General features: G+C 32.7%; 52 protein-coding genes, 2 tRNA genes and 1 pseudogene (1 of these 55 running past the window's edge). 32 read left to right on the top strand and 23 right to left on the bottom strand.

All coding sequences use genetic code 11. The features are described 5' to 3' along the window. Nucleotides 1–1,743, bottom strand: partial view of a DUF5686 family protein gene (locus ACRHNM_RS13210; protein ID WP_431137115.1) — the 5' portion only. The gene continues 768 nt to the left of window position 1, outside the view; 1,743 of the gene's 2,511 nt are visible here — the first part of the coding sequence; its start codon is at nt 1,741–1,743; its stop codon lies beyond the left edge, outside the window. A gap of 94 nt (nt 1,744–1,837) precedes the next feature. After that, entirely contained in the window at nt 1,838–2,821 is a 984-nt protein-coding gene (locus ACRHNM_RS13205) for a pyruvate dehydrogenase complex E1 component subunit beta (protein ID WP_431137114.1), read from the bottom strand. A 333-nt stretch (nt 2,822–3,154) separates the two neighbouring features. Between ACRHNM_RS13205 and ACRHNM_RS13200 the strand changes: the two genes are divergently transcribed. The 10 genes from ACRHNM_RS13200 (at nt 3,155) to lspA (ending at nt 13,577) form a co-directional block, all read left to right on the top strand. Continuing rightward, nucleotides 3,155–3,901: an electron transfer flavoprotein subunit beta/FixA family protein gene (locus tag ACRHNM_RS13200; RefSeq protein WP_431137113.1), complete on the top strand. Its 747-nt coding sequence runs from the start codon at nt 3,155–3,157 to the stop codon at nt 3,899–3,901. A gap of 125 nt (nt 3,902–4,026) precedes the next feature. Next, nucleotides 4,027–4,989, top strand: a complete 963-nt coding sequence (locus ACRHNM_RS13195) for an electron transfer flavoprotein subunit alpha/FixB family protein (protein ID WP_431137112.1) — start codon at nt 4,027–4,029, stop codon at nt 4,987–4,989. Between the two features lie 115 nt (nt 4,990–5,104). Next, a complete protein-coding gene (locus ACRHNM_RS13190) occupies nt 5,105–5,713 on the top strand; it encodes a bifunctional nuclease domain-containing protein (RefSeq protein ID WP_431137111.1) in 609 nt (202 codons plus the stop codon). Between the two features lie 12 nt (nt 5,714–5,725). Beyond that, complete coding sequence (locus tag ACRHNM_RS13185; RefSeq protein ID WP_431137110.1) at nt 5,726–7,474, top strand: nucleoside transporter C-terminal domain-containing protein; 1,749 nt, start codon at nt 5,726–5,728, stop codon at nt 7,472–7,474. A 199-nt stretch (nt 7,475–7,673) separates the two neighbouring features. Beyond that, nucleotides 7,674–8,498, top strand: a complete 825-nt coding sequence (locus ACRHNM_RS13180; RefSeq protein WP_431137109.1) for a thymidylate synthase — start codon at nt 7,674–7,676, stop codon at nt 8,496–8,498. Between the two features lie 9 nt (nt 8,499–8,507). After that, nucleotides 8,508–9,335, top strand: a complete 828-nt coding sequence (locus ACRHNM_RS13175) for an energy transducer TonB (RefSeq protein WP_431137108.1) — start codon at nt 8,508–8,510, stop codon at nt 9,333–9,335. 60 nt (nt 9,336–9,395) lie between these two features. Further along, nucleotides 9,396–10,325 carry a dihydrofolate reductase gene (locus ACRHNM_RS13170; protein ID WP_431137107.1) on the top strand — a complete coding sequence of 310 codons (930 nt, stop codon included), beginning with the start codon at nt 9,396–9,398 and terminating at the stop codon, nt 10,323–10,325. Nucleotides 10,326–10,423: 98 nt separating this feature from the next. Next, nucleotides 10,424–11,983, top strand: coding sequence for an NAD(P)/FAD-dependent oxidoreductase (locus ACRHNM_RS13165; RefSeq protein WP_431137106.1), 1,560 nt, complete (start codon nt 10,424–10,426; stop codon nt 11,981–11,983). 194 nt (nt 11,984–12,177) lie between these two features. Continuing rightward, a complete protein-coding gene (gene fabD / locus ACRHNM_RS13160) occupies nt 12,178–13,071 on the top strand; it encodes an ACP S-malonyltransferase (RefSeq protein WP_431137105.1) in 894 nt (297 codons plus the stop codon). An 8-nt stretch (nt 13,072–13,079) separates the two neighbouring features. Then, nucleotides 13,080–13,577 (top strand): signal peptidase II, encoded by a 498-nt coding sequence (gene lspA, locus ACRHNM_RS13155; protein ID WP_431137104.1) that lies wholly within the window; start codon nt 13,080–13,082, stop codon nt 13,575–13,577. Nucleotides 13,578–13,613: 36 nt separating this feature from the next. Here lspA and ACRHNM_RS13150 read toward each other — a convergent pair whose 3' ends face one another. The 3 genes from ACRHNM_RS13150 to ACRHNM_RS13140 form a co-directional block, all read right to left on the bottom strand. Continuing rightward, complete coding sequence (locus ACRHNM_RS13150) at nt 13,614–13,805, bottom strand: hypothetical protein (RefSeq protein WP_431137103.1); 192 nt, start codon at nt 13,803–13,805, stop codon at nt 13,614–13,616. A 186-nt stretch (nt 13,806–13,991) separates the two neighbouring features. Next, the gene (gene galE / locus ACRHNM_RS13145) at nt 13,992–15,014 is read right to left on the bottom strand and encodes a UDP-glucose 4-epimerase GalE (protein WP_431137102.1); all 1,023 of its coding nucleotides are present in this window, start codon (nt 15,012–15,014) and stop codon (nt 13,992–13,994) included. 5 nt (nt 15,015–15,019) lie between these two features. Beyond that, the gene (locus ACRHNM_RS13140) at nt 15,020–16,174 is read right to left on the bottom strand and encodes a DegT/DnrJ/EryC1/StrS family aminotransferase (protein ID WP_431137101.1); all 1,155 of its coding nucleotides are present in this window, start codon (nt 16,172–16,174) and stop codon (nt 15,020–15,022) included. Between the two features lie 139 nt (nt 16,175–16,313). Between ACRHNM_RS13140 and ACRHNM_RS13135 the strand changes: the two genes are divergently transcribed. The 7 genes from ACRHNM_RS13135 (at nt 16,314) to ACRHNM_RS13105 (ending at nt 22,713) form a co-directional block, all read left to right on the top strand. Beyond that, nucleotides 16,314–17,489 carry a 3-deoxy-D-manno-octulosonic acid transferase gene (locus ACRHNM_RS13135; RefSeq protein ID WP_431137100.1) on the top strand — a complete coding sequence of 392 codons (1,176 nt, stop codon included), beginning with the start codon at nt 16,314–16,316 and terminating at the stop codon, nt 17,487–17,489. 114 nt (nt 17,490–17,603) lie between these two features. After that, complete coding sequence (locus ACRHNM_RS13130; RefSeq protein ID WP_431137099.1) at nt 17,604–17,972, top strand: hypothetical protein; 369 nt, start codon at nt 17,604–17,606, stop codon at nt 17,970–17,972. 140 nt (nt 17,973–18,112) lie between these two features. After that, entirely contained in the window at nt 18,113–18,688 is a 576-nt protein-coding gene (locus ACRHNM_RS13125; protein WP_431137098.1) for a helix-turn-helix domain-containing protein, read from the top strand. After that, nucleotides 18,681–19,127 carry a response regulator gene (locus tag ACRHNM_RS13120; RefSeq protein ID WP_431137097.1) on the top strand — a complete coding sequence of 149 codons (447 nt, stop codon included), beginning with the start codon at nt 18,681–18,683 and terminating at the stop codon, nt 19,125–19,127. The genes ACRHNM_RS13125 and ACRHNM_RS13120 overlap by 8 nt, the downstream gene beginning before the upstream one ends. 7 nt (nt 19,128–19,134) lie before the next feature. Then, nucleotides 19,135–20,919: a CHASE3 domain-containing protein gene (locus ACRHNM_RS13115; RefSeq protein ID WP_431137096.1), complete on the top strand. Its 1,785-nt coding sequence runs from the start codon at nt 19,135–19,137 to the stop codon at nt 20,917–20,919. Nucleotides 20,920–21,110: 191 nt separating this feature from the next. Beyond that, nucleotides 21,111–21,254 (top strand): DUF5670 family protein, encoded by a 144-nt coding sequence (locus tag ACRHNM_RS13110; RefSeq protein ID WP_431137095.1) that lies wholly within the window; start codon nt 21,111–21,113, stop codon nt 21,252–21,254. Nucleotides 21,255–21,696: 442 nt separating this feature from the next. Beyond that, nucleotides 21,697–22,713, top strand: coding sequence for a helix-turn-helix domain-containing protein (locus ACRHNM_RS13105; protein ID WP_431137094.1), 1,017 nt, complete (start codon nt 21,697–21,699; stop codon nt 22,711–22,713). A 116-nt stretch (nt 22,714–22,829) separates the two neighbouring features. Here ACRHNM_RS13105 and ACRHNM_RS13100 read toward each other — a convergent pair. The 3 genes from ACRHNM_RS13100 to mutS form a co-directional block, all read right to left on the bottom strand. Further along, nucleotides 22,830–22,914: transfer RNA gene (locus ACRHNM_RS13100), tRNA-Leu, on the bottom strand. 43 nt (nt 22,915–22,957) lie between these two features. Next, nucleotides 22,958–23,029, bottom strand: a tRNA-Gly gene (locus ACRHNM_RS13095). A 97-nt stretch (nt 23,030–23,126) separates the two neighbouring features. Further along, entirely contained in the window at nt 23,127–25,739 is a 2,613-nt protein-coding gene (gene mutS, locus ACRHNM_RS13090) for a DNA mismatch repair protein MutS (RefSeq protein WP_431137093.1), read from the bottom strand. 170 nt (nt 25,740–25,909) lie between these two features. On the opposite strand from mutS, the pseudogene ACRHNM_RS13085 reads away from it, so the two are divergent. Next, nucleotides 25,910–26,434 (top strand): annotated as a pseudogene (locus tag ACRHNM_RS13085) (RNA methyltransferase); the annotation flags it as partial. 584 nt (nt 26,435–27,018) lie between these two features. Here the strand turns inward: ACRHNM_RS13085 and ACRHNM_RS13080 are convergent. Both ACRHNM_RS13080 and folK read right to left on the bottom strand, forming a co-directional pair. Further along, on the bottom strand, nt 27,019–27,504 hold the full coding sequence (locus ACRHNM_RS13080) for a GyrI-like domain-containing protein (RefSeq protein WP_431137092.1): 486 nt from the start codon (nt 27,502–27,504) through the stop codon (nt 27,019–27,021). Continuing rightward, a complete protein-coding gene (gene folK, locus ACRHNM_RS13075) occupies nt 27,501–28,631 on the bottom strand; it encodes a 2-amino-4-hydroxy-6-hydroxymethyldihydropteridine diphosphokinase (RefSeq protein ID WP_431137091.1) in 1,131 nt (376 codons plus the stop codon). Before folK ends, ACRHNM_RS13080 begins: the two co-directional genes overlap by 4 nt. Nucleotides 28,632–28,701: 70 nt before the next feature. On the opposite strand from folK, the gene ACRHNM_RS13070 reads away from it, so the two are divergent. The 4 genes from ACRHNM_RS13070 (at nt 28,702) to rpsU (ending at nt 33,386) form a co-directional block, all read left to right on the top strand. Then, entirely contained in the window at nt 28,702–29,406 is a 705-nt protein-coding gene (locus ACRHNM_RS13070; protein ID WP_431137188.1) for a queuosine precursor transporter, read from the top strand. A 115-nt stretch (nt 29,407–29,521) separates the two neighbouring features. Further along, nucleotides 29,522–32,164: an AsmA-like C-terminal region-containing protein gene (locus tag ACRHNM_RS13065; protein ID WP_431137090.1), complete on the top strand. Its 2,643-nt coding sequence runs from the start codon at nt 29,522–29,524 to the stop codon at nt 32,162–32,164. 140 nt (nt 32,165–32,304) lie between these two features. Next, nucleotides 32,305–33,168, top strand: coding sequence for a sigma-70 family RNA polymerase sigma factor (locus tag ACRHNM_RS13060; protein WP_431137089.1), 864 nt, complete (start codon nt 32,305–32,307; stop codon nt 33,166–33,168). Nucleotides 33,169–33,191: 23 nt separating this feature from the next. Then, nucleotides 33,192–33,386: a 30S ribosomal protein S21 gene (gene rpsU / locus ACRHNM_RS13055; RefSeq protein WP_040281277.1), complete on the top strand. Its 195-nt coding sequence runs from the start codon at nt 33,192–33,194 to the stop codon at nt 33,384–33,386. Between the two features lie 111 nt (nt 33,387–33,497). Here the strand turns inward: rpsU and ACRHNM_RS13050 are convergent, their stop codons facing one another. Together ACRHNM_RS13050 and ACRHNM_RS13045 are read right to left on the bottom strand one after the other, a co-directional pair. Next, nucleotides 33,498–33,731 (bottom strand): hypothetical protein, encoded by a 234-nt coding sequence (locus ACRHNM_RS13050; protein WP_431137088.1) that lies wholly within the window; start codon nt 33,729–33,731, stop codon nt 33,498–33,500. A 74-nt stretch (nt 33,732–33,805) separates the two neighbouring features. Further along, complete coding sequence (locus ACRHNM_RS13045) at nt 33,806–34,600, bottom strand: DUF2797 domain-containing protein (RefSeq protein ID WP_431137087.1); 795 nt, start codon at nt 34,598–34,600, stop codon at nt 33,806–33,808. A gap of 205 nt (nt 34,601–34,805) precedes the next feature. Between ACRHNM_RS13045 and ACRHNM_RS13040 the strand changes: the two genes are divergently transcribed. Then, nucleotides 34,806–36,338 (top strand): GH3 auxin-responsive promoter family protein, encoded by a 1,533-nt coding sequence (locus ACRHNM_RS13040; protein ID WP_431137086.1) that lies wholly within the window; start codon nt 34,806–34,808, stop codon nt 36,336–36,338. Between the two features lie 311 nt (nt 36,339–36,649). Here ACRHNM_RS13040 and clpX read toward each other — a convergent pair whose 3' ends face one another. The 7 genes from clpX to ACRHNM_RS13005 form a co-directional block, all read right to left on the bottom strand. Continuing rightward, a complete protein-coding gene (clpX, locus tag ACRHNM_RS13035; protein WP_431137085.1) occupies nt 36,650–37,882 on the bottom strand; it encodes an ATP-dependent Clp protease ATP-binding subunit ClpX in 1,233 nt (410 codons plus the stop codon). Nucleotides 37,883–37,962: 80 nt separating this feature from the next. After that, nucleotides 37,963–38,637, bottom strand: a complete 675-nt coding sequence (gene clpP / locus ACRHNM_RS13030) for an ATP-dependent Clp endopeptidase proteolytic subunit ClpP (RefSeq protein ID WP_323788465.1) — start codon at nt 38,635–38,637, stop codon at nt 37,963–37,965. A 178-nt stretch (nt 38,638–38,815) separates the two neighbouring features. Further along, complete coding sequence (tig, locus tag ACRHNM_RS13025) at nt 38,816–40,138, bottom strand: trigger factor (protein WP_431137084.1); 1,323 nt, start codon at nt 40,136–40,138, stop codon at nt 38,816–38,818. 80 nt (nt 40,139–40,218) lie between these two features. Further along, nucleotides 40,219–40,566 carry a phage holin family protein gene (locus tag ACRHNM_RS13020; protein ID WP_431137083.1) on the bottom strand — a complete coding sequence of 116 codons (348 nt, stop codon included), beginning with the start codon at nt 40,564–40,566 and terminating at the stop codon, nt 40,219–40,221. A gap of 18 nt (nt 40,567–40,584) precedes the next feature. Continuing rightward, nucleotides 40,585–41,682, bottom strand: a complete 1,098-nt coding sequence (locus ACRHNM_RS13015; protein ID WP_431137082.1) for an energy transducer TonB — start codon at nt 41,680–41,682, stop codon at nt 40,585–40,587. Nucleotides 41,683–41,719: 37 nt separating this feature from the next. Further along, nucleotides 41,720–42,487: an alpha/beta fold hydrolase gene (locus ACRHNM_RS13010; protein ID WP_431137081.1), complete on the bottom strand. Its 768-nt coding sequence runs from the start codon at nt 42,485–42,487 to the stop codon at nt 41,720–41,722. A gap of 59 nt (nt 42,488–42,546) precedes the next feature. Next, a complete protein-coding gene (locus ACRHNM_RS13005) occupies nt 42,547–43,260 on the bottom strand; it encodes a pyridoxine 5'-phosphate synthase (protein WP_431137080.1) in 714 nt (237 codons plus the stop codon). An 89-nt stretch (nt 43,261–43,349) separates the two neighbouring features. Here ACRHNM_RS13005 and ACRHNM_RS13000 point away from each other — a divergent pair, with 89 nt between their 5' ends. The 8 genes from ACRHNM_RS13000 (at nt 43,350) to murI (ending at nt 51,635) form a co-directional block, all read left to right on the top strand. After that, nucleotides 43,350–44,006 carry an acetoin utilization protein acuB gene (locus ACRHNM_RS13000; protein WP_431137079.1) on the top strand — a complete coding sequence of 219 codons (657 nt, stop codon included), beginning with the start codon at nt 43,350–43,352 and terminating at the stop codon, nt 44,004–44,006. After that, on the top strand, nt 44,006–44,890 hold the full coding sequence (locus ACRHNM_RS12995; RefSeq protein ID WP_431137078.1) for an NAD kinase: 885 nt from the start codon (nt 44,006–44,008) through the stop codon (nt 44,888–44,890). Before ACRHNM_RS13000 ends, ACRHNM_RS12995 begins: the two co-directional genes overlap by 1 nt. Nucleotides 44,891–44,989: 99 nt before the next feature. Further along, nucleotides 44,990–45,679 (top strand): DUF6089 family protein, encoded by a 690-nt coding sequence (locus ACRHNM_RS12990; protein ID WP_431137077.1) that lies wholly within the window; start codon nt 44,990–44,992, stop codon nt 45,677–45,679. Further along, nucleotides 45,680–46,420 (top strand): isoprenyl transferase, encoded by a 741-nt coding sequence (locus tag ACRHNM_RS12985; RefSeq protein WP_431137076.1) that lies wholly within the window; start codon nt 45,680–45,682, stop codon nt 46,418–46,420. It begins immediately after the preceding gene. After that, nucleotides 46,392–48,977 (top strand): outer membrane protein assembly factor BamA, encoded by a 2,586-nt coding sequence (bamA, locus tag ACRHNM_RS12980; protein ID WP_431137075.1) that lies wholly within the window; start codon nt 46,392–46,394, stop codon nt 48,975–48,977. The genes ACRHNM_RS12985 and bamA overlap by 29 nt, the downstream gene beginning before the upstream one ends. Before the next feature lie 166 nt (nt 48,978–49,143). Further along, nucleotides 49,144–50,190 carry an OmpH family outer membrane protein gene (locus tag ACRHNM_RS12975; protein WP_431137074.1) on the top strand — a complete coding sequence of 349 codons (1,047 nt, stop codon included), beginning with the start codon at nt 49,144–49,146 and terminating at the stop codon, nt 50,188–50,190. Nucleotides 50,191–50,223: 33 nt separating this feature from the next. Next, nucleotides 50,224–50,733, top strand: coding sequence for an OmpH family outer membrane protein (locus ACRHNM_RS12970; RefSeq protein ID WP_431137073.1), 510 nt, complete (start codon nt 50,224–50,226; stop codon nt 50,731–50,733). Between the two features lie 122 nt (nt 50,734–50,855). Next, nucleotides 50,856–51,635 (top strand): glutamate racemase, encoded by a 780-nt coding sequence (gene murI, locus ACRHNM_RS12965; protein ID WP_431137072.1) that lies wholly within the window; start codon nt 50,856–50,858, stop codon nt 51,633–51,635. Here the strand turns inward: murI and ACRHNM_RS12960 are convergent, their stop codons facing one another. Genes ACRHNM_RS12960 through ACRHNM_RS12950 form a run of 3 tightly spaced genes read right to left on the bottom strand, consistent with a single transcriptional unit; the run spans nt 51,636 to nt 55,057 of the window. Further along, a complete protein-coding gene (locus ACRHNM_RS12960; RefSeq protein WP_431137071.1) occupies nt 51,636–52,148 on the bottom strand; it encodes a gamma carbonic anhydrase family protein in 513 nt (170 codons plus the stop codon). A 35-nt stretch (nt 52,149–52,183) separates the two neighbouring features. After that, on the bottom strand, nt 52,184–52,918 hold the full coding sequence (locus ACRHNM_RS12955; protein ID WP_431137070.1) for a LytR/AlgR family response regulator transcription factor: 735 nt from the start codon (nt 52,916–52,918) through the stop codon (nt 52,184–52,186). Further along, nucleotides 52,919–55,057: a histidine kinase gene (locus tag ACRHNM_RS12950; protein ID WP_431137069.1), complete on the bottom strand. Its 2,139-nt coding sequence runs from the start codon at nt 55,055–55,057 to the stop codon at nt 52,919–52,921. It lies immediately after the preceding gene. A 210-nt stretch (nt 55,058–55,267) separates the two neighbouring features. Between ACRHNM_RS12950 and ACRHNM_RS12945 the strand changes: the two genes are divergently transcribed. Next, on the top strand, nt 55,268–56,422 hold the full coding sequence (locus ACRHNM_RS12945; RefSeq protein ID WP_431137068.1) for a VWA domain-containing protein: 1,155 nt from the start codon (nt 55,268–55,270) through the stop codon (nt 56,420–56,422). A 153-nt stretch (nt 56,423–56,575) separates the two neighbouring features. On the opposite strand, the gene ACRHNM_RS12940 is transcribed toward ACRHNM_RS12945, so the two are convergent. Next, nucleotides 56,576–57,583, bottom strand: a complete 1,008-nt coding sequence (locus ACRHNM_RS12940; RefSeq protein WP_431137067.1) for a PorP/SprF family type IX secretion system membrane protein — start codon at nt 57,581–57,583, stop codon at nt 56,576–56,578. Between the last annotated feature and the right edge of the window lie 88 nt (nt 57,584–57,671).

Here is a 57,671-nt window from a genome sequence, read left to right as displayed (position 1 = left end):
GTCTAAGCGTACTTCAAAATTACGTGAAGGTTCAATAGACATTCCTAAATTTGTTAAACTAATATTAGAAAGCTTATCATTAGCACCAGCCGTGAATACAGCACTTGACGCTAAACTTCTGCCTAAAACATCTGTAGAACTCGTTAAACTGGCTCCTATTTGTTCTACATCACGTCTATTACCTCCAAAGATGGTCCATCTACTGCGTTTATCTAACAACCATTTACCAGAAATACCGTATTTAAATTTATCATCTCTAAAACCGTAGGCAACAAAACCTTCTAATCTCCATAAATCATTAGGTCCAAAGTAAGTACGTCCTCCTGTTCGCAAACGTAAGCCTTCCACTTCATTAAACCCGAAAGTGGAGAAAATTGGTCCGTAATCAAAATTAAAACTTGGAAACTCTACATATCCTGAGGCTAGGATACTACCAATATTATACAAACGCTTAAACTTTTTTACGGTTTTAAGGGTGTCTAACATTTTATAAACCCCTTTTTCATCTTTATTGAGAGATTCTAACCGGTTTTGTTCCCAAAAATCATCATCACGATTGTAAACATCTTCATTAAAAGAGTATACTTTTTCATCATAAAACGGCTCTCCTTTAGGCTCATCAAAGACGTAATTTTCGTACAAGGTTGTTCTTTTACCGTAAACACCACGTGACTTTTCCTTTTTATTTAAGGCAAAATCAGACAGCATATAATCACGTTTAATAAGGAAAACAGAATCATTTAAAACTTCAAATTCCTGCTCGATGTAAATTTCCTTTACCCAGTTAATGTTTGCACTTTTAGACGCTTGTAAATTGATATCTTTAATGGCATAGGTAGAATCGTTTACCCAAAAATCACCTTTAAAAGTCAATTCATTTTTACGACGTGGATAGTAAATAATATTATAACACCACTTATTATCAATAAATGCACTGTCTGAAAGCACATAGTTATAAGTTTGTATTCCTGTTCGAGATAATGGACTCACAAAACTCTTATCGAAAAACTTCAAGTAGTTATCATAGACATTGAAATCGGCATACAAATCATCAATAAAATCAATAATAACCTGATTATTACTAAAGCCTGAATTTTTATTTCCTTTAAGGTCTTCTTTTTCTTTTTTTAATTGATTGTCACCGTAAACTGTACTTACAGCCTCATTTATAAAAATAGGTAGATAGGTTTTACCAGTAACATTAGACGTATCAACTTCATTAAAAACAAATTCCATCCCTCGAAAAAGTTTACTTTTTATAAGTGCACTATCAATAGTATTTAGATCAAATTCTACTTTTTCGTATTTATCGTATTCGTATTGTTTAAACTGACTCAAGCCATTTTTACGTTTGCGTTCCCATATTTTTTTCAGAATCCTAATTGCTGGATTTTCTGAAGCTTTTTTTGATTGTTTTCCTGAAACAATAACAACTTCATCAAGAGCTGCAGCTTCTTCTTTAAGAACGAATCTCAGGTCGTAATTCACTTTTTTATCAAGTGTAACCTCCTTCATTTCATAACCTAAAAAAGAGATGATAACTGTATCCCAAGTATTTTCAGATTCTAAATAAAAACGTCCATCTTCATTAGTGATAGTTCCTTCTGTTGAGCCTTTAAATATGACATTGGCAAAAGCGACAGGCTGATTGTTTTCATCAAACACGTAACCACTAACTTTAGTTTGTGAGAATCCGAAGAGTATTCCGAAGAAAAAGAAAAAAAGAAGCAGTTTAAAGTTCATAGGCAAAAACTTCATCAACAATCTTACAAAAAGGTATCGATGAATTTTATTAACGTAATAAATTACGGTTTATTAGATAATTTATAAAAAACCATTAGGCATTTATATACATTACTTTTTTGACAGCTTTAATTACCTCATCCTTGTTTGGCAACCATTGTTCTAACAATACTGGAGAATATGGTGCAGGTGTATCTGCTGTGTTTATTTTAACAACTGGAGCGTCTAAGTAATCAAATGCTTCAGATTGTACAAGGTATGTTATTTCAGTAGAAACGTTTCCAAAAGGCCAGGCTTCCTCAAGAACCACTAAACGATTTGTTTTCTTAACAGAAGTAATAATAGCGTCTCTATCCATAGGACGAACTGTTCTCAAATCGATAATTTCACAAGAGATTCCTTCTTTTTCTAATTCGTCTGCTGCTTTATAGGCTTCTTTGATAATTTTACCAAAAGAAACGATAGTAACATCGGTACCTTCCCGTTTGATTTCTGCGACACCTAACGGAATTGTATATTCTCCTTCTGGGACTTCTCCTTTATCACCATACATTTGTTCACTTTCCATAAAAATAACCGGATCATCATCACGAATGGCCGATTTTAGTAAGCCTTTAGCATCATAAGGATTTGAAGGCACAACCACTTTTAAACCAGGTGTATTGGCAAACCAGCTTTCAAAAGCTTGAGAATGTGTTGCAGCTAATTGACCAGCAGAAGCTGTAGGACCACGAAATACAATTGGACACTTGAACTGACCTCCAGACATTTGTCTGATTTTTGCTGCATTATTTATAATTTGGTCAATACCAACTAAAGAGAAATTAAAGGTCATATATTCTACAATAGGACGATTACCTGTCATTGTAGAACCAATGGCAATACCTGCAAAACCAAGCTCAGCAATTGGAGTATCAATCACACGTTTTGCACCAAACTCGTCTAACATGCCTTTTGAAGCTTTGTAAGCACCATTGTATTCAGCAACTTCTTCTCCCATTAAGTAAACGCTTTCATCTCTTCGCATTTCTTCACTCATCGCTTCGCAAATGGCTTCTCTAAATTGAATTGTCTTCATGTATCAGTTTTTTAATCGAATAGCAAAAGTAATAATTATTGATAATAAAATAACATAAAAATTCAAGATGAAACCGCATTCAAAACCTGCTGTCATTTATTTTAACCAGAATTCAAGATATTTAATTCTAAAAGTTATATATCAAACGCATATTGTAATAGAAAATAATGAATGATTAATTACATCTGATAAGATTTCTGAGATATGGTGTAATTAAGGTGTGATTTATTAGATTTTCACAAAATTTTACTATGCATGCATAGTAAAATTCAAATTATTATATTTATCTTCGTGCTTTAGAAAAAATATACACTCAAAATAAATAATTTCGATATGAAAATATTAGTATGTATTAGTCATGTACCTGATACGACTTCAAAAATTAATTTCGCTGAAAACGACACAAAATTTGACACCAATGGTGTGCAGTTTGTAATCAATCCAAATGATGAATTTGGTTTAACACGTGCCATGTGGTTTAAAGAAAAGCAAGGTGCAAATGTTACGGTTGTGAATGTTGGCGGTCCAGAAACAGAGCCTACACTTCGTAAAGCATTAGCAATTGGCGCAGATTCAGCAATTAGAGTCAACACAGAAGCTAAAGATGGATTTCAGGTTGCTAAAGAACTGGCAAATGTTGTTAATGATGGTGGTTATGACTTAGTAATTGCTGGTCGTGAATCTATTGATTATAATGGCGGAATGGTTCCAGGAATGCTGGCTGCTTTAACCAATGCCAATTTTGTAACAAATTGTATTAGTTTAGAAATTGATGGCACAAGCGCCAAAGCAATGCGTGAAATCGATGGTGGAAAAGAAACTGTTTCAACAAGCTTACCTTTAGTTATTGGTGGACAAAAAGGTCTGGTTGAAGAAAGTGACCTACGCATTCCTAACATGAGAGGTATTATGATGGCTCGTCAAAAACCTTTATCGGTTGTAGAACCAACAAATGCAACAGCAAAAACAGCATCTGTTAAATTTGAAAAACCAGCTCCAAAAGGTGCCGTTACTTTAGTTGATGCAGATAATATTGATGAATTAATCAACTTACTTCACAACGAAGCTAAAGTAATTTAAGTGAGTCCTATCAACCTGAGTTGTCACTCTGAATGCAGTCGAAGTGTCTTTTTAGGTTGTCTAAAGGAAATGAAAAATAATAATGATATTCTGAACCAAGTTCAGGATGACAAAACAAAAAGAACATGTCAGTTTTAGTATATACAGAATCAGAACAAGGAAAATTTAAAAAAACAGCTTTAGAAGCAGCTTCTTACGCTAAAGCTGTTGCAAATCAAATGGGAACTACAGTTACAGCTGTAGCCATCAATGCACAAGACACCTCAGAGTTAGGAAATTATGGTGTTGACAAAGTATTAAACATAACTAATAATGATTTAAATGCATTTAACGCGAATGCTTATGCGAGTTCAATTGAACAAGCTGCAAAGCAGGAAAATGCAAATGTTGTCATTGTTAGTTCCAGTGCAGATAGTAAATATTTAGCTCCAATTTTGGCGATTGGTTTAGATGCAGGTTATGCATCCAATGTGGTTGAAGCACCTTCAAGCACTTCTCCTTTTACCGTAAAACGAACAGCTTTCACAAACAAAGCATTTAACATGACTACGATAGATACAGATATCAAAGTAGTTGGTGTGTCTAAAAATGCATTTGGCTTAGTTGAATCTAACGCAAGTGCAAGCGTTGAAGAGTATTCACCTTCAATTCCAGATGCTGGAGTGAAAGTAGAATCCGTAGATAAAGCAACAGATAAAGTAACCATTGCCGATGCCGAGATTGTAGTGTCTGCTGGAAGAGGTTTAAAAGGTCCTGAAAACTGGGGAATGATTGAAGAATTAGCTGATGTATTAGGTGCAGCTACTGCTTGCTCTAAACCAGTTTCAGATTTAGGATGGAGACCTCATGGTGAACACGTTGGACAAACCGGAAAACCTGTAGCATCTAACTTATATATTGCAATTGGTATTTCGGGAGCTATTCAGCATTTAGCAGGAATTAATGCTTCAAAAGTAAAAGTGGTCATCAATACAGATCCCGAAGCTCCTTTCTTTAAAGCTGCAGATTATGGAATTGTTGGAGATGCCTTCGAAGTTGTACCAACACTTATCGAAAAATTAAAAGCATTTAAAGCTCAAAACGCATAATTTTTTTTAAATTGTGTTTTGAAAAGGGCTGTTTCAATTTGGTTCTTTAGTCATAAATCTGCATTTTGCAGTTGGTAAAGTCCTAATTTAAACAGTTCTTTACGTTTTATATATTATGAGCTTAGTAAAATTAAATATAAAAGGGATATCATATAGCCAGACCCAAAATGGCGCATATGCTTTAATTCTTAATGAAGTAGATGGTGACCGAAAACTTCCTATTGTTATTGGAGCTTTTGAAGCACAATCTATTGCAATTGCCTTAGAAAAAGAAATTAGACCTCCAAGACCTCTTACCCACGATTTATTTAAAAATTTTGCAGATCGTTTTGATATTGTTGTCAAACAAGTCATTATTCATAAACTGGTTGATGGTGTATTTTACTCAAGTTTAATTTGTGAGCGTGATAAAATTGAAGAAATTATTGATGCTCGAACCAGTGATGCCATTGCTTTAGCATTGCGTTTTCAGGCACCAATTTTTACATATAAAAATATTTTAGACAAAGCTGGCATTTATTTGAAAGTGAATCCTAAAAAAGGTGAAGAAGAACAAGATAGTATTCTAGTAGATGATTTTGTTGCTGAAGAAATTGAAGCAAGTGTTCAAGACAACTACAAAGACAAAAGCCTTAAAGAACTCAATACGCTTTTAGACGAAGCTGTAAATAATGAAGATTACGAAAAAGCAGCTAAAATTCGAGATGAAATTTCTAAACGTTAAACACACTTTCAGATGAAACATGTTCTACTAGCTATTACAGCTATTTTTTTTGGACTAACAACAAGCTTTGGGCAAGATTTAGAAAAGAAATGGCAATTTGATGCAGTACATGATGAAAATGGCTTACCCCTTTTGGAAATATCTGAAGACGATACTATTAATCTGAAAGCTGGAGAATTTGAGTATTCACTCCAATCTGGAAATATTAAAGCTTCTGGAGATTATATATATCAAAATAACTTATTGGTTTTTTACTACAACAAACCAAATGATACTATTCGAAGGTATAAAATTCAGGAACTTTCAGATTCTACTCTAGTTGTTTCAGAACACAAAACCGTTTATAAATTCACATCGCCAAAAATAGTTGAAGCCGCAGCAATTGTTGCTGAAAACTCATCAACTATAATTCCGAGTCAAGGGTTTTCAATAAATAGTCTTTGGCGAGGTGTTTTAGGAATGGTAACCTTAATTTTTATTGCCTTTTTATTTAGTAGTAATCGCAGAGCAGTGAATTGGAAAACTGTTGGGTTAGGTTTAGCCTTTCAACTTATTATAGCAATTGGAGTTTTAAAAGTTGAATTTGTAAAAGTAATTTTTGAATGGGTTGGTCAAAGATTTATAGACTTACTAGGATTTACTCAAGCAGGTAGTGAATTTTTATTTGGTGGTATGTTGGATGTGGAATCTTTCGGATTTATTTTCGCTTTTCAGGTTTTGCCAACTATCATCTTCTTCTCTGCTTTAACTTCGGTATTATTCTATTTAGGATTAATTCAAAAAGTTGTAAAAGCTATGGGCTGGCTTTTAACTAAAGTTTTAGGCATTTCTGGCGCTGAAAGTTTAAGTGTTGCTGGTAATATCTTTTTAGGACAAACGGAAGCACCTCTATTGATTAAAGCGTATCTGGAAAAAATGAACAAGTCTGAAATATTACTTGTCATGATTGGTGGTATGGCAACTGTTGCTGGTGCTGTTCTTGCTGCTTACATTGGATTTCTAGGTGGTGATGATAAAGAATTACAACTGTTCTATGCAAAGCATTTATTGGCAGCTTCTGTAATGGCAGCTCCTGGTGCAATTGTGATTTCTAAAATATTATTTCCGCAGACAGAAAAAATAAATACTGACGTCCACGTTTCTCAGGAAAAAATTGGATCTAACATTCTAGAAGCCATTGCTAATGGAACTACAGAAGGTCTGAGACTTGCTGTTAATGTTGGTGCTATGCTTTTAGTTTTTGTAGCTTTTATAGCTATGTTCAATGGTATTCTTGGAGGTATTGCAGGTTTCGACGGATTTACAATTAAAGCATTAAATATCGATTGGCATTTTACATCATTAAATGAAGTTATTGCTCAGAACACACCATATGATTCACTATCTCTTGAATTTGTTCTAGGGTATCTTTTTGCACCTTTGATGTGGTTAATAGGTGTTGCATCTGAAGACATGGCACTTATGGGACAACTTCTGGGAATCAAGTTGGCAGCAAGTGAATTTATTGGCTATATTCAATTAGCAGATCTTAAAAATGTTGCCAATGCTACACATCTAACATATGAAAAATCAATTATTATGGCTACCTATATGCTTTGTGGGTTTGCAAACTTTGCATCTATAGGGATTCAAATTGGTGGCATTGGTTCTTTAGCTCCAGGGCAACGAAAACAATTATCAAAATTTGGGATGAAAGCACTTATTGGAGGTACATTAGCATCATTAATTTCAGCAACTATTGCCGGAATGATAATTGGATAACACTTAATGTCAGCTTTAAATAAAACGAAAGCTGCACGTAAATGGTTAATAACTTTTAATATAATTTAAAGTCATGAGAATTGCTTTTTATGACTTTTTTCTATTTTCGTTGTACGTCATGCTAAACTCGATTTAGCATCTCATTCCAATAAAATTTTAGTATAATTTAAAACGATTCCTGCTTTCGCAGGAAGATAACATGAAACAATACCACGATTTAGTTAAACATGTTTTAGAACAGGGAAATGAAAAAGGAGATCGCACAGGAACAGGAACCAAGAGTGTTTTTGGCTATCAAATGCGTTTTGATTTAAGTGAAGGGTTTCCAATGGTAACGACAAAGAAGTTACATCTAAAATCTATTATATACGAATTGCTCTGGTTTTTAAAAGGTGATACAAACATCAATTATCTTACTGAAAATGGTGTGCGAATCTGGAATGACTGGGCAGACAAAAATGGTGATTTGGGACCTGTTTATGGTCATCAATGGCGCAACTGGAATAGTGACGATATTGATCAGATTAAAGACGTTGTTGAAACGCTTAAAAACAATCCTAACAGTCGTCGTATGCTAGTATCTGCGTGGAACCCTTCAGTGTTGCCAGATACTTCAAAATCATTTGACGACAATATAGCCAATGGAAAAGCGGCTCTTCCTCCTTGTCATGCCTTTTTTCAGTTTTATGTAGCTGATGGAAAATTATCATGCCAGCTTTACCAACGTAGTGCAGATATCTTTTTAGGTGTTCCTTTTAATATTGCCTCCTATGCTTTACTCACCATGATGATGGCTCAGGTTTGTGGCTACCAAGCTGGTGAATTTATTCATACATTTGGTGATGCTCATATCTATAGTAATCATTTTGAACAATTAGAATTGCAGCTTTCTCGTGACATAAGACCGTTACCAAAAATGATTTTAAATCCTGATGTGAAAGATATTTTTGATTTCAATTTTGATGATTTTACCTTAGTCGATTATAATCCGCATCCACATATAAAAGGCGCTGTAGCTGTTTAATTAACTTTTATGAAATACTTTATTTTTTCTGTATCCTTTTTATTGGGAGCACTTACTTTTGGACAAGACAAAACAATCTCTTTATCCGAACTGGATTCAATTACTAACAAAAGTGAAGAAAAAACTTATGTTGTTATTGAAAACGTACCTGTTTATAAAGGCTGCAAAAAAGAAAAGGACAATGCGAACAAAAAAAAGTGTATGTCTGAAAAAATAGCTCAACTTTTTCAAGATAATTTCAATACTGAACTGCATGAAGATTCAGATATTGAACCTGGAATGAAACAGATCTCTGTTCTTTTTCAAATTGATAAAGAAGGGCATGTTATAAATATAAACGCTAAAGGAGAAGATGAATATTTAGAAGCAGAAGCTGTTCGTGTTGTAAATTTAATTCCACAAATGACACCAGGAATGCAGAAGGGAAAACCTGTGATTGTACCTTATTCGTTGCCATTAAATGTCAATGTCACAACTAATAAAAATGAAGGTATAACTAAATATCCTGTCTATAGAGGTTGTGATAAAACATCCAGCAATAAAGCTTTAGAAGAATGCTCCAAACGTAAAATCATGAACTTTATCAAAATGAGTTTTGATATTGAAATGGCTAGTCGTGCATTACCTTTAGAACGTTCAACACAATTTCTTTTGGAGTTTACAATTAATAAAAAAGGAAAAATAGAAAACGTCAATGCTAAAGCTAACCACAGAGCAATTGCGATTGAAGCCATAAAGGTTGCTAAACGTCTTCCAAAATTTAAAGAGCCTGGATTATGGGAAGGTGTGGCTGTTGAAACACCTTTTAGCATGTTAATGACCTTATACTTTCAATAAAAAGCAGTGTAATAATTTATATTAAAAGTCATAACTTTATACTTGTAAATATTTAAAATTATGTTCGGAAAGAAGAAAACATCTCCAGGTATAGATCAAGAACAATTAGCATTGATTAAGGCTGCCGAAAAACGTATGGCGCAAAAAAAACGCTTATACATTCATTTTGTACTCTTTCTAATTGGTGCTGTCTTTTTAATTTTAGCAAATACCATCTTAGGTATTGGTAAGGACTTTAAAATTGCTGGATTAGAATGGTTTGTCATAGTGATTGCATTATGGCTGTTTCTATTTATTTACCACTTGATTACGGTGTTTATTACACATAATTTTATGGGTAAAGATTGGGAAGACAAACAACGTGAAGCGTTAGTTTCTAAACAACAGGAGCGTATTGAGCAATTCAAACAAGAATACTTAAAAGAAGAAAAAGAAATTGCTAAATCTCAAGCTTTTAACGAAATACTTGAAAGCAAAACAACTTCAGAAAAAAAAACTTCTGAGCTAACCATAATTGTTGCTGCTGGAGAAGATAATGCTATTGGAAAAGACAATGATTTAATCTGGCATTTAAGCCATGACTTAAAACGATTTAAGCTACTTACTAATGGTCATCATATTATCATGGGACGTAAGACTTTTGAAAGTTTTCCTAAACCATTACCCAACCGAACACACATTGTTATTACAAGACAAAAAGCATATCAAGCACCAAACGATGTGATTGTTGTAAACTCACTCAAAGACGCACTTGATGCTGCAAGACATGATAAACAACCATTTATTATTGGTGGTGGCGAAATCTACAAACAATCAATGTCGCTGGCTGATAAAATAGAATTAACTCGTGTTCATTCAAAGTTTGAAAATGCTGACACCTTTTTTCCTGAAATAGATACTTTGAAATGGAAAGAAATTAGTCGCATCACTCACGATGTTGATGAAAAACATGCACATGCGTTTTCATTTATTACGTATTTGAGAAAATAAAAAAATGATATCATTTTTGGTTGTAATTATATGGTAAATAATCTAAAACTATATTTATGTTTAGATTGTTTTATTTTATTAATTACTAATTTGGCAGTATGATAAAAGCCTTACAATTACGTATTAATCTTCATGAAGAAGCTCAACCTGACAAATTGCTTAATAAAGCGGCTTATGATTTGGGCATAAAATCTTCAGATATCTCAGGAATTAAAGTACTGAGAAAGTCTATTGATGCACGTAAGTCTCAAATCATGTTGAATTATAAAGTAGAGGTTTACATTAATGAGCCTGTTCCAGAAACTTCGAATTACACCTTTGATTACAAAGACGTTTCTAATGCAAAACCAATTCATATTATTGGTTTTGGACCAGCAGGAATGTGGGCAGCCTTACGATGTATAGAACTTGGTTTTAAACCCATAGTTTTAGAACGCGGAAAAAATGTACAGGACAGACGTCGTGATTTAAAAGCCATAAATCAAGATCATTTTGTAAATGAAGATTCAAATTATTGCTTTGGAGAAGGTGGAGCTGGAACCTATAGCGACGGTAAACTCTACACACGAAGTTTAAAACGTGGAGACGTTCGCCGCATATTTGAAAATTTAGTATTTCATGGCGCAACAGACCAAATATTGGTTGATGCTCATCCACATATTGGGACTAACAAACTACCAAAAGTTGTTCAAAACATAAGAGAGACCATTTTAAAATTTGGAGGTGAAGTCTATTTTGAAACCCGAGTAACAGACTTTACTATCAAAGACCATAAAATAACAGCTATTCAACTTCAAAATGGAAATGAATTAGCTGTTGAAAAAGTCATTTTAGCTACAGGACATTCTGCTCGCGATATATTTTATCTGTTGAATGATAAAAACATTCTGCTAAAAGCAAAATCATTTGCTATGGGAGTTCGGGTAGAACATCCACAAGATATTATTGATGGAATTCAATACCATTGTAAAAATGAAAAACGTCATGAATTATTACCACCAGCTGCTTACAGCCTGGTGCAACAAGTTAATGACAGAGGAGTGTATTCGTTCTGTATGTGTCCAGGCGGTTTTATTGTTCCTGCTGCAACTGCAAATGGTGAAGTTGTAGTTAATGGTATGTCTCCTTCAAAACGAAATAATAAGTTTGCAAATTCTGGGATAGTTGTCGAAATTAACGCTGACAAAGATTTATACAAATACGAATCGTTTGGAGAGTTGAAAGCTCTTGAATACCAAAAAGATTTAGAACGTCTAGCGTTCACTTCTGGCGGAAGACGACAATCTGCTCCTGGACAACGATTAACAGATTTTGTTGAAGGTAAATTATCTGCTAAATTAAATGAAACCTCTTATCAACCAGGCTTAAAATCGGCTCCATTGCATTCTTTATTACCAAAATTAATTGGAAGTTCACTACGAAAAGGTTTTAAAGCCTTTGGAGAAAAAATGCATGGATATTATACTGAAGAAGCTAACATTATAGGTGTAGAATCCAGAACCTCATCTCCAGTTAACATTCCGAGAAATGATCATTTAGCACATCCTGAAATTACCAACCTTTACCCTTGTGGTGAAGGTGGTGGTTATGCTGGTGGAATTATTTCTGCTGCTATGGATGGAGAGCGTTGTGCAGAAGCTGCAACAGTTGGAATGTAACTATTTTTGGAAGTTCTGAATCCTTTGTAAAGTATAATTTAAAACACTTTATATTAAATACGGTTAGATTTAATCATTACTCAAATATCAAAGTGCAAAGCGATCTAACATCTAAAAAAAATATTCCTATTTTTGCAGCATAAATTAATAATTAACTAAAATAGTTTCTTTCCTCAGGAAAGACGGAAGATAGGATGAACGCATATATATTTCCAGGTCAAGGTGCTCAGTTCTCAGGAATGGGATTAGACCTTTATGAAAACTCACCTTTAGCGCAAGAACTTTTTGAAGAAGCAAATCAAATCTTAGGTTTTCCTATTACAGATGTTATGTTTGAAGGTTCTGCAGAAGACTTAAAAGAAACTAAAGTTACTCAACCCGCTATCTTTTTACATTCGGTAATCTTAGCTAAAACACTTGGCGATAACTTTAAACCAGACATGGTTGCTGGTCATTCACTTGGAGAATTTTCTGCTTTAGTTGCTGCTGGAGCCTTAACTTTTGAGGATGGTCTAAAATTAGTATCTCAAAGAGCTCAAGCCATGCAAAAAGCTTGTGAGTTACAACCAAGCACTATGGCAGCCGTTTTGGGTTTAGAAGACGAAGTTGTTGAAAACATATGTGCAAAAACAGAAGGCACTGTCGTTGCAGCAAATTATAATTGTCCTGGACAATTAGTAATTTCAGGTGATGTTGAAGCGATTAATAAAGCATGTGAAACGCTTAAACAAGCAGGTGCAAGACGTGCTTTAGTACTTCCAGTTGGTGGTGCATTTCATTCTCCATTAATGGAACCTGCTCGTGAAGAATTAGCAGCTGCAATTGAAAACACAACATTTAGCAAACCCAACTGTCCAATCTATCAAAACGTAACAGCTACTGCCATTACAGATGAGAACGAAATAAAAGCCAATTTAATTTCACAATTAACGGCACCTGTTCGTTGGACACAATCTGTACAACAAATGATTACAGATGGCGCAACGCTTTTTACAGAAGTTGGACCAGGAAAAGTACTTCAAGGTCTTGTTAAAAAAATCAATAAAGAATCTGAAACTGTTTCAGCTACATTTGAAACTAACGCTTAAAAGATGTTATGAAGCTATCTAGAAATGTAAGCGTAATTTTGCTGATCATCTTCAATATTGCTATTGATCAAATTTCAAAAGTCATTGTTAGAGCAAATATTGAACTTAAAGAAGTTATCGAACTTATTGGTCATAAATTTATACTAACCAACGTCTATAACAGAGGTGCTTTTTTAGGTATGGGAAGTGATATGAACGACACTTTAAGATTGATTTTATTATTAATTCTTCCAACGTTAGTACTTGGTTACCTTATCTATTACATCTTAGTAAATAAAACCTTAGATAAATTGAGTACTATTGCCTTAAGCTGTATTGCTGGTGGTGGAATTGCAAACGTTTTTGATCGCATTGCCTTTGGAAAAGTTACTGATTTTTTCTTTATAGATTTAGGAGGTGTTTTTAAAACTGGTATTTTTAATGTGGCAGATATGTCTGTGACATTCGGAATGATTGTACTTGTATATACCTGGTTTTTGTCTTCAGGAAAAAAGCAAACCACATAAAATAAAAACCTGTTCAAATTGAACAGGTTTTTTTTATTATCTCGCTAAACTAATATTGTCACAGTCTTTTACTTCTCCATAATAGGTTTCTCTATATCTATGAAGTGTTTTAAATGGAATGTTTAAAAATTGTTTCTTAATGTAAGTCACTTTTATTGATAGTGCTCCCATTTTTTTTGTAAACCTGATTTCAGGTTTGGTTTCTCTTTTAATACTAATCAGTTTCATTGGTTTTCATTTATCATTAACTTCAAAGAAACAAAAAGTAAATCCCATACACAAATTTTAAGCATTAAATCATTGTTAATCAATTTGTTGAATTAGACATCAACAACAATACACTATAATTATTATCAAATTTACAATTATAATGCGTATCTGTTAACAGATTAATAATCTGACTTTTAGTGAAAATTACAGATTTCGAATGTTTTTCTCCCATTTCCAGGCAGAGAGCATTGCGTCATCAAGTGTAGATTTTGCCTTCCATCCTAAAACAGCATTTGCTTTTTTTGTATTAGCAAACGCTTTTACGATATCTCCTTCTCGTCTTGGAGCAATCTTAAAATTAAGGGCTTGCCCTGAAACTTTTTCAAAAGATTTGATAACTTCTAATACAGAACTGCCAACTCCTGTACCAACATTAAATGTTTCAAAGTTAGATTGATTATTAGCTTCTAAAAGTCGTTCTAAAGCAACAGCATGAGCCTTTGCTAAATCGACAACATGAATATAATCCCTTATACACGTACCATCTGGTGTTTCATAATCATTACCATAAACAGATAAGCACTCTCGAAGTCCAGCAGCAGTTTGTGTAATAAATGGTACTAAATTTTGAGGGACTCCAATTGGTAATTCTCCTATTTTAGCTGATGAATGAGCTCCAATTGGATTAAAATAACGCAAAGCAATAGCATTTAGGTGAGGATTCACTTTACAAGTATCTTTAATAATTTCTTCTCCTATTTGCTTGGTATTTCCGTAAGGGGATTCTGCTGGTTTAACTGGAGCGTTTTCTGTAATTGGCATTTCGTCTGCCTGACCATAAACAGTACATGATGAACTAAAAATAAAATTAGATGTATTTAAATTCAGGACCTCTTTCAACGTATAAATGAGTGTATTTAGATTGTTCTCATAATACAACAAAGGTTTTTCAACACTTTCGCCAACAGCTTTGCTAGCTGCAAAATGAATCACTCCTGAAATATCATTATGCTTTTGAAAAAAACGTTCAACCGAAGCTTTTTCTTTTAAGTCTATTTTTTCAAAAACTGGTATTTTGCCAGTAATTGCGATAATACCTTCAATTACATCTAAGGAAGCATTCGATAAATCATCGATGATCACAACATCGTATCCTTCGTTTTGCAATTCTACAACAGTATGTGACCCAATGAAACCTAATCCACCAGTAACAAGAATTTTTTTCATTTGGTTTAAGAATTTACAAAATTGATAACTGTAGATGTAATAAATTCAATTTGCTCATCATCCAATTCAGTATGCATTGGAAGCGAGATGACTTCTTTAACCAGTTGATTAGTAATCGTGAAATCGGCTTCATTATATCGAGAATCTTGATACGCTTTTTGTAAATGTAAAGGAATTGGATAATACACTCCACAAGGAATGCCTTGTTCATTCAAGTGTTTTACCAAAGCATCTCTGTCAGCATTTAAGATTCTGAGTGTATATTGATGAAACACATGGCAATCACAGGTATCACAAATCTTTTGATTGTCACAGGTGCCAGTTGGTGTAATTATATTATCAACTCCTCTAAAAGCAGCATTATAAGCTCTTGCTGCCTTTCGTCTTTCTTGATTATAGCTATCGAGTCGTTTTAATTTAATGTCTAAAATTGCGGCTTGAATAGAATCTAATCGCGAATTAACACCAACGACATCATGATGGTAACGTTCATACATTCCATGATTTACAATCCCTCTAATGATATGAGCTAAATCGTCATCATTCGTAAAAATAGCTCCACCATCTCCATAGCATCCTAAATTCTTAGAAGGAAAAAAAGAAGTCGATGCCACATGACCAATTGTGCCTGCTTTTGCTTTTCTACCATCACTATAGGTATATGTAGAGCCAATACCTTGAGCATTATCTTCTATAACGTATAAGTTATGGGCTTTAGCAATATTCATAATAGCCTCCATGTTGGCACACATTCCGAATAAATGAACAGGAACAATTGCTTTCGTTTTAGGAGTGATTGCTTTTTTAATGGCTTCAACATCAATATTAAAGGTCACAGGATCTACATCTACCAAAACCGGAGTTAGTTGTAATAACGCAATCACTTCTACAGTAGCTGCAAATGTAAAATCCGAAGTAATTACTTCATCTCCAGGCTGTAAACCCAATCCCATCATCGCTATTTGTAACGCATCTGTACCGTTGGCACAAGGAATAACATGTTTAACATCTAAATAATCTTCCAGATTTTTCTGAAACTCATGAACTCGAGGTCCATTAATATATGCTGTAGAATCTAACACCTCTAAAACAGAGTTATCAACCTCAGCTTTTATTTTACTATATTGACCTTTTAGGTCAACCATTTGAATTTTTTTCATACCATACGAAATTACGAAATTCATTAGCATTAAGCAATGAAATTATTTCAAAGAACAGTATTTTAGCAGGAACATAAACGTTTACATATTGTATAATTTAGGAATACATATATTTTCATTCATTTTAAAGGGACTGGCATTGTTTGATCTTAAGATTAAAAAAGGTGTTAAAGGTCGTCGTCAAACGTTTAAAATATTAAAAAAAGGCCTGCATCCTAAAGACCAAACCATCTGGTTTCATTGTGCTTCATTAGGTGAATACGAACAAGGGCTTCCAGTATTTGAATCTATTAGAACCACCTATCCTTCTCATAAAACTGTATTGACTTTTTTTTCACCTTCAGGATACGAGATTCGAAAAAATGCACCAATTGCAGATCTTGTGACATATCTACCTTTAGATACGAAAAGAAATGCTACACGATTTTTAGACATTGTTAATCCTGAATTTACTGTATTTGTTAAATATGATATTTGGCCAAATTTTTTAAACGAAATAAAAAGAAGACAAGGACGTGCCATTCTCATTTCTGCATTATTCAGGAAAAATCAATCCTATTTTAAATGGTATGGCAACCATCTTCAGAAGGCTCTACAGGCATTTGAGCATATTTTTGTTCAAAACGAATCCTCTAAAGAGCTGCTTGAAAATATAAGCATTGTCCATGTGACGGTTTCTGGAGACACGAGATATGATCGGGTTTCAAATCAGTTGTTACAACACAATGATTTGGCTTTTATTTCAGAATTTAAAGATGATAGCTTATGTATTGTTATAGGAAGTTCATGGCCTGAAGATGAAGCTATTTTAATGTCATACATCAATAAACAGGCTTCAAAACATCTGAAATTTATTATTGCGCCTCACAATATCAACAACATACAGATTGACAACATTACTAATAAGTTAAATGTTAAAAACGTCCTGTTTTCAGAAAAGGCAAATAAAGTCCTTTCAGATTACTCTGTATTTATAATTGACACAATCGGATTATTATCTAAAATTTACAATTACGCAGATATTGCTTATGTTGGTGGAGCGATGGGAACAACAGGTCTGCACAATATTTTAGAACCTGCTGTATTTGGTGTACCAATTATTATTGGAAAAAACTACAATAAATTTCCAGAAGCAAAAGCCATGATTGAAAATGGTGGAGTGATAAGCGTAAATAACAGCGTTTCTCTTGAACATCAATTAGATGAACTGATTAAATCTTCTGAAAAAAGAATACAACTTGGCACAATTAATAAAAACTTTATTCAAAAAAATAAGGGAGCTGTCAACCAAATTGTTAATTACATACGTATATAAAACTGAAATTAGAGTAAAGCCTTAATGTTGTTAACAAAAAGTTAATTTTATTAAGGTAGTTTCAATTTAACTTATTAATTTCGTGTATTATTAATTAACACTAAAACTATTACAATGAAAAAATTATTATTAAACATCGTATTGGTATTGGCACTTATTGTATCGGTATCATGTAGAGAAACTAAAGAAGGTGCTGAAGACGCTGGTGAGGCAATTGAAGATGCTGCTGAAGCAACTGGAGAAGCAATTGAAGATGGTGCTGAAGCTGTTGAAGACGCTGTTGAAGATGCAGCAGATTCTACAGGTGATGCTGTTGATTCAGCTAAGGAAAACGTTGAAGACGCTTTAAACAATGCAAAAGACGAAGTTAATGATGCGGCAGCAAATGCTAAAGCAAATATTAATGATGCTGTTGACAACGCTAAAGACAAAGGTGCTGACGCATTAAATAATGCTGCTGACAAAATGAAAAAAGACAACTAATTTCTAGTTGTTTTGTAAAAAAAGGTCTGATTTATTCAGGCCTTTTTTACTTATGGGACTTTTAATTTAGACCCTATCAAGTTATTTATGTTATGCTTTTAAATAAATAAAATTATCTTAGTAACTAGATTTATTGTTTTATGACATTATCCTTAAAATTTGACTATAACAAAATTTGCAATCTGGTTTTAGAAGAAAAACTAAAGGCACATAATTTTAAATACCGCATTACCAGGTTTGGTGAAGTAGATGTATTAGAAAAAATATCTAATGAGCAATTAAAGTCGTTCAGTGAAGATATTTCTGAATATGGTATTGAAATTCTTGAGAACCCAAAAATTGTTTTAGTACAAAAAATCAAAGATGCCATTCATGACATGGTATTTAATCAAGATACCGTAATTCAGGTCAAAACATCTGTATACTTATCAGATAAATTGAACTTAAGCTATGCTCATTTATCAAATGTGTTTTCAGAAGTCACCTATACTTCAATTGAAAATTATTTAATTATTCAAAAAATAGAATATACGAAAATGTTAATTGCTAAAGAGCAATTAACACTAACTGAAATAGCATTTAAACTGGATTATTCTAGTGTTGCTCATTTAAGCAGACAGTTTAAAAATACTACAGGAATTACACCATCTGCGTTTCAACGTATTATAAACAAGCGAAAAACAATGATGGAAGATAATAATCAAACTAATGAATGAGAATTATATCAGAATAGCCTTAGCTGATGACGATGAAGATGACAGAATGTTCTTCACAGAGTCTTTTGATGAATTGAAAATAAAAAGCAAGGTCAGTACTTTTAACGATGGTGTTCAATTGATGAATTACTTAAATCAAGAAGATAGTGTACTTCCAAATATTTTATTTTTGGATTTAAATATGCCTAAAAAATCTGGTTTAGAATGTTTAAAAGAAATCAAAGCGAACTCAAGATTTAACGATATTGCCATTGCCATCTATTCTACATCAGCTTCAGAAGAAGATATTGAAAATACATTTGTTCAAGGTGCCAACATCTATATCAAAAAGCCAAATGATTTTAATGTGCTTAAAAAGGTCTTATCAGAAGTAGTCACTATCAATTGGCAATATTATACTAGTGGCTTAAATAGAGATAATTTTTTATTACGATTATAAACCAGTTATGAAACCAGCAATTAATCCTTATGTTTTTCTAAAAGTTGTATTTGGCTTAGGACTATTCATAATCTTATGCATTGGTGGTTTTACTTATAGACACATAAAAGTACTCTCTGAAACCAATGCGATGGTACAACATACATACGATGTTAGTATTGAGCTAGAACGTATGTTTTCTCGTATACGTTACGCTGATTTAAGTCAGAGGGATTATTTGATTTCAAAAGATTCTCTTTTTTTTAAAACATTTTTATCACTACATGAGAGAATACCTCACGACTTAGCCAGAATAAAAAATTTAACTGTTGATAATCCTGTGCAGCAGGAAAGTATAATGTCATTGAGTTTTGATGTCATAAATGAACTTAATTTAATGACTGAAACCATTGAGATTGCAAAGTCAAAAGATATTAATTCTAAAGAATTTAGAGCTGTATTTAGAGAAAATAAGGAAAATCGAGACTTGATAAAAAAGAAAATCAGAGAAATGATTGCCTTAGAAAATAAATTGCTAGAAACAAGACAATTAGAAAATGAGAAGTTACTAGGAATTACACCAATCATACTCTATTCAATTTTAATTCTAACGCTTATTTTGTTACTACTTGCCTATGCAAAAATACATGGCGACATAAAATCTTTAAAAGAAACCAATGAAGAATTAGAGATTTTTAAAGCTTCCAGCAATTTAGCTGAAATTGTAAGCAAACATGGCACATGGACTTGGTATGTTGATGACAACATATTCGAATATTCAGACAACCTGTATAGATTATTAGGAGAAGAACCCAAGAGTTTTGAACCAAAGCTAGATACTTTTTTCTCTTATGTACATGAAGACGATAAAGAACGTCTATCTAAACATGTTGAAAAAATGATGGAAGAAGAGGAATTACCTTATGTTAGTTTTAGAGTTGTTCATAAAAATGGTGACATAAAACATTTAAAATCATATGGGAAATTATTAATTAGTGAAGATGGCTATAAGCAAATACTGGGTACCACTACAGACATTACTGATGAAGTTCATAATTACGAAACCATACAGAAACGAAATCAAGAATTAGAACGAAATAATAAAGAACTATCTACATTTAATTATGTGGCAAGTCATGATTTACAAGAACCTCTTCGTAAAATTCAGACATTCATATCGCGTCTGGAGATGAAAGATAATGATAACTTGTCTGAAAGCGGGAAATCCTATATCGAAAAAATCAAGTCGTCATCATCTAGAATGCGTTTATTAATTGACGACCTGCTTCAATACTCAAGAACCAGTAACTCTGAACAACAATTTGTAGAGACCAACATGAACATGTTATTAGAACATGCAAAGCATGAACTTTCAGATTTAATAATTGAACATAACGTAAGTATAAAAAGTGATGACCTACCTCCAATGGAAGTGATTCCATTTCAAATACAACAGTTGTTTATAAATCTTTTGAACAATTCAATAAAATACAGACGTAACGAAACAAGACCTAAAATTCGTATCAATTATAAGGAAGTCAAGTCAAATCAAATTGAATATTTGAAGTTTTCATTATATAAATACCATCACATGATTTCTTTTGAGGACAATGGTATTGGTTTTGATCAGGCTTATGCTGATAAAATATTTGTCTTGTTTAAACGCTTGCATGGTAAAAGTGAATATTCTGGAACAGGTATCGGACTCTCAATTTGTAAAAAAATTGTTGAAAACCATAATGGAGTTATCATAGCCAAAGGAGTTCCCAATAAAGGTGCAACTTTTGAAATCTATCTTCCCTTCTTAAAATAACACCTTTATTTTTTACCAAATACTGAAATTATATAACATATTCTTAAAATTATATAACAGCGTCTACATTGTATAAAGCATATTTGTTAGGTACAACATTAAACATAGAATAGAATACACCTACAATTTTTAGTTTTTTCTTATTCTGAATTGCTAGGATTAAGATTCGAATACTACATAAAATTTCCCTTTTGAAGACTTTCTTATCCATCTTAACCGTACTGCTTATTATCATTTGGGCTATTTGTTTTTTCATCTTTGCTTTTGGTCAAATGATACATCTGCTACTTGTATTAGTTCTCCTAATGATTATTCTTCTTTATAAGATAAAATAACTGTTCAGACTATTTAATAGTTATTCTCATAAAAGCATATTAAATTCTCAATTAGATTTTTAATAAGCCTGCTCAATCACCAGTTTGAATTGTATTCTAATTGCACGTTCGTAATCATTTGTGTTTGAAAACTCCTGTTTATCAGATATTCCATACCCAAAAATATAATTATACAACATTATCAAATAATTGTATAACGCATTAAGAGGAGTTATGTAGTTACTTTGTTATCAAGAAAATTAATTGATAAATATTCAGACTATAAATTCAGATGCTAATAAAATCGCAAAACCACTTAGCGAGAGTTGGAAAAAAATTTTCAAGAGCAATAGTCAGAAAAACTTATCCTGGAATTTTAGTATTCCCAAATAATTTTGAAAATAAAATCATTTCAAAATTATAGTAAGAATTAATTACAAATAATAACCAATACAAGAATCTCATGAAAACAATAGACTTAAAAGTAAATACAACAGTATCATTATTTAGCAACCTTAAAAATGAATTAGGAGGTACGCTAACATCGAAATTAAATGAGTACGAATTAATCTTTAATGGTGACTTCGGACATGGAATAGTGAAAGGTATTAAAATGCCAAATAACATTACTTTTTTAGAATTTGATGCAGAGTTTAATACTGACATTCACCTTAAAATTGAAGGTTCAAAAAACTCAATTATAAACTTTCTATACTGTAACAAGGGTAAATTATCTCATGCTTTTGGAGAACAGACTCCAAAACATACCTTAGAAACTTTTCAAACGGGAATTTCAGCTAATATCGTAACAGAATCAAATACACTGTGTTTTTATAAGGGCATTCAAACTAATGCTACTATTATATCTGTAAATACATTTATGCAAGATGCAACGATATGTTCATCAAATGCAATGCTGTATGAAACATTTTTGAAAGACAAAAAAGAAGATTATCTGCATTTAGGATCTTATAATTTAAAAATCACCGAATATATAAAACAATTAAATGCTATAAAGCAGGAAGGAGTTGTTAAATTACTTCTCACAGAAGGTTTAATTAACTTAATTCTAGCCTTAGAAGTAGAGCAGCACAAATTAGATGTTCAAAAGAATCAAGACGCTTTTGGAACATTAACTAAATCTGAAATCAGTGACATTAAAGAATTATCTGATTATATCAATAATTATCCCGAAACTAATATTGGTGTAAATGCACTATGTGCTAAAATAGGTTTAAGTCCTGTTAAAGTTCAGGAAGGATTCAAACTAATGCACGGCAAAACTTTAAACGAATACATACGATATGTTCGAGTTAAAAAATCAGAAGATTTAATCAAAACAACGGATTTAAACATTTCGGAAATCGTGTACACTTTAGGCTTATCTAGCAGAAGTTATTTTTCACACATATTCAAAGACATGTACAATTGTTCTCCTAGCGAATATAGGCAGAAAAACAGGTTAGCTGCAACAGCATAATATATATAATCAAAAAAGCTCTGATGTTGATATCAGAGCTTTTTTTAATTTGAATTAACTTATATCTTTCTATAAAAATAAAGAAAGCCAGAATTAAAATTCTGGCTTTCTTTCAGTACTGAAGACGGGACTTGAACCCGTACGTCCTAAACGGACATTGGATTTTAAGTCCAACGTGTCTACCAATTCCACCACTTCAGCGTTTTAGTCTCGACTGACTAAATTGGTATATTTTTAAGCGTAGAGCGAAAGACGGGATTTGAACCCGCGACCCTCACCTTGGCAAGGTGATGCTCTACCCCTGAGCTACTTTCGCATGAGCAATGTATAAGAACGTTCTTTGTTATTGCGAGGGCAAATTTAAGACTTTTATCAGAAAAGCAAAGCCTTTTTAAAAAAAAACTCAGATATTTTTATGCATGTTTCTTTTTCAGCAACATACGCTTTATTTCATTGAGCTTCATTAATGCTTCCACAGGTGTTAACGTATCGATATCTATATTGACAATTTCATCTTTAATCTGCTCTAAAAGAGGGTCATCCAGATTGAAAAAACTCAATTGCATATCATCATTGAGCGTTTTAACCTTATCTGTCAATTCTTCACTTGAATGTGATTTTTCAAGTTGCTTTAAAATTTTATTCGCACGATGAATTACCTGCTGAGGCATTCCTGCCATTTTTGCGACATGAATTCCGAAGCTATGCTCACTTCCGCCTTCGACGAGTTTTCTTAGAAACAATACATTATCTTTTAACTCTTTTACAGATACATTGAAATTTTTGATACGCTCAAAAGTTTCAGACATTTCGTTTAACTCATGATAGTGGGTTGCAAACAGAGTCTTAGCTCTACTTGGATGTTCGTGTAAATATTCACTAATTGCCCAGGCAATTGAAATCCCATCATAAGTGCTTGTTCCTCGACCAATTTCATCAAGTAAGACCAAACTCCTATCTGATATGTTGTTCAAAATCGAAGCAGTTTCATTCATTTCTACCATAAAGGTCGATTCTCCCATAGAAATATTATCACTGGCTCCAACTCTGGTAAATATTTTGTCGGTTAATCCAATCGTTGCTGTTTCGGCAGGAACAAAACTTCCCATTTGAGCCAGTAAAACAATCAATGCTGTTTGACGCAAAATAGCAGATTTACCAGACATGTTCGGACCAGTAATCATAATGATTTGCTGCTTCTCACGATCGAGATAGACATCGTTGGCAATATAAGGTTCACCATGTGGCAATTGTTTTTCAATTACTGGGTGTCGTCCGTTTTTAACATCTAACTCAAAACCTTCTGTAAGCTCTGGTCTGGCATAATTGTGTTCTGTGGCCAATTTTGAAAATCCGCATAAACAGTCTAGTTGCGCAATAAGCGCTGAATTTTTCTGAACTGGTTTTATATACTGTGTCATCCAGTTGATTAACTCTGCAAACAATTGTTGCTCGATAGCTAAAATACGTTCTTCAGCGCCTAAAATTTTCGTTTCGTATTCTTTAAGTTCTTCTGTAATGTAGCGTTCTGCACTTACCAGAGTTTGTTTTCTAATCCACTCTTCCGGAACTTTATCTTTATGCGTATGACGCACTTCAATATAATAACCAAACACGTTATTAGATGCAATCTTTAGTGACGTAATTCCAGTACGCTCACTTTCGCGCTGTAACATGTTATCTAAATAGTCTTTGCCTGAAGCTGAAAGTTCTCTAAGCTCTTTCAATTCAGTAGAAAAATCAGAAGAAATCGTATGTCCTTTTAAAATATTAACTGGTGCCTCTTCATTTAAAGTCGCTTTAATCCGTTCGCGCAGCATTTCGCAAGCATCCATTTGTTCTCCTAAAAAGTGTAATGCCTTATTTTTAGATTGACTTGCTAATGCTTTAATTGGAACTATAGCTTCCAAAGCATTTTTAAGCTGAACGACTTCTCTCGGACAAATTTTAGCTGTAGCCACTTTTGAAATTAAGCGTTCAATATCTCCTATTTGCTTTAGTTGATGCTGAAACTTACTTAATAAGGTTGCATCTTTATTCAGATATTCAACCACATCATGACGTTGATTTATGGCTTCAATATTTACTAATGGAAACGCTAGCCATCGTTTAAGTAAGCGTCCACCCATTGGTGAAATAGTTTTATCAATGACATCTACCAAAGTCACTGCATTTTGATTGGTAGATTGATATAACTCCAGATTTTTAATGGTGAAGCGATCCATCCAAACATGTTCGCCTTTTGTTAAGCGTTGTATAGAGGCAATATGTTGTAACTTATGATGTTGTGTCTCACTTAAATAATGTAAAATTGCGCCTGAAGCTACAATGCCTTCGTATAAATCTTCAATACCAAAACCTTTTAATGATTTGGTTTTAAAATGTTTTAATAACGTTTCATTAGCGTAATCATCTTGATACACCCAATCTTCTATATAAAAGGCATGAAAATCGTTGCCAAAAGCCGCATTGTATTTTAATTTATTTGGCTTGGAGACTAATACCTCACTGGGTTTGAAATTTTGAAGAAGTTTATCGATATACTCTTCATCACCTTGTGATATAAAAAACTCACCTGTAGACACATCTAAAAAAGACACACCAACGGCATGCAAACCAAAATACACAGAGGCTAAAAAGTTATTTGACTTTGAATGTAAGATATCATCATTTAGAGCAACTCCAGGAGTAACCAGTTCGGTAACACCTCGCTTAACAATGGTCTTGGTTTGCTTTGGGTCTTCCAATTGATCACAAATGGCGACACGACAACCTGCTTTTACCAGTTTAGGCAAATAGGTATTTAAAGAATGATGAGGAAAGCCTGCCAATTCGGTTTCAGTTTCACTTCCTGCACCTCGTTTAGTTAAAATGATATCTAATATTTTTGAAGCTTTTACAGCATCACTTCCAAAGGTTTCATAAAAATCGCCAACTCTAAACAATAATAATGCATCAGGATACTTTGCCTTAATAGCATTGTACTGTTTCATTAATGGTGTTTCCTTTTTTACTTTTTTAGCCAATGGTTTTATGTATTTTTGTGAACATTGTAAGACTGCTAAAGTACTTATAATTTGAAGTTTTAAGAAATGGTAACTTTATAAGTTATCTACAATTACGACTAGATTTTAACAACCACTAAAGGAGATTGCCACATCCTTCGTTCTCGTAATGGCAGTAAGACGATTTTAACATGAGAAAACTAAAAAACAGCGAACTTGACCGATTGAACGTAGATGAATTTAAGTCTGCTGAAAAAACACCTGTCATAATTATTCTTGATAACATTAGAAGCCTTAATAATATTGGTTCGGTATTTAGAACAAGTGATGCCTTCTTAATTAAAAAGATTTACCTCTGCGGAATAACAGCAACACCTCCTCACAATGACATTAGAAAAACAGCTTTGGGAAGTACAGAAACCGTCGATTGGGAATACGTTGAAAACACTATTGAGTTAGTTAAAAAATTGAAAACTGAAGGCATAAAAGTGGTTAGTATTGAGCAAGCTGAAAACGCAACACTACTTCACAACTTTACACCTCAACCCAACACAACTTATGCTTTAGTCTTTGGAAACGAAGTAAAAGGCGTTGCTCAAAATGTAGTTGATGCCAGTGATGTCGTGATTGAAATTCCTCAATTTGGAACCAAACACTCTTTAAATATTTCGGTAAGCTGTGGTGTTGTGATTTGGGATGTGTTTTCTAAACTAAAGACCTTAAGTTTACTATTCTTTTTATTCTTAAACATGAGTTCTTGTAATGAAAAAGTCAAATCTTATGACTTAACAGGTTCAGAAAAAACATACCTCAAAAGAGTCATTGATTCTATGTATGAATTAGATCAAGGCGTGAGACACGGTTTTGGCAAAATTGATTCTTTGTATGGATTAGAAGACGGTTTTATGATGAAACGACATTTTGAAGGTCAGGAACGTTTGGGTAATAAACTTGAAGACTATAACAAACAAATTGATAGTATTTGGTCTGTATTAAAACAAAATGACAGCTTAAATAGTAGGCTATTAATTAATCTCACTAAACAATATGGTTTTCCAAATAATAAAAGATTAGATGTTTATAGGTCAAAAGCCTATTTTTTATTTGTTCATGCTCCGAAACAACATTTTGAAGAAATCACAACGCTCATAAATAAAGAATACGAAGCTGGACGAATATCTGAGTACAAGAAAGGTTATATATTTTGGCATATTAATGGCCGAAAGGGATTGCCTCCAATGAATGGAGAAAATGGGAAAGCCATTTGGATTGATTAAACGAAATACCTGTCAGCTCATACTCATTTCTTCTTAACAGGAATCCAAATATCTTCCTCAATATTCTGAAAGTCAGTGCTGTAATTTTCACTTAAAATTTCAAAATGTACTTTTTGGTCGAGTTGATATTCTGAATTCGGTAACCATTCCTGAAAAATGTAAGCTCGACTTTTTGGAAACTCTGAAACTGAACCTTTAAAATGAAACACCGCATAGGTTCCAGATGGAATGACAATTGAGTCCATACTTTCAGGAACAATATTGAAATTTTCAACCTCAACACCAACCCATTTTTCAAATTCTGAATGCACTTCAGAAGGGTTATAATCCTGACCATAATTTTGAATGGAGAACACATGCTGACCTATTCTAGAAGTTACTTCATGTCGTCTCGGCATAAACAATTGTGCTAATTGTTTTGTTGTCTCACTTATAGTTAAAACAGATGCTTTGGTTTTCATCCCAACAACCAATCGGTTTTTAATAGTGCCAATATGATGCTTCATCATGCATTACAAATTTCGTTGAGCAACCATAAATAATCGCTTCTGTATTTCACAAAATCTTTTTCAGAAACATCAATAATTTTTACATTTAATTCTGATTGATTTTTCAAAAACTCTAAATAACCTGAGTTGATTTTTTCCAGATAGTCATTATCAATATTTTGCTCATAATCACGACCTCTTTTTTTTATGTTTTCCTGCAAACGCTCGGTATTTTGATAGAGGTACACATATAAATCAGGCTTAGCAATGTCTTTATACATTAAATAAAACAACTTTCTGTAAAGTTTAAACTCATCTTCAGGTAAGGTGATTTTTGAAAAAATGAGCGATTTATAAATATCATAATCACTTACCATAAAGTCTTTAAACAAATCTAATTGCGATAAATCATCACTAATTTGCTGATAACGATCGGCAAGAAAAGACATTTCTAAAGTAAAGGCATAGCGTTGTGGTTCTTCATAAAATTTTGGTAAAAACGGATTATCAGCAAAACGCTCTAAAATAAGTTTCGCATTAAAATCGTGTGCAATTTTATGTGCTAAACTTGTTTTACCTGCACCAATATTTCCTTCAATAGCAATATAATTCTGATTAGAAAAATTAAACTGCTTGGTTGGATTCTTCAACCAAATCTTAATAGCCTCAATGTCACTTTTGTCCTGACAAGCTTTAGATAACTCAGCAATAGTTTTCTTTAAAACCGGATGCTTTAACTTAGAAGCAATATCATGTAAAGGATACAAAACAAACTTTCGGTTTTGTAATTCAGGATGTGGTACTTTTAGGTGTTTTGAGTTAATAACCTCATCATTATACAACAAGATATCTAAATCAATCGTTCTTGATTCATAGGTTTCAGAAGTTGTTCTAGTACGTCCTAATTTAGTTTCTATTTGCAACAGCTTGTTTAAAACATCTTCTGCAGAAAAATCAGTTTCTACATACAGACAGGTATTTAAAAAATCATTACCCTCAAATCCGAAAGCTGGTGTATTATAGACTTTAGCGATAATCGTCACCTTCCCTATTTCTTTAAAAATCAAGTCAACAGCGTTTTGCAGATGTTTGAGTCTGTCGCCTTTATTACTTCCAAGAGCTATGTAAACGTGGTTAGGTGGATTCATAATGATTGCCAAAATAATGAAAAGAAATCCGTTTTATCTTATATTTACAGCAAGTATTTATTCACAATTTATGACCTTAAAAGACAAACTTGCTGCCCAGAAAATCTATTTGTTCCTGGCTGCACTGTTTATTACGTCTTTAGTGGTTTCTAATCTGATATTTCAAAAGTTTTTTTATTGGTACCCTTTTAATGTGGAAATTTTTGGTGTGAAGTTGTTTGAAATATCTGTTGGTATTTTACCATACCCTATTACGTTTTTAATTACAGACTTAATAAGTGAAATCTATGGAAAAAAACGAGCAAACCAGGTGGTGATTGCTGGTATTTTTGCTTCGGTATTTTCGTTGTTAATTATTCTGGTATCAAGTTATATGCCAGCAACGTCATGGTCCTATGTTGATGACGAAACGTTTTCAAATGTATTTGGTAATTCAGCAATAGCTGTTTTTGCCAGTATGATTACCTATTTATTTGCACAATTTGTAGACATTCAAATTTATCACTTTTGGAAGCGTCTGACAAAAGGGAAACACTTGTGGCTGAGAAATAATTTTTCAACCTGGTGTTCTCAGTTTGTAGATACATTTACCATCTTAACACTATTGAGCGCATTTGGTATTATTCCATGGGAAAACTTTAAAGGCTTACTTTTAAGTGGCTTTTTATTCAAAGTTTTAGTGGCTGCATTGGACACTCCTTTTTTATATTTAGGTGTCTTTCTTTTCAGAAAGCGTTTCAATTTAAAAGTTAACGACGAAATTCAACTTCTCTAAACAGACATTATTCTAACCAAATGGGTTAAAGTTTTACTAAACTTTAATATAGATTGGGCTAAAGTAAATCACGCATCGTATATATTTACACTCAAATTAGTACAGATATTATTTTATGAAAAAAGCACTCAAAATTATAGGTATAACTCTACTCATTATTTTTTTCCTTTTACTGGTAATCCCTTTTGCATTTCAGTCACAAATAAAAGATATCGTGAAGCGTTTTATCAACCAAAACCTTAATGCACAAGTTGAATTTAGCGATGTGAGTTTAAGCCTAATTCGTAGTTTTCCTCAGGCTCATGTCGAAGTCGATGATCTGGTGATTACTAATTTTAAACCCTTTGAAGGCGAAACATTCGCAACGGCAAAAAACATTTCGTTCACCATGTCGGTTAATGAACTTTTCAAGACCTCCAGTGAAGAACCTATTGTTGTGAACTCTATAAATGTTAGTGAAGCTTTATTAACCCTTAAAACTGATGCACTGGGAAATAACAATTACGATATCACGAAAGAAAATGATAACGCTTCAGCGCAAACAGAAGGCAGCAGCAATAGCTTTTCTTTCGATATTGAAGACTACAATATTAACAATAGCGCAATTACGTATTTAGATGCCATTTCAAACATAGAACTCTATCTAACAGAATTAAACCATTCTGGTCATGGAACCTTCTCTATCGAAAATTCAGAACTCGATACCAAAACCACAACTAACTTGAGTTTGAGTATGGATAGCACTAAATATCTTAACAACAATTCTATAAAACTAGATGCTTTAATTGGATTAGACTTAAACAATCAAAAATATACTTTTAAAGATAACAAAGCTTACATCAACCAATTACCTTTAGAGTTTAAGGGTTATATTCAGTTAATTGAAGAAGGTCAAGACATTGATATTACTTTTGAAAATCCTGGATCATCTTTTAAAGACTTTTTAGCTATTATCCCTGAAACCTATTCTAAAAACATTGAATCTGTTGATACTTCGGGAGATTTTAAAGTAAGTGGAATAATAAAAGGTAAAATCACTGATGAGACCATTCCAACTTTAGACATTCATATTACGTCTAATAACGCGTCTTTTAAGTATCCTGATTTACCTAAACGCGTGAGTAATATTACAATTGATACAGCTATTAAAAACGAAACGGGTTTAGCAGATGACACTTATGTAGACATTAAAACACTCAATTTCAAAATTGATAATGATGTGTTTAAAGCGTCTGCTAAATTAATGAATCTAACTAAAAACCTATTTGTTAATGCAGATATAGACGGTACACTTAATCTTGAAAACCTAACCAAAGCTTACCCTATTGATTTCGACAAGCAACTTAGTGGAATTTTAAAAGCAAAACTCAACACTCAGTTTGATATGAATGCTATTGAAACCAATGCGTTTACTCGTATTAAGAATAATGGTTCAGCCAGTATAACAGATTTTGTGTTTTCTTCGGAAGACATCGTAAATCCGATTCAAATCAATAAAGCTGATGTAACATTTAATCCTGGTAATGTTAAACTTAATAGTTTTAACGCTAGAACAGGTACCAGTGATTTTTCAGCTACAGGGAATATTAAAAATCTGCTTGGATTTTTATTAAGCGATAAAAAATTACAAGGAAACTTCGACGTGAACTCTGATAATTTTGTCCTTAGCGATTTTATGGTTGAAGACGAATCCGTTTCAGATGCATCAAACAAAACCACATCAGACGCTGAATCTCTTAAAATTCCTGATTTCTTAGACTGTACCATCGATGCCAATGCTAAAACTGTAGTTTATGACAATCTGATATTAAATAATGTAAAAGGAACATTATCTATAAAAGACCAAGAGGCTAATCTTCAGAATATGACCAGTAATTTATTTGACGGTCTTGTGGCAATAACTGGAAAGGTGTCTACCAAAACAGACACACCTGTTTTCAATCTTAACCTTGGAGCTGACGGATTTGATATTGCTAAATCTTTTAAAGGCTTAGATTTGCTTCAAAATTTAGCACCAATTGCAAAAGCCTTACAAGGAAAGTTAAACACAACTATAAATCTTCAAGGGACTTTAGATAATGAATTTTCTCCTAACCTCAGTACAGTTACAGGTAACGCGTTTGCTGAATTATTAACGACCAACATAGACCCAAAAGAAGGCACTGTTTTAAGCAAGCTTGAAGGCGCTTTAAGTTTTGTAGACTTTAGTAAGCTGGATTTAAAAGACCTAAAAGCAAATCTTGAATTTGCTAATGGCAAAGTAAATGTAAAACCTTTCGATTTAAAATATAAAGATATTGGCATTCAGGTTTCAGGCTCTCATGGTTTTGATAAAACATTAGATTATAACGCTGTGTTTAATGTACCTGCAAAATATTTAGGTAGTGATGTTAACCGCTTAATAGGAAAAATAAATGACAATGAAGTGAATGCAATTACCATTCCTGTAACTGCAAACATCACAGGTAGTTATACAAGTCCGAATATTAAAACAGATTTAACCAGTGGTGTTTCCAACCTTACTAAACAACTCATCGAAATTGAAAAACAAAAATTGATTGGAAAAGGAAAAGATCAAATTAAAGATGCTTTAGGTGGACTTTTTGGCGGTAACAAAAATGAAACACCTCAAGATTCAACTTCTACCAAAACGGATAGCACCAAAGCTAAAGATCCAATCAAGGAAGGCGTAAAAGGAATTTTCGATAATCTTTTAAAGGGTAATTCTAAAAAGAAAGATTCTACTAAAAACGAGTAAGATTTAAGTTAAAAAGTTAAAGAAATTATAAAAAATAGTGATTTTCATGTAATTTTTATAAAGAATTGCGTTTTTATTTGCTTTTGTCAAATTAAAAGTTACATTGAACTCTTGCGAACTTTTAAAATAATAAAGAATATATGAGGCAATTAAAGATTACCAAACAAGTTACCAACCGCGAATCTAAATCACTAGACAAATACCTACAAGACATCAGCAAATTACCTATGATTACTGCTGAGGAAGAAGTTGAACTCGCTCAACGCATAAGAGAAGGAGATCAGGCTGCTTTAGATAAGCTTACAACGGCTAACTTACGTTTTGTAGTTTCTGTTGCTAAACAATATCAAAATCAAGGACTTACACTTCCTGATTTAATAAACGAAGGTAATGCTGGTTTGGTAAAAGCTGCAAAGCGTTTTGACGAAACCAGAGGGTTTAAGTTTATCTCTTATGCTGTATGGTGGATTAGACAAGCAATTTTACAAGCTTTAGCAGAACAATCTCGAATAGTTAGATTACCTTTGAACAAAATTGGTTCAATTAATAAAATCAATAAAGCGTTTTCATTTTTAGAGCAATCGCACCAAAGAGCACCTAGTGCTGAAGAAATTGCACTCGAATTGGACATGACAGTTTCAGAAGTGAAGCAATCTCTTAAAAATTCTGGTCGTCATTTATCAATGGATGCACCTTTAAAAGAAGGAGAAACGTCAAGCTTGTATGATGTGGTAAAATCTGGTGAGTCACCAAATCCAGATCGTGATTTAATGAAAGAATCTTTAAATGTAGAAATTAACAGAGCTTTAGATACATTGTCTCAAAAAGAAAGTGATGTGATACGTTTAAATTTTGGTTTAAGTAATGAACCACCAATGACACTTGATGAAATTGGAATAACTTTCGATTTAACAAGAGAGCGTGTAAGACAAATACGTGAAAAAGGAATTAGACGTTTACGTCAGGATTCAAAAAGTAAAATATTAAAAACCTATTTAGGATAATTTATAACCATTAAAATTAATACATGATTAAGATATTAGTAAAAGAAGGAGAAAGTATCGAACGTGCTTTAAAGCGTTACAAAAGAAAACACCGTAACGTAAAGACGATGCAAAACATTCGTGAAAATCAGTTTTTCACAAAACCTTCAGTAAAGAGAAGAAGAGAAATTCAAAAAGCTGGATATATTCAAGGATTAAGAGATCAAGAAGATATTTAGTAGTTTTTTGCTATTATAAATGAAGCGTACTTTTCACGAAGTATGCTTTTTTTATATTCGATAGGTTAGTTTTACAAAACGTCAAACACACTAGCACTTAGCGACTTTAATCTACCGATAGTTTTCAACTTGAGAAATGGGATGGTCTTCGTAAAAATCTTTGAACGTCTTATTTGTTGTGTACTTATCTCTCAGTACTTTATAAACCATAATAACAACGAAAACTTGTCCTAAGCAAGTTAAGTAAAATACCCAGTTAAAAGGCATGTCCATGGCAACAGCAATAGTAACTGTAATCAATAAAAATGTGGTCAGAGCCACGTAAAACATAACAGGAATTTTCATAGCGTTTTTTATATTCAAGATACTAAAAAACAACCATTTATAAAAAAAGCTAATGTATAAAATTACGTTAATGTTTAAACTATTGTAAATTTTACCACTAAGCCTTCATTACTTCTTACATTGAAAACGGTATCATCTTCAAAAATTAAATACTGACCCTTAAGTCCCACTAATTTACCTGTATAAGTCAGTTCTTTTTCAATGTTTAGACTTTTAGGTTTTTTAGGATAGTTAAGTACAGGAAATGCAATATTGGTTTCAGTATTGGAAACAATGTAATAGTCTTGTGCTTCTTCCGGAATGTAAGATTTTAACCGTTCACGCCATTCAACTAAATTTTCATCTTCAATATCATTTTTCAACATTTTTCTCCAGTTGGTTTTATCGGCAACATGATCTTTAAGAGCGACTTCGGTAATTCCAGCGAGATAACGATTAGGAACTTCAACAATTTCTATGGCTTCGTGAGCACCTTGATCAATCCATCGCGTTGGTATCTGACTTTTTCTGGTCACACCAACTTTTACATTACTTGAATTGGCCAAGTACACAACATGTGGTTGTAATTGTACCTTTTTTTCATAATCTAAATCACGATCTTCTTTGTTAAGATGGGCTGTGCTCAATTCGGGTCTCATGATCCAATCACCAGCTTGAGGAATATCAAAAAAATCGGCCTTGCAAAAACCTTGTCGGTAAATTGGCTTGTCTAATCCGCACTTTAAGCACTGGTATTTCACAAAGTCTAATGTGATGATTTTTCCTAGTAACTGATTCATATTCAAGAAATCATTCTCAAGTATCAAATAATATTGGATAGGATGAGCAAACTCAGTTTCCATTTTTGTTAAAACACCTTGATAAAACATATAAAAAAAAGTATTATTTTTAATGATTTCATCTTAGGCTTTATTATTTAAGCGAAAAGTCAAGGTTTTATTTTCAGAGGATGGCTTTTTTTGCACATCATAGCATCACTACGCTGTAATAAAAAGACTAACTATGGGAATAAAAGATGATTTTGCAGCACATCAAAAAGCCTAAGATAAAATCAACCATAAAGATACTATAAAAATGCCGATTCCTTTAGTCAATTCAATTGCATCATGGTTCTTAAAAAAACGGTTTCATCAAATTGAATTGTTTTTAAAGTATCCAAACGAAGTACAAAACGAGTTGCTTTTTCAGTTGCTTTCAAAAGCAAAAGACACTGAAATCGGGAAGCGATATGACTTTAATTCTATAGCAAATTACAATACCTTTTCTGAACGTGTTCCTATTTCATCATATGAAGATTATCAAGATGTTATTGAACGTTCTCGCAGAGGTGAAAACAATATTTTTTGGCCAACACCTATCAGATGGTTTGCAAAATCTAGTGGAACCACCAATGCTAAAAGCAAATTTATTCCTGTTAGTGAGGAGTCTTTAGAAGATTGTCACTATGCAGCGAGCAAAGATTTACTTTGTATGTACCTTAACAACAATGAAGATTCACAATTATTTACAGGAAAAGGTTTACGTCTTGGAGGCAGTAAAGAATTGTATAGAGAAAATGGTACTGTCTTTGGAGATTTGTCGGCAATACTTATTGATAATATGCCTTTTTGGGCTGAGTTTAGCAGTACACCAAGTAATCGCGTATCACTAATGAGCAATTGGGAGACCAAAATGCAAGCCATTGTAGAAGAAACTATTAATGAAAATGTGACTAGTTTAGCTGGAGTGCCTTCATGGATGTTAGTATTGTTAAATAATGTGTTGGAGGCAACGGGTAAAGACAGTTTGTTTGATATATGGCCAAACCTGGAAGTCTATTTTCATGGAGGTGTAAGTTTTGTGCCTTATGTAGATCAATATAAAGCTATTTTACCTAAAGCTGATTTTAAATATTATGAAATCTATAATGCATCAGAAGGCTTTTTTGCCATTCAAGATCACAATAATAGCAGTGAGTTGTTATTGATGTTAGACTATGGTATTTTTTATGAATTTATTCCAATGTCAACCTATGGAACTCCAAATGTAAAGGTGATTCCGCTAAGTGAAGTAGAAGTTGATGTTAATTATGCTGTAATTATTACTACCAATGCTGGGCTTTGGCGTTATAAAATTGGTGACACCATTCGTTTTACTTCAATAAATCCTTACAGAATTAAAGTCTCTGGCAGAACAAAGCATCATATTAATGTCTTTGGAGAAGAATTGATTATTGAAAATGCTGAAGATGCCTTACGTGACGTCTGTAAAACCACCAATGCTGAAATTGTAGACTATACAGCTGCGCCAATTTTTATGCAAGGAAGAAAAAAGGGATCTCACGAATGGCTTATTGAATTTAAAACACCTCCTCCTTGTGTTCATCAATTTAAAGAACTTTTAGATAGCGCACTTCAATCTTTAAATTCTGATTATGAAGCCAAACGTTATAACAACATGACTCTCAATATGCCTGAGATACATATTGCAAGAGAACGTTTATTTTACGACTGGTTAAAACACCACAACAAGCTTGGTGGTCAACATAAGATTCCTCGTTTATCTAATAATCGTGAATACATAGATGAATTACTCCAACTAAATGCCAGTGAGACCTCTCTTAGTTGAATTGAAATTCATTGAGTTTATCGATGACTGGAAGCAGATTTCAAATTTATCCGACAAACGACTTTAAAGTTTTCCACATAACGAGTATTTAATTCGGTTTGTCCAAAACTGCCAATAACGGTTTTTAATCTGAACTAATTGCTGTTATATTTACAAAGTAATACAGAGAAATAGATTCACAATTATTAGTGTTATCCCTTAAAAACACCTTGTGAAAATTTATAAATATTGTTCGCAATATTAATTTTTAAATCCAAATAAAAACCACTCCAAAAAAGAGTGGTTTTATTTTTTATAAAAAGATTCAAAATCTAAGATACTGCTTTTAGCTTCTTTAAGGTTGTCTTTTCTAACTTACCTTCAGCATAAGATTTGGTAACATTCAGTTTTTTCTCATCACCACTTGGTAACTCAAACATCGCATCTGTTAAGATTTCTTCACATAAAGAACGCAAACCTCTGGCACCTAATTTATATTCGATAGCCTTATCTACAATGAAATCTAATGCGCCATCTGTAATTGAGAATTCAATATCATCCATTTGGAACAATTTCTTGTATTGTTTGATAATGGCATTTTTAGGTTCGGTTAAAATGGCTCGTAACGTTTTTGCATCAAGAGGATCCATATACGTTAACACCGGAAGACGACCAATTATTTCCGGAATCAATCCGAAATCTTTTAAGTCTTTTGGTATAATATACTGCAAAAGATTATCTGTATCCAGAGCATCTCCATCATGAGCCGCTTTATAACCAATTGCCGCTAAATTGAGACGTTTAGATATTTTCTTTTCTATACCATCAAAAGCACCACCAGCAATAAATAAAATATTTTCTGTATTGACTTCAATAAATTTTTGGTCTGGATGCTTACGTCCTCCTTTTGGTGGAACATTTACAACTGTTCCTTCCAGCAGTTTTAGTAAAGCCTGTTGTACGCCTTCTCCTGAAACATCTCTGGTAATTGAAGGGTTATCACTTTTACGCGCAATTTTATCAATTTCATCAATAAAAACAATTCCCCTTTCTGCTTTCTCCAGACTATAATCTGCAGCTTGCAACAAACGTGTTAATATACTTTCAACATCTTCTCCAACATATCCAGCTTCAGTAAGCACTGTAGCATCTACAATTGCTAAAGGCACATTCAACATTCTGGCAACCGTTTTTGCCATCAATGTTTTACCTGTTCCTGTTTGACCAACCATGATGATGTTGCTTTTTTGTATTTCAATATCATCATCTGTTGCTGGCTGTAGTAGACGTTTATAATGATTATAAACCGCTACAGACATTACTTTTTTAGTATATTCCTGACCAATAATATATTCGTCTAGAAATTCTTTAATTTGCTGTGGTTTTCTAAGCATCAATTCAGAAGATAACTCAGCATTACCTGTTTGTTTAGACTCTTCTAAAACAATACCATGTGCTTGCTCAATACATCGATCACAAATATGTGCATCTAATCCAGCAATTAATAAATTGGTTTCTGGCTTTTTTCTACCACAAAACGAACATTCTAATTCTTCCTTTGCCATTATTCAAATTCAAAGTGAAAAGTGGATATTGAAAAATCGTATTCAAATTTTTCGAAACACTTCTAACTCACTATTTATAGTTATCCTCTTGATAGCACTTCGTCTATCATTCCATATTCTTTAGCTTTATCAGCTTTCATCCAATAATCACGATCACTGTCTTCGTAGATTTTATCGTAATCCTGACCAGAATGCTTACTAATTATTTTATACAACTCTTCTTTTAAAGTTAGTATTTCACGAGCTGTAATTTCAATATCACTTGCCTGACCTTGCGCACCTCCTAAAGGTTGGTGAATCATGACACGTGAATGTGTTAAACCACTTCGCTTTCCTTTTTCACCAGCACATAATAAAACAGCTCCCATTGAGGCTGCCATTCCAGTACAAATGGTTGCTACATCAGGCTTAATTAACTGCATTGTGTCGTAAATTCCCAAGCCTGCATATACGCTTCCTCCAGGAGAATTGATATAAATTTGAATGTCTTTAGAAGCGTCTGTACTTTCTAAAAACAGCAGTTGTGCCTGAATAATATTTGCGACCTGATCATTGATGGCTGTTCCCATGAAAATGATACGATCCATCATTAAACGAGAAAATACATCAAAAATAGCGATATTCATTTGACGCTCTTCTATAATATTAGGTGTCAAAGCATTAGGATACATACTACTTATAATTTTGTTGTAGTACGTACTGCTTATGCCTTGGTCTTTTATTGCGAATTTTTCAAATTCTTTTCCGTAATCCATATAGTGTTTTTGAAATAATTTATTGTGAAACAAAAAAGCGTAAAACCATTCCGTTTTACGCTCAAATATACTAATTTATAATCTTAATTTCTGTAATTTAAGAAAATTGCCAAAACAGAGATTCAATTATAAAACTATAATGATTGCAATGTTCTTATAAACAAAAAACCATTATGGTTTAGCTGTAAAACTCTTTTACAAAATCGTCATAAGTTATTTCTTTCACCTTTAAGTTCGCTTCAGATTTGTAAAGATTTAACAATTTTGTGCTCATCAATTGCTCAGACAAACGTTTTACCTCGTCTTTATTGGATAAAATACGTGTTGCAATACCATCTAATTCTTCATCGGAAGGATTCATTTGACCAAATTGTGCCATTTGAACTTTTATCATCTCTCTGGCATGAGCTTTGAGATCTTCAAACGTAACTTGAAGGTTATATTTTTCTATTAATTTACCTTCAATTAATTGGTAACGCATGCTTTTTTCAGACTTTTCGTATTCTTCTTTTGCCTGTTCTGCATCCATTTCTTCTTCACCAGCAGTCTGCATCCATTTTTGTAAGAATGACGCTGGCAAATCAAATTTTGTGTTTTCCACTAAACTTTCAGTCACATCATTCAATAGCTTTTGATCGCCTTGCTGTACAAATTGTTTTTCAGAATCTTCTTTAATTTTCTCTTTCAACTCGGTTACTGAAGTCACAACGCCTTTACCAAACAGTTTATCAAACAACTCCTGATCTAAGTCTGCCAGTTCTCTCGAATTGATTTCATTTATTGTAAAATTCACTTCAATATCTAAGTCATGAGCATCTTCATGAGACACTTTTAAAAAGGTCATCAAATCGTGATCATCATTAAAAAGCCCTTTAGTTTTTAAGGTTACTACATCTCCAACCTTAGCGCCAATAAATTGCTTCTCTGTCGACTTTCCTTTAAATTTATCTAAAGTAATAGTGGCTGAATTATTGATACCTTTTTCTTCATTTTCAAAAACACCAGTGATTTCAGAATCTTTAGACACTGTTTTTTCAGAAATGATTTTACCATATTGTTTTCTAATGTGTTCTACTTGATTATCAAGCATTTTTTTATCGGCTACAATATTGTAATGTGTGATGGCTTTTTTACTTTTTAAGTTCACTTCAAATTCAGGTGCTAAACCCAACTCAAACTCAAAAGAAAATGCATCAGAATCCCAATCTAAATCATCTTGAGGTTTTGGTAATGGGTTACCAAGTACATCTAATTTTTCTTCCGTTAAATATTTATTAAGTGCGTCTTGTAATAATTTATTAACCTCATCAACCAATACGGCTTTACCATATTGTTTTTTTACCATTCCCATTGGCACATGTCCTTTTCTAAAACCAGGAATGTTAGCCGACTTACGGTAATCTGTTAAGATTTGCTCTACTTTATCGCTGTAATCTTCTTTTGCGATATCTACTTTTACAACTGCATTTAATGCATCGATGTTTTCTCTTGTGATGTTCATTTTAAATCATATCAAAATTGGGCTGCAAAAATACGACATTTTTTACAACCCAACAATATTTTAAGTAACTGATTATTAGTCTATTTTTTATCTTCTTTTAAAAGGGAATATGCAATAGATTGCGAAATAGATAATAAGATACTAAATAGCAATGCTATCCAGAAACCACTAACTCCAAAACCATCAATAAATTGATCGGCTAAAAGAATAATACAAGCATTGATAACTAATAAAAATAAGCCTAAAGTTACAATGGTAATAGGAATGGTTAAAATGATTAAAATTGGTTTTAAAATAGCATTGAGTAAAGCCAATACTATTGCTACAATAATTGCAGCTGCAAATCCGCTCACAGCAACACCTGGTAGAAAATGTGCCAAAAGCAACACTATACCTGCTGTAATTAAAAGTTTTAAAATGAGGTTCATAGTAATATGGTTTTAAAATTATTGTACTTGAAATAAAATAGGTAATGAATAAGGTACGTCAACTGGCTCTCCATCCTGAAAACCTGGTTGTATTAAAGGTAATGATTTAACAATTCTTATAGCTTCATCTGCTAGGTCTGGATGCACTGCTCTTGCACGAGCATTAAAAACTTTACCATCCTTTCCTATTTTAAAAATTACATGAATGCGATATTTACCTGAAAGACCTTTGTTTCTTGCAATACTCTTATTAAAATTTAAATTGACTAATCTAGTAATTGCTCTACTCATACAATTTTTTCTGGCTTGATTTCCATAAACATATTCACAGCCAGGATAGACAGGCACACCATCTATAGCTCCATCAGGAATTATAGTAGGCTCTATTATATTATTTTGATCAACATTAACTTCGACTCCATTATCAAACTTAATTTCATTTATTTTCTTATTAGAAGAATTATAATGTGTCCAGGTTTTATCAAGTTTATCATTATCATAATAACCTTTCCATTCTAAAAAACCATGTACGGAATATCGTTTTTCTACTCCTTTCTTTTTCTCTTTAACAATAATTCCTTCTAATTCTAATTGTTCATTTTCATAGTATTTCTTATAAACACCATCCCTATATCCATTGACATAGTTCACTTCCCATGCTAAATTTCCATTATTGTGAAACATTTTCCATACACCTTGTAGTTCATAATTCTGATAAACCGCTTCAATTAAGAGGCTACCATTTTCTGAAAATTCCTTATAGAACCCATTATTTTGCTGTCTAATAAATTTAAGATTTCCGCTTTTAGTATAACCCTTAACAATTTTATGACCCTCTTCAGTTTTGATTTCCTTTTTTAAAACACCATCTTCAGAATATGAAGAAGAGCTTTGAATTGAGTCATCATCTGAAAAATAATATTCTTTAGATATTTTACCATTTATATAATAATCAATCCATTTTCCATGACGTTTATCATTTAAATAATATCCTTCTGTTTTTACTTCTCCCGTTTTATAGTATGTTTTAAATGGACCATCTTCATATCTTTGAACTTGAGAAAATGAGATTTGGAAAACGGCTAAAAAAGCTATTAAAACAACAATTAATTTCATAAGGAGTATAAGTTAGGCAGTTAAAGATATTTGTTTTTTATGACGAAATGAAATTTATTACAGTTTCATAAAAATCCTTTGGATTCTCTGCATGCAACCAATGACCAGCATTGCTAATAGTTTCAATTGTTGCTAATGGAAAATGTTGTTTGATTAACTTTTCATCACTGGTCATTACATATTCACTTTTATCACCACGAAGAAATAGTGTTGGTTTTTGAAATTTAGAATGGATTGGCAGAGCTTCACCTACTTCATGAACGTTATCCTTTAAAACCTCAAGATTCATTCGCAATGCTAATTGTCCTTTTTCTATCCAATATAAATTTTTGAGAAGAAACATGCGAGTTCCTACTTCAGGCACATACTGAGTCAACATCTTATCAGCTTGTCCTCTGCTTTTTATTTCTGAAAAATCTAAAGCACTTAAACCGCTTAAAATAGCATCATGATGTATTGGATAAAAACGCGGACTGATATCTGCCACTAATAACTTAGACACGAATTCTGGGTATAATGTAGCAAATAACATGGCTGTTTTTCCTCCCATCGAATGTCCTAACAACATAATATGATTCAGACCATGTTCGTTACAATAATCTTTTAAATCCTCAGCTAAGACCTCGTAATTAAATTCGTCATCATGAAAACTGCGTCCATGATTACGTTGGTCTATTAAATGGACTTGGTAACCAGCTTCACTAAATTTTATGCCTAAGGATTTCCAGTTATCAGACATTCCTAAAAATCCGTGCAGAATGACCAACGGCTGACCTTTACCTAAAATTTGAGAGTGTAGTTTCATTTTAAAATCTTTTATATTTTACAAGACATCTCGACTGCGATCGATGTGACAGTAAGAGTTTACTTTAATTTATGAAGATACATTTGTATAACATTTTCAATACCTAAATAGAGGCTTTCAGACACTAAAGCATGACCAATAGATACTTCAAGCAAATCTGGAATATGCTCTTTAAAAAATTTAATATTGTCTAACGACAAATCATGTCCTGCATTCACACCCAAATGCATTTGGTTGGCTAATTCGGCAGCTTCAGTAAATGGTTTAATAGCATTTGTATTTCCTAAACTGTATTGATGAGCAAAACTTTCAGTATAAAGTTCTATTCTGTCAGTTCCAGTGGTTTTAGCACCTTCAATCATTTCAAGTACTGGATCAACAAAAATAGAAGTGCGAATTCCGTTTGATTTAAATTCTGAAATCACTTCAGTTAAAAAATCCTTATGCTTAATAGTGTCCCAACCTGCATTAGACGTTATAGCGTCAACTGCATCTGGAACAAGGGTTACTTGTGTTGGCTTGACCTCTAATACTAAATCCATAAAAGAGGTTATAGGGTTTCCTTCGACATTAAATTCGGTATAAACCTCAGACTTTAAGTCTCGTGTGTCCTGGTATTTTATATGGCGTTCGTCTGGCCTTGGATGAACGGTTACTCCCTGAGCTCCAAAACGCTGTACATCTTTTGCAAATTGCACAACATTAGGTGTATTACCACCACGTGAATTCCGCAAGGTGGCAATCTTATTAATATTTACACTTAACTTTGTCATTTGTTCATGTTTTAACTGCAAAAATACGAAGTACTTCCTGCTTTTTATGGTTATTTTTAATTAATTTGCGATAGATTATAAACCAGATTATGCCTTTACAAGAATACATTATTAATGATATTAAACCGCTAGACATTACTGATAAGGTTAGCGATTTACAACTACTATTTAACGAACTCACATATTCTCACATTCCTATTAAAAAAAATGGCACCTATTTAGGATGTGTTTCTGAAACTGATGCCCATTGTTTTGAAGGTGAAAAAACAATTGCTGAATGCAATTATGCAATTGAAGGCTTCTTTGTAAGAACACATACCAATTGGCTGGATGTTTTGGAAACTTTTGCTCAAAACTCATGTAATATTATGCCTGTTTTGAGTGATAAAAATAATTATTTAGGCTATTATGAACTCAATGACATTATTGGGTTATTTAATCAAACACCTTTCTTTTCTGAACCTGGAGGTATTTTAGTTGTTGAAAAAGGATTAAATGATTATTCCTTTAGCGAAGTAAGTCAGATTGTAGAATCTAATGATGCCAAAATATTAGGTGCTTTCGTTTCAAAACTAGAAAGCGGTGTGGTTCAAATCACTTTAAAAATCGGCAATTCAGGACTAAACGACGTGATTCAAACTTTTAGACGATACAGTTATAATATAGTGTCTGGTCACGAAGAAGACAATTATGTTGAAAATTTAAAAGATCGCTCAGAATACTTAAGAAAATATCTAGATATATAATGAAAATTGCAATTTACGGTCAATATTATCATAACAGTACACAAGAGAGTATTGAAATACTCCTAGATGTTTTATCACAAAAAAATATTACTATTTTTATTGAAAACGATTTTTTTAATATCATTAAGCACGAAAGTAAAGCGCCTTCCAAATTAGATGATATTGAAACTTTTGAAGTTTTAGATGATTCTTATAGTTTATTAATTAGTATTGGTGGTGATGGTACCATTTTAAGAGCCATTACTTATGTAAGGGATTTATCTATTCCAATTGTTGGCATCAATACTGGCAGACTGGGATTTTTGGCTACAATACAAACCAATCAGATTAAATCTGCTGTTGAGGATATTATAAAAGGTAATTACAAGATTTCTAATCGCACTCTTTTATGTATTGAAACACAACCTGAAAATAAAGAATTAATAGAAACTAATTTTGCACTAAACGAAATTGCTGTAAGTCGAAAAAACACAACATCGATGATTACAGTTGAAACCCATTTAAATTCAGAATATCTCACCTCATATTGGGCAGATGGATTAATTATATCAACACCAACAGGCTCTACAGGATATTCCTTGAGTTGTGGCGGACCAGTAATTACTCCTGAAACTGATAGTTTTGTTTTAACACCTATTGCACCTCACAACCTCAATGCCAGACCTCTTGTAATTCCAGACGACACAGAAATTCAACTTAAAGTTAACGGTCGGGAAGAACATTATTTAATCTCTCTCGATTCAAGAATTGCAACATTACACAATTCTACATTAGTCACTATAAAAAAAGCAGATTTTGAAATAAGAATGGTTGAATTATTACAAGAAAGTTTTGTTGATACGCTAAGAAAAAAAATGCTTTGGGGCGAAGACAAACGAAATTAAACAATAAAACTCAACAAAAACTGTTAATCTCTAAGACTATTTGCCTCAAATTGTTATAGGCAAATCATAATTGTTATATTTGCAAACTTTTAAAAATTTATGAGGTATTTAATCTTATTTTTATTAAGTGTGTTTTACGCTCATTCAGGTCATTCTCAAATATATGAGGTTGGCCTGTATACAGGTGGAAGCAATTTTATTGGAGATGTTGGAGCTACAGATTATATATCACCAAATACAGCTGCTTTTGGTTTAATGTTAAAATGGAATCGTAGTCCGAGACACTCGTGGAGAGTATCACTAATTTATGCTGATTTGAAAGGAAAGGATAAAGATTCAGATGACCCAAGGCGAATAGCTAGAAATTATGAATTTGATACTAATTTATTAGAAATTTCAGCTGGTATGGAATTCACCTTTTGGGATTTTGACTTGCATACTTCTGGTTTAAAGGTTGTCCCTTATTTATATTCCGGAATTACCGCAGCAAAACATGATAATTTCTATTATAGCCCAAATGGTGAAATTATAGATGAAAATACTAGTAGTTGGGCTTTTGGAATCCCAATGACCTTAGGTATTAAATCAAATATTACCAATCATATAATCTTGGGATTTGAAATTGGTGCGAGATATACATTTTCAGATGAAATAGATGGAAGCGTTCCTGATGGAGATTTTAAAGAACAAGTGAGTATTGGAAATATAAACAGTAACGATTGGTATGTATTTACCGGTTTTACGCTAACGTATACATTTGGACAAAGACCTTGTTATTGCAATTTTTAAATGATTTCAAAAGACCAAATATTAAAAGATAAATTGCCTAAGCATGTTGCAATAATCATGGATGGCAATGGCCGTTGGGCTAAAAACCAAGGAATGCTTAGAGTGATTGGTCACGAAAATGGCACCAAATCTGTTAGAAATATTGTAGAAGCAAGTGCAGAAATTGGTATAAAACATTTAACCTTATATGCTTTTTCGACAGAGAACTGGAAACGCCCTAAACTGGAAGTGCAAACCCTTATGAAGCTTTTAGTGAAATCTCTAAAAAAAGAAATCAAAACATTACAGGATAATAATATCAAGCTTTCAGCTATTGGAAATCTTAATGATTTGCCAAAAAAAGCACATAAAGAATTACTCGAAGTTATTGATAAAACTAAAAGCAATACTCATATGACCTTAACCTTGGCACTAAGCTATGGTTCAAGAGAAGAAATCGTTCACACTATCAAAGAGATTGCAGCGAACGTTAAAAATAATATAATTTCTGTTGAAAGTATTGACGAATCAATTATAAATAAGCATCTTTACACGCAAAATTTACCAGACGTAGATTTGTTAATTAGGACTAGTGGTGAACATAGAATAAGTAATTTCCTGCTTTGGCAAATTGCTTATGCCGAATTATATTTTACAGATATATTATGGCCAGATTTTACAAAACAAGACCTATATGAAGCTTTGATTAATTATCAAAACAGAGAACGACGATTTGGAAAAACTAGTGAACAACTTAGCTAATAATTTACTTTTGAAAACTTACACAAAGCAACTATTTACACTATTAATTTTTATTATTTCAAGCGTAGTTGTTGCACAACAAACCAGCTTTGATAACGGAAAAAGCTACATCATAGAAGAAGTTACTGTTACAGGTAACACCAATTTTAGTGAAACAACAATTGTCTCTTTTTCTGGATTACGAAAAGGAGAACAAATCATCATTCCAGGAGAGCAGATAAGTAATGCTGTTAAGAAACTATGGACCAGTAAATTATTTAGTAGTATTGATATTTACTTAGTTAAAACTGAAGGTAATAAAGCATATTTGGAAATTAATCTTGCAGACTTACCCGAACTTAACGAGTTAGAAATACAAGGTGTAAAGAAGAGTAAAAAGGAAGACATTATAAAGGATAATAACCTTACTAAAGGTGTAAAAGTCACAGAAAATTTAATCACTACTACCCGAAACTTCCTTACCAACAAATACAAAAAAAATGGCTTCCTCAACACTAAAGTCACAGTTAACACAACAGAGGTTCCTAATGATTCTATAGAAAAAAGTCGTGTAAACATGCTGGTTTACATCGATAAAGGAGAGAAAGTTAAAATAGATAAAATCACATTTAATGGTAATGAAAAGCTTTCAGATAAAAAGCTTAGAAAGGCCATGAAAAATACTAAGAAAAAGAACTTTTTACGTTTTCTTAAACGTTCTAAATATATCGAGGAGGATTATAAAGAAGACCTTGTCAATATCATAGACAAATACAAGGAAAACGGCTATAGAGATGCTAGAATTATTTCAGATTCAATCATCTATAAAGACAAGAAAACTATCAGTTTAGACATTACACTTGAAGAAGGTGAGCAGTATAAATTTGGTAAAATCACATTTGTTGGTAATAGTGTCTATACCGATGAACAATTACACTCTGTATTACGCATTAAAGAAGGTGAAACTTATAACGGAGTAGAATTACGCAAACGTATTGCTGATGACACAAAACCTGACGCATTAGATTTAACTAATCTCTATCAAAATAACGGATATCTTTTTTCTAGTATCAATCCTGTAGAGGTCAGTGCTGAAGGAAATGTAATAGATATGGAAATTCGAATCTCTGAAGGGAAGCCTGCTTATTTCAATAATGTTTCAGTTACAGGAAACGACAGAACAAACGACCATGTCATTTACAGAGAATTAAGAACAAAACCTGGTCAGTTATACAGTAAAGCTAATGTTATTAGAACCATTAGAGAACTTGGTCAGTTAGGCTTTTTTGATGCGCAACTCTTAACTCCGGATTTTAAAAACATGAACCCAAATGAAGGTACAGTAGATTTAGAATATACGGTTGTAGAGAGAGGTTCAAGCCAGATAGAACTGCAAGGTGGTTATGGTGGAGGTGGTTTCATTGGTACATTAGGGTTATCATTTAATAACTTCGCCATTAAAGATATTTTCAAAAAAGAAGCCTATAAGCCCTTGCCTATGGGAGACGGACAAACCTTAGCATTGCGTTTACAAGCCTCTAGATTTTTTCAAACTTACAGTTTCTCATTTTCTGAACCTTGGTTAGGTGGTAAACGTCCAGTACAATTATCTACTTCTTTATCGCATACAAGACAATTTCTTTATGATCCAATATCTGGAGGTGCAGATAAAGACAAACGTTTTAACATTACTGGGATATCTGTCGGAATAGCTAAGCGTTTAAAAGTTCCGGACGATTATTTCACATTATCTCAATCGGTTAGTTTCCAACACTACGATTTGAAAAACTATAATACTGGTCTGTTTACTTTTGGTGATGGCTACTCTAACAACCTCTCATACACTATTGGCCTAAGTAGAAACAACTTATACACTGATCCTATTTATCCTGAAGGTGGTTCAAGTTTTTCTATAAGTGCAAAGATGTCTTTACCTTACTCTTTATTTAACAATGTAGATTACGAAGCTTTAAAAGAAGAAAGAGACGCATTAGACCCAACAGATTCTGATGATCAAGTTAGAATTGGTGAAATTGATCAAGAACGTTACAATTGGTTAGAATTTTATAAAATTAAATTTAAAGGTGACTGGTATACGCGTATCGTAAATAAATTAGTGATTAAATCTGGCTTAGAATTTGGCTTCCTTGGTGCTTATAATAATGACAGAGGTGTTGTTCCTTTTGAACGTTTCTTCTTAGGAGGTGATGGCTTAGGTAACTTTGCTCTAGATGGCAGAGAGGTCATTCAGCTTCGTGGATATCCAAACCAATCATTATCTTCTCAAGATGGTGGTACGATTTATAATAAATTCTCGTTAGAATTAAGACATCCTATTACACTTGGAGCGCAAGCAAAAATTTATGGTTTGCTATTTGCAGAAGGTGGTGCATCTTTTGACAGCTTTAGAGATTACAATCCTTTTAATCTAAATCGTTCTGTAGGTTTCGGACTTAGAATTTTTATGCCAGCATTTGGACTATTAGGTATAGATTTTGGTCATGGATTTGACGCTATTCCTGGTACAACCATTAAAAACGGATGGGAAACTCACTTCATTATTGGACAGCAATTTTAAATTTGGCACGATATTTTCTATAAGCAATATGACGATTTAATGAGTGTGTTAAAATTTTTCAGAATATATTTCGTTAATTTGAAAAGTGAAACATTGATGGAATCGTTATATTTATCTGTCAATTTAATAATCTTAGAAGATATTAGTAAATTATAAAATAAAACAGATGAAGTATAAAGTTCTTTTTTTAGTGACAGTAGTAAGTCTAATGAGCTTTGTTTCTAATGCACAACGAGGTGTTAGAATAGGTTACATTGATACAGAATATATTTTACAAAATATACCCGAATATCAACAAGCAACAACACAATTAGAACAAAAAGTTCAGCAATGGAAAACAGAAATTGAGCAACGTTTAAATTCTGTTGACCAAAAGAAAAAACAATTGGAAAATGAAAGTGTTCTTTTAACTAAAGAACTATATGAAGAACGTTTGGAAGACATTTCTTATGAGGAAGCCGAAATTTTAGACTATCAGCAAAAACGTTTTGGACCAAGTGGTGATTTAATGATTCAGAAGAAGCAGTTAATGCAACCAATACAAGATCAGATTTTTGCTTCAGTCCAGGAAATTGCAGCTAATAAAAAATATGACTTCATATTTGATAAATCTGCAGACGTAGTAATGTTATATTCTGCTGAACGTTTTGACATTAGTGAATTAGTTATAAGAAGTATCACGAGATCATCTAAACGAACTCAGGCTAAGTCGCGTTCTGAACGTAGAGAAGCAGGAAAAGAAGAAGTTGTTCCTGAGATTAACGAAGAACTTGATGAGCGCCAAAAAGCTTTAGAAGATAAAAAATCTGAGCGAGAAGCAGCTATCGCGAAACGTTTAGAGGAACAACAAAAGCGAAGAGATTCGTTAAAAAATGCTGCTGCTGAACGTCGTCAAAAAATTCTTGATGATAGAGCTGAAGCCAAAGCTAAACGCGACAGTATAAATGAAGCTAATAGATCTCAAGCTAATGATACCACTTCAGTAAAAAAAACTGGAGATAAAACTGAAACGAGAAAAGCTGAAGATAATTCTGAAAAGACACCAGCTCAATTAGCTGAAGAAAAAAGACAACAAAAATTAAAAGATCGAGAAGCAAGACAAAAAGCTTTAGACGAAAGACGAAAAAAAATATTAGAGGATAGAAGAAAAGCAAAAGAAGAACGAGAAGCTCAGAAAAAAAGCAATGACTCTATTCCTGACGAAGATAACTAAAAACAATAATTATAACACGTAACAAATTTTAAAATGAAACAATTTAAAACCCTTTTATTTGCAAGCTTACTTTTTGTTGGAGCAACTAGTTTTTCAACAGCACAATCTAAAATTGCACATATAAACACCACGCAGTTGGTTGAGGCTATGCCTGAAATGAAAACTGCTCAAGCTGAAATTGAAAGGTTGACAAAAACCTATGAAGCTGAAATCAAAACGATGGCTACAGAGCTTCAAAATAAAGTAAAACAATACCAGGCAGAAGTCGATACAAAAACTGAAGAAGAAAACACAGCTAGAGCTCAAGAAGTTCAAACGATGGAGCAAAGTATTCGTCAATATCAAGGTCAGGCTCAACAAGACTTACAGAAAAAAGAAGCAGATTTATTAAAGCCTATTTTCGAAAAAGCTAAAGCTGCAATTGATAAAGTCGCTAAAGCCCAAGGATATCAATATGTACTTGATTCTACTCAAGGTGGAGGTGTATTGGTTGCAGATGGCAAAGATTTATTAGCTGATGTAAAGAAAGAATTAGGATTCTAAATCTTTTGCCAGAACTGACAAGCAGTTCAAACCTCTCTAAAAGAAAGGTAAACAGGAGTTAATAAAAATAATGAATATGAAAGTCACTTTTAAGAAGTGGCTTTTCTATTTTTGTAACACAAATGAACACACAACCAATAGGCATATTTGACTCTGGTATTGGTGGCACATCAATTTTTAAAGAAATTCATGCGCTTCTGCCAAATGAAAACTCTATATACCTTGCTGACAGCAAACATGCTCCTTATGGAAACAAGAGCAAACAAGACATTATAGAGCTCAGTGCAAAAAACACAGAGTATCTCTTATCTAAAAACTGTAAACTAATCGTGGTTGCATGTAATACTGCAACTACAAATGCCGTATCTCATTTACGGTCAAAATATAATGTTCCTTTTATTGGTATTGAACCTGCAATAAAACCAGCTGCTCTCAATACTGAAACCAAAGCTGTTGGTATTTTAGCGACCAAAGGGACACTTTCGAGTGAATTATTTCATAAAACAACAGATTTGTACAGTAATGATATTAATGTTATTGAACAAATTGGAGAAGGAATAGTCCCTTTGGTTGAAGAAGGAAAAGCGACTTCTAATGAAATGAAAGCTTTGCTTACAGACTATCTTAAACCAATGATTGATGCCAATATAGATTATTTGGTTTTGGGCTGTACTCATTATCCATATGTAATGCCTTTACTGCTAGAGCTACTTCCAAAACATGTTAAAATAATTGATTCGGGATTAGCAGTTGCCAAACAAACAAAAGCAGTACTGGAACAAAATCAATTATTAAATAAAACAGCCAAAACCCCTGAAAACGCATTCTATATCAATACCAATATCACTGTTTTAAAAGACATCGTCGGTGCAAATTTTAAAGTAGAATACTTAGATTTTTAATTATTTAAACCAACTCGCATACGTTACATAATTGTTGGCTATTCTATCAATCTCACCAGAGATTAATTCTTGACTAATATCTTTTACTTTTTTTGCAGGAACACCAGCATAAATACTTCCAGATTTCACTCTGGTATTAGCAGTAACCACTGCTCCTGCTGCGATAATACAATTGCTTTCTATTATACAATCGTCCATAATAATACTACCCATTCCTACTAAAACATTATCCTGAATGGTACAGCCATGCACAATAGCATTATGACCAATAGATACATTATTACCAATAGTTGTTGGAGATTTTTGATAGGTTGCGTGTATAACTGCTCCATCTTGTACATTGACTTTGTTTCCCATTTTAATAAAATGCACATCTCCTCTAATCACTGCATTAAACCAAATACTACATTGGTTTCCCATGATTACATCTCCTACTATCGTTGCGTTTTCTGCAATGTAACAATCATCTGGTATTTGTGGATGAATTTCTTTTACTGATTTTATGATTGGCATTTGGATCGTTGTTAGTTATTATTAAAATAGCATGATTACTTAAAATAAGATAAAAAATCAGCTTTTTTAGAGGCTGATACCATAATTTGTTTTCCATTACTCAAAACCACGCTTCCTCCTTTTCCCTTAAGATATTTGGTTACTTCATTTACATTAACCAGATAACTTTTATGTACTCTGGCAAAGTTACTGTCAATAAGGGCTTCTTCAAAATATTTTAAAGTCTTACTAACGAGTTTCTTCTTATTATTATTTAAGTAAATTTCTGTATAGTTATCATCTGCCTTACAATACATGATGTTTGCAGTGTCTAAGACCTCAAATCCGTCTTGCTGCGGAATCGTAATTTTACCATTAACACTATGTGTTTTTGGAACCAACACCTGATCTTGCAATGCGTCTTCCTTCATTTTAATTTCTGAAACATAATCGACCGCTTTTATTAAATCGTCAATAGAAATTGGCTTCATCAAATAATAGGATGCATGCGCATTTAAGGCTTCAATAGCATAATGATTATAAGCCGTTACAAAAATAGTTTCAAAATTTATATCGCCAACTTTATCCAATAAATCGAATGCATTTCCATAAGGCATTTCTACATCGAGAAAAACCAGATCTAAATCCTGATGTCTAATCAATACTAAAGCCTCATCTACATTAGCGGCTTCGCCTAATATTTCAACGTTGGGACAATATTTTTTGAGATAATTCTTTAAAATTGCTCTACTTGTTTCTTCGTCTTCTACAATTATGGATTTTAATTTCATCTAATCTTTTTTTAAGGTAACTACAACTTTGGTTCCTGCATCTTCTTCATCTTGATAATCATCAATACACACATCTACTTTATCTTTATACATTTCATTTAAAATAGCGACACGTTTTTTAATATTGCCCATTCCCTTTGAGTTTTGCTTTTTCTGATGTTCTGTTTTTAAGGCTTTAGAACGTTCTCTTCCAATCCCATCATCTGAAACGCTAATGGTAATCTCGTTGTTACTTTTTTTATCGATGGAAATGTACAAGTGTCCTTTTTCTGTTTTGTAGCGTAAACCATGCCATACGGCATTTTCAATATAAGGTTGCAATAACATTGGCGGAATTTGATATTCTGAAACGTTTACAGACTCATCAACAGTTATACTATAATCAAACTTATCTTGAAATCTAAAATGTTCAAGCTTAGTGTATAAATCCAGTAACTCAATTTCTTTCTGTAAGGGAATAAAATCTTCTTCACTATTCTCTAAAACCGAACGCATCAAATGTGAAAAATCTGACAAATACTTATTAGCTGTTCGTTCATCATTGCTTGCAATAAAACTATTTACCGAATTAAGTGCATTAAAAATAAAATGCGGATTCATCTGACTTCGCAACGATTTTAAAGCCAGTAAGTTATTTGCAAAGCGTTGTTGTTTTATATACTTGTACATCATAAAAGCCATAATTGTTAATAACAACATACCAGCTATTAATGCATAAATAACGATTTGCTGATTTTTATTACGTTCTTCCACAAGGCTTTCATTTAATGCTCTGTCACTTTCTAAACTAGTGATTCTGTTTTGCTGCTCACTTATATTACGTCTTAGCCGATCTGCCTGTGATAATTCTTGTTCTCTTTTAATGTATAATTCGTCAACAACTTCAGTATAAGCTGTAAAGGTTTCAAGAGCTTTTTGATAATTTCCTGCATCTACATAAAGATCAGAAAGCTTTTTTGTTGCATCTTTTTTAACAATTAAATCTTCCTTATCATTTGCTTCTTCAATACTTCTTTCAAGATAAGGTATGGCGTTATCATAATCTTTTTGTAATGCATAGGCGTTTCCAATTTTATAATTTTGTTTTTGAGGCGTTAATGCACTTGCATTATCAATAATTGAATCGTTCTCTACGACTTCAACATCTTCAATAATCTGCTTTCTGAGCTCTATTTCCTTATCGTAGTTACGATTTGTGTTTTGAAAATCGGCTACAGTAACTTTTTCTTCCAGTGCACGTTTCTTTGTTTGTTGCTCAGCTAGACTCATTGAATTACCAAAGTATTCTTCTGCTGCTTCCGTTTTTCCACTGGCATTATAGGTTTGAGCAATTTTTGAATTAAGATCTACGACTTTAGGTGAAATTAAATGTTCTTTAGCTAAGGCAAGTCCTTTTTTATAAGCATCAAGAGAAGCGTTATAATTTTTTATACTGAAATAGGTATCACCTAAACCTTCGTAAAGGAGAACTAATTGATAATGTCCGAGTTCCTTTTTATGAATGGCATTGTAAGTATCAATACTTTCTTGATAATTTTTATTAAGTTCATACGCTTTAGCTAATCCTAATTTAGAATCATTAGTTTCAACATTTTGAAGGCTTATCCTATAATTATTAACTGCAAGATCATATTGTTTCCAAAACATATAGACTTCGGCTAATATTTGATATGCTTCTGCATTTTGAGAAACAGAATTGCTTTGAGTTAAGGCTTCTCCAACAAATTTGATACTCTTTGCAACATCTTTTTTCTTATAAACAGCAACGGAATCAATTAAAGAGTTAAAACGTTTTACATCACGTTTAAATTTTGAATTTACATTTGTGCTTACCACTGGTTCAACCTCAATAGTGATGCGATCTTCAAGACCAATGGTATAATAGATAGTTTCAAAGTCTTTATGTCTTACAATCAGTTCATCTCCTTTTTTCGCTTTAATAGTAAATCGACCTTGACTATCGGTAATTGTATAAGCACCACCATTAATCTCAATATTAACCTTTGAAATTGGCTCATAGGTATCACTCTCTCGCACAGACCCTCTTATATAGAACATTGGCTCGTCTTGTTGTGCTGCTGATTTATATGTTGGTAAACACAATAAAAAGATAAGACTGTACTTTAAAATTTGTTTCATTTTATAAATTTCAATAGACTAAACTTACACACTTTAATTCATTAAATAAAATTGAAAAAAGTCAAAACACAAGCAAAAAACCTTAAAAAAGAAGTCTTGACTCATTAAAAAACCACACTTACTCATTTACTATCTTACTTTACTCATTACTATTTTTTATAAAAAAAAGGTTCTTATAGTTTTATCATATCAATCTTAAAACATAACTAGATGAAAACAATTTTTAAATCAATAGTATTAAGCATCTTAATGATGACCTGCTTATCCTGCAATGCAAATCACAAATCTGACAGCGCTCAAATTGCTTTTAAGGAAACCAAACAACATGAAACTAATAATCAGTTTATAAAGGTGGCATTGTTGTTAGATACCAGTAATAGTATGGATGGTTTAATAGATCAAGCCAAATCGCAATTATGGGATATTGTAAATGAACTCTCTTATGCAAAGTGTGGTGATGAAAAACCTAATTTAGAGATTGCTCTTTATGAATATGGTAACGATAATCTTAACGGAAGTGAAGGTTATATTCGTCAAGTATTAACATTTAGCAGTGATTTAGATGACATCTCAAAACAATTATTCTCATTAACTACAAATGGTGGTAATGAATATTGCGGACATGTCATACAAACATCCTTAAATCAATTAAATTGGGGGAAAAACCTAGATGATTTAAAACTCATATTTATTGCAGGTAATGAACCCTTCACTCAAGGTAGTGTAAGTTATAAAGAAGCCGCAAAACTTGCACAAAAAATGGATGTTACAATTAATACCATTTTTTGTGGAGATTACGACCAAGGAATCTCTAGTTATTGGAAAGATGGAGCAGATTTAGCGCGTGGTGATTATATGGCAATTAATCACAATAAAACAACCACCTACGTCACAACTCCATATGATGACCAAATTTTAAAACTCAACCAGAAACTCAACAAAACCTATGTGGCCTATGGATCTGTTGGAGAATCAAAAATATTACAACAATCTCTTCAAGACGATAATGCTATGGGTTACAGTAGTGCAAATGCCGTAAGTAGAACTGTGAGTAAAAGCTCTCATTTGTATAAAAACTCTACTTGGGACTTGGTAGATGCAGAACAAGAAAAAGATTTTAAATATGAAAACCTAGATAAAGATGATTTACCTATAGAATTAAAAGGTAAAAACAAATCTGAAATTAAAGCTTATATCGCTAAAAAACGTAAAGAAAGAGACTCAATACAAGCCAATATACAAACTTTGAATCAACAACGACGAAAGTATATTGCAACACAGCAAAAAGGTAAAGAGAACAGGTTAGAAAATGCTATGGTTACAGCTATAAAAACGCAAGCTAAACAAAAGAAATATAAATGGTAAACCACTTTGAAGGTTACCAAGGTTATATCTTGGTCGTGCTCTCAGAAGTCGCTTCAAAATTTTAAAATGTTTGTAGAGCTTCAACAAAGCTTCGATCACTAAATTAAAAAGTCTCGAAAATTTCGAGACTTTTTACTTCATATCTAATTATGATTAATTAATTGCAGGACAATTACATTCATATTTCTCTCTTCTACAATTAAAATTATAACCTAATGTTATTTGATGAAAGCCTCCATTATTAAACACTACAGAATTTGCTTGATAAGAATAGGTATAAGCAAATACAAAATTATTGTAATCTACACCAAAGAAAGGTGTGAAATATTGTAGTTTTTGGCTACTCACTCCAGAACCTTCTTGAAATTCGGCACCATCAAAACTTCTTCTGTATGATACTCCTCCCCAAAGTGTACCAAAATCCATCTCTCTATAAATTTTAGCATTTACATCAATCGAAGATTCTTCAGTCGCATCTCTATACATATACATGATTGAAGGCTCATAACTCCAGGGACTATTATATTTGCTGAATGTATTTCCAGCAGATAATAAATAAGTTCTTAAATTATCATAAGTTAAACCTTGTTCATTAAAATTAATTCCTTCATTATTAAGTACGTTTTTAACAGTAGCGTGCGCATAAAAATCTATAAAATGATATGAGAACCCAAAATCAACATTAAAATTAGTTGCACTTTGTTCTACTCCAGCAATAATTGGATCGAAGCCATCAGCTAAAAATTCTGTTTCATCAAGTTTATACTGAATTAAACCAGCACTCAAACCAAATGAGAGCATATTCAAATCAATTTCATTACGGGAAAACATTAAATGATGCGCATAAGTTAAATAAGCACCTGTTTGAGAATGGTACCCATTCTTATCGTTATAAACAATTGCTCCAACTGCAGACGGAGAATCTCCAATTCTACTATTAACGCTTAATGTTTGTAAACTTGGCGCTTCATCTTGTCCAAACCATTGTTGACGCGCTGTTAGTCTAACTTTTGCACAATTTGCAACACCAGCCATCGACGGATGAAGTAAATAATAATTATCTGTTAAATAATCTGAATAAATCGGTAATCCTTCTTGAGCATTCCCGATTTGGGTAAATAAAGCTAAACTTGCTATTAAACAATATTTTTTTAAATTCATATCTAATTTATCTTTTCAGGGTGAAATGGGCTTTAAATTCTTTTTGTTCTAATGTATTAGGTTCCAGGTACTCTACCACAAACCAGTA

It is taken from the genome of Psychroserpens mesophilus, assembly GCF_050617655.1.
GTDB lineage: Bacteria > Bacteroidota > Bacteroidia > Flavobacteriales > Flavobacteriaceae > Psychroserpens > Psychroserpens mesophilus_A.
The sequence above is the reverse complement of the archived record's forward strand: the minus strand, read 5'-3'. Positions and strand labels throughout refer to the sequence as shown.

Excerpts from the sequence above, each read along its gene's own strand:
- ACRHNM_RS13120 (WP_431137097.1), top strand. The coding sequence starts at position 18,681 with ATGAATGAGAATTATATCAGAATAGCCTTAGCTGATGACGATGAAGAT.
- fabD (WP_431137105.1), top strand. The coding sequence starts at position 12,178 with ATGAACGCATATATATTTCCAGGTCAAGGTGCTCAGTTCTCAGGAATG.
- ACRHNM_RS12995 (WP_431137078.1), top strand. The coding sequence starts at position 44,006 with ATGAAAATTGCAATTTACGGTCAATATTATCATAACAGTACACAAGAG.
- ACRHNM_RS12955 (WP_431137070.1), bottom strand. The coding sequence starts at position 52,918 with ATGAAATTAAAATCCATAATTGTAGAAGACGAAGAAACAAGTAGAGCA.
- ACRHNM_RS12945 (WP_431137068.1), top strand. The coding sequence starts at position 55,268 with ATGAAAACAATTTTTAAATCAATAGTATTAAGCATCTTAATGATGACC.
- ACRHNM_RS13020 (WP_431137083.1), bottom strand. The coding sequence starts at position 40,566 with ATGAACCTCATTTTAAAACTTTTAATTACAGCAGGTATAGTGTTGCTT.
- ACRHNM_RS12960 (WP_431137071.1), bottom strand. The coding sequence starts at position 52,148 with ATGCCAATCATAAAATCAGTAAAAGAAATTCATCCACAAATACCAGAT.
- ACRHNM_RS13105 (WP_431137094.1), top strand. The coding sequence starts at position 21,697 with ATGAAAACAATAGACTTAAAAGTAAATACAACAGTATCATTATTTAGC.
- ACRHNM_RS13140 (WP_431137101.1), bottom strand. The coding sequence starts at position 16,174 with ATGAAAAAAATTCAAATGGTTGACCTAAAAGGTCAATATAGTAAAATA.
- ACRHNM_RS13165 (WP_431137106.1), top strand. The coding sequence starts at position 10,424 with ATGATAAAAGCCTTACAATTACGTATTAATCTTCATGAAGAAGCTCAA.
- ACRHNM_RS12990 (WP_431137077.1), top strand. The coding sequence starts at position 44,990 with ATGAGGTATTTAATCTTATTTTTATTAAGTGTGTTTTACGCTCATTCA.
- folK (WP_431137091.1), bottom strand. The coding sequence starts at position 28,631 with ATGAATCCACCTAACCACGTTTACATAGCTCTTGGAAGTAATAAAGGC.
- ACRHNM_RS13045 (WP_431137087.1), bottom strand. The coding sequence starts at position 34,600 with ATGTTTTATCAAGGTGTTTTAACAAAAATGGAAACTGAGTTTGCTCAT.
- ACRHNM_RS13185 (WP_431137110.1), top strand. The coding sequence starts at position 5,726 with ATGAAACATGTTCTACTAGCTATTACAGCTATTTTTTTTGGACTAACA.
- ACRHNM_RS13150 (WP_431137103.1), bottom strand. The coding sequence starts at position 13,805 with ATGAAACTGATTAGTATTAAAAGAGAAACCAAACCTGAAATCAGGTTT.
- rpsU (WP_040281277.1), top strand. The coding sequence starts at position 33,192 with ATGATTAAGATATTAGTAAAAGAAGGAGAAAGTATCGAACGTGCTTTA.
- ACRHNM_RS13205 (WP_431137114.1), bottom strand. The coding sequence starts at position 2,821 with ATGAAGACAATTCAATTTAGAGAAGCCATTTGCGAAGCGATGAGTGAA.
- ACRHNM_RS13200 (WP_431137113.1), top strand. The coding sequence starts at position 3,155 with ATGAAAATATTAGTATGTATTAGTCATGTACCTGATACGACTTCAAAA.
- murI (WP_431137072.1), top strand. The coding sequence starts at position 50,856 with ATGAACACACAACCAATAGGCATATTTGACTCTGGTATTGGTGGCACA.
- ACRHNM_RS13015 (WP_431137082.1), bottom strand. The coding sequence starts at position 41,682 with ATGAAATTAATTGTTGTTTTAATAGCTTTTTTAGCCGTTTTCCAAATC.
- clpP (WP_323788465.1), bottom strand. The coding sequence starts at position 38,637 with ATGGATTACGGAAAAGAATTTGAAAAATTCGCAATAAAAGACCAAGGC.
- ACRHNM_RS13005 (WP_431137080.1), bottom strand. The coding sequence starts at position 43,260 with ATGACAAAGTTAAGTGTAAATATTAATAAGATTGCCACCTTGCGGAAT.
- ACRHNM_RS12940 (WP_431137067.1), bottom strand. The coding sequence starts at position 57,583 with ATGAATTTAAAAAAATATTGTTTAATAGCAAGTTTAGCTTTATTTACC.
- ACRHNM_RS12970 (WP_431137073.1), top strand. The coding sequence starts at position 50,224 with ATGAAACAATTTAAAACCCTTTTATTTGCAAGCTTACTTTTTGTTGGA.
- ACRHNM_RS13060 (WP_431137089.1), top strand. The coding sequence starts at position 32,305 with ATGAGGCAATTAAAGATTACCAAACAAGTTACCAACCGCGAATCTAAA.
- tig (WP_431137084.1), bottom strand. The coding sequence starts at position 40,138 with ATGAACATCACAAGAGAAAACATCGATGCATTAAATGCAGTTGTAAAA.
- ACRHNM_RS12985 (WP_431137076.1), top strand. The coding sequence starts at position 45,680 with ATGATTTCAAAAGACCAAATATTAAAAGATAAATTGCCTAAGCATGTT.
- ACRHNM_RS12950 (WP_431137069.1), bottom strand. The coding sequence starts at position 55,057 with ATGAAACAAATTTTAAAGTACAGTCTTATCTTTTTATTGTGTTTACCA.
- ACRHNM_RS13125 (WP_431137098.1), top strand. The coding sequence starts at position 18,113 with ATGACATTATCCTTAAAATTTGACTATAACAAAATTTGCAATCTGGTT.
- ACRHNM_RS13080 (WP_431137092.1), bottom strand. The coding sequence starts at position 27,504 with ATGATGAAGCATCATATTGGCACTATTAAAAACCGATTGGTTGTTGGG.
- ACRHNM_RS13190 (WP_431137111.1), top strand. The coding sequence starts at position 5,105 with ATGAGCTTAGTAAAATTAAATATAAAAGGGATATCATATAGCCAGACC.
- clpX (WP_431137085.1), bottom strand. The coding sequence starts at position 37,882 with ATGGCAAAGGAAGAATTAGAATGTTCGTTTTGTGGTAGAAAAAAGCCA.
- ACRHNM_RS13000 (WP_431137079.1), top strand. The coding sequence starts at position 43,350 with ATGCCTTTACAAGAATACATTATTAATGATATTAAACCGCTAGACATT.
- lspA (WP_431137104.1), top strand. The coding sequence starts at position 13,080 with ATGAAGCTATCTAGAAATGTAAGCGTAATTTTGCTGATCATCTTCAAT.
- galE (WP_431137102.1), bottom strand. The coding sequence starts at position 15,014 with ATGAAAAAAATTCTTGTTACTGGTGGATTAGGTTTCATTGGGTCACAT.
- ACRHNM_RS13070 (WP_431137188.1), top strand. The coding sequence starts at position 28,702 with ATGACCTTAAAAGACAAACTTGCTGCCCAGAAAATCTATTTGTTCCTG.
- ACRHNM_RS13175 (WP_431137108.1), top strand. The coding sequence starts at position 8,508 with ATGAAATACTTTATTTTTTCTGTATCCTTTTTATTGGGAGCACTTACT.
- ACRHNM_RS13180 (WP_431137109.1), top strand. The coding sequence starts at position 7,674 with ATGAAACAATACCACGATTTAGTTAAACATGTTTTAGAACAGGGAAAT.
- ACRHNM_RS13040 (WP_431137086.1), top strand. The coding sequence starts at position 34,806 with ATGCCGATTCCTTTAGTCAATTCAATTGCATCATGGTTCTTAAAAAAA.
- ACRHNM_RS13115 (WP_431137096.1), top strand. The coding sequence starts at position 19,135 with ATGAAACCAGCAATTAATCCTTATGTTTTTCTAAAAGTTGTATTTGGC.
- ACRHNM_RS13065 (WP_431137090.1), top strand. The coding sequence starts at position 29,522 with ATGAAAAAAGCACTCAAAATTATAGGTATAACTCTACTCATTATTTTT.
- ACRHNM_RS13130 (WP_431137099.1), top strand. The coding sequence starts at position 17,604 with ATGAAAAAATTATTATTAAACATCGTATTGGTATTGGCACTTATTGTA.
- ACRHNM_RS13050 (WP_431137088.1), bottom strand. The coding sequence starts at position 33,731 with ATGAAAATTCCTGTTATGTTTTACGTGGCTCTGACCACATTTTTATTG.
- ACRHNM_RS13195 (WP_431137112.1), top strand. The coding sequence starts at position 4,027 with ATGTCAGTTTTAGTATATACAGAATCAGAACAAGGAAAATTTAAAAAA.
- ACRHNM_RS13010 (WP_431137081.1), bottom strand. The coding sequence starts at position 42,487 with ATGAAACTACACTCTCAAATTTTAGGTAAAGGTCAGCCGTTGGTCATT.
- ACRHNM_RS12975 (WP_431137074.1), top strand. The coding sequence starts at position 49,144 with ATGAAGTATAAAGTTCTTTTTTTAGTGACAGTAGTAAGTCTAATGAGC.
- ACRHNM_RS13170 (WP_431137107.1), top strand. The coding sequence starts at position 9,396 with ATGTTCGGAAAGAAGAAAACATCTCCAGGTATAGATCAAGAACAATTA.